The organism is Sphingomonas sp. 2378 (assembly GCF_038084995.1).
Classification (GTDB): domain Bacteria; phylum Pseudomonadota; class Alphaproteobacteria; order Sphingomonadales; family Sphingomonadaceae; genus Sphingomonas.
Map to the genome: position 1 here is coordinate 1 of NZ_JAXCMJ010000010.1, position 57671 is coordinate 57671.

Consider the following 57671-nt stretch of genomic DNA (forward strand, 5'->3'; position numbering starts at 1 on the left):
TTGATCGCCTCGATCCGCGACACCAGCGAGGAGGGCAGCATGTCGAGCCGCGCGCCGCGATACACCCAATCAGGCGATGCGAGCGGAATGCCGTCGATCGTGACCAGATTGTAGCGCGGATCTTCTCCGTCCAGCGGGCCTTCCGCCTCGCGTCGCCGACGATCTTGGGATTGTCGGCGATGAATCGCTCTGCGGCCTGGGTCGGCGTCATCGATGCCCACGGCTCGGCCACCTCCGGCTCGCGCGGCGGAACCAGAGCAGGAACAGCCACCGGCGCGGCGGCAACAGCGGCGAAGGGCATCGCCGCGGCCGGGCCACGATCGTCGGTCATGGTCGCCCACATCGTCGCCGGATCGACAAGGCGACGCCGATATTCCAGCGCGGCCGCAAGTCGTCCTTCAAGGTTGACCTTCCGGGCGATGTCAAGATTGTCCTCGGTTTCGACGACGCCCGCTGTCTGAAGATCCTGAACGGCCTTGTCATGCGACCGTTCACGCCAGTCCGGTCGATCGGCGAAGAAGTCGATCAGCGTCTCCTTCTGTTCGTCCGACAGCCCCGGAAAGCGTGCCTCGACATGTTGGCGGCTACCCACATTCTCCGGGACGCCATGCACGACGAAATCCCTCAGCATCGCCTCGTAGATGCCGACGAGCCCCTCGATCATGAACGTCGCGTCGGGATCGGTGCGCTGGTAGCCGACGTGAACCCGCTCGAGATGGTCGCGCATCCCCTCCATCGCCTCGCGGAAGATTCCTGCCTTCTGGACGGTCGTCAGACTTGCGGCTCGGCCGTCCTGGCCCAAGGTCATCTTCAGCGTCTCGCTCTTCGCCGTCATCGCGCACCCCATGCTGCGCGCCACCGCCTGGGCGGTCGTTCGGAGGCTGAGGCGTAGGGTAAAAGGCTTACCATCCTGAAAACGGACGGTACGGCGCCAGTAATAGACGGCGCCTCGGCGCTCGACGTTCTGGATCGCGGGCACGGCATCTCCACATGGAGCCGTCACACCCACCGGCCCAATCCGGTGGCTGCGACCGATGTTCTGCCGTTAAAACAATAACTTAGATGGCAATATGGCTGGGGCGGCAGGATCCTCACTTAAGGACTCCCCACCTCTGCCAAGTCACTGATTTTCAACACATTCGCTGACGTGACCCCCGTTTCTTCATCCAACTGGAAGTAGAGACCGTCTCCTTAAAGGGACGGACGGAATGAAGCGGAAGCAGTTTTCGGAAGAGCAGATGGTTGAAAGACCTGCTGTCAAAAAAGTGGTGACGCCCGCCGCGAAGCGGCAAGCGGTCGCGCATCTCCAGGCGACGTTGGGGATGAGCGAGCGGCGGGCGTGCACGGTCGTTGGGGCAGACCGCACGAGCATGCGGTATCGCTCGTGCCGGTCGGATGATGGCGACCTGCGGTCGCGTTTGCGTGAGTTGGCGCAGCAGCGCCGGCGGTTCGGCTATCGGCGTCTGCACATCCTGCTTCGCCGGGACGGCATCACGATCAACCGCAAGAAGACCCAGCGGCTCTATCGTGAGGAAGGGCTGACTGTCAGGCGCCGGAAGGGACGAAAGCGCGCCGTCGGCGCGCGGGCGCCCGCGCCGGTGCTGGCACTTCCCAATCAGTGCTGGAGCTTGGACTTCGTGCACGACCAGCTCGTTACCGGCCGACGGTTCCGCGTGCTCAACATCATCGACGACGTCACGCGCGAATGCCTCCGGGCGGTAGTGGACACGTCAATCTCGGGCCGGCGGGTCGTGCGCGAGCTGGCCGATCTGATCGCCGAGCGCGGCAGGCCGAAGATGATTGTCAGCGACAACGTCCTATGTGGGGAAGCAGCGGCGGGTTTTTGCCAGCAGATATCCATGCGCCGACAACCATCGGCGCGGCATGCAATCTGAGCCAGATGGCTCCCACCGTCAACGGGATCGCTCCCTGCCATAGCAAACACAGGATCCAGCGGCGCCGGGGCGGCCGTGGTCCTCACCATCCTTAAAACGAGATACGCACCCAGGTGGAAGGCCCGAACATTATCTACAGGGTCGCTCGACGAGCGCCCTCACGGCACTTGCAGAGAGGGGTCCTTCCACCTGGCATCCGACCGTTCGAGAAACGGCCGGTACTCTGTCCCCGTCTTGACGACGGCGTGAGCCACGCGCGCCATCTTGGCGGTGAGCGCCGTCATCGCCTTGCGGCGACGGTCGGCATCGTCCGCGTGCCCGGCGGTGTACCGTCCGAGCTTGTCGCGGAAGCTGTTGTCGCGCTGACGCGCGGCGACCTGGGCAGCCATCCAGAAGGTCCGGCGCAGGCGCGCGTTACCGTACTTGGACAGCTTTGTGCGGCCGCGGAACGTGCCCGACTGACACGTTGCGAGATCGAGACCGCGGAACTTCAGGAACTGGCGATGATGGTTGAAGCGCCGCAGATCACCAGCCTCGGCCAGGATGGTCAGCGCGTTGATCGGACCGATGCCCGGAATGTTGCGCAGCAGCTGGTAGTCGACGTCATCGGCGAGCCGCGTATGGGCCAGCCGCTCGATCTCGTCACGCTGGTGGATGAGGCTGCGCCCCTGCGCGATGACCATGCGGAACATGGTGATGGCGGCCGAGTCCTCCGGGACCGGCAGCGCCGTCGAGGCGGACGCCGTCTCGTAGATGTCATTGATGAGGCGTGCCTTGGAAACCTTGCGGCCGATGAGCGGCCATGCCGCAGCCGAGAATGCCTCGCGGTCTAGCGCCGTGATGATGGCCGGTGTCGGAAACCGCTCGATGAGCGCGAGGAACCAGTCGGACCGGCTATTGCCTGCGAAGCGGGCGATCTCGGGGAAGTATAGCGGCAGGTAGTGGGTCAGGATCCGGTGCCAGGTCTGCGTCTTCATCCTGGAGATCGTCTCGTGGGTTTTCGACAGCTCCTGCAGGTCGTTGATCCCGGCCACCAGCGGGTCGACGTAACGCTGCGTCGCGCCGATCCGCAGCATGTGCAGGATGACCTGCGCGTCCTTGGGGTCGTTCTTGTCCCAGCCGTTGTGCAGCGCCTCGCGCGTTCGGGCGAGCGCGACTGACGAGATAAGGCGCAGCTCGAACCCCGCTGTCAGCAGCCGATGTGCCAGCGTGCGATGGTAATTACCCGTCGCCTCGAACCCGACGACGATGGGACGGCCGATGCCAGCGAGTTGCTCGGCAAAGCCGTCATAGTCCTGCCTGGTCGCCATGACGGTCATCCGCCGGCGCCGGCCGCCTTCCGGTCGCTCGATGAGGATCTCCTGCCGGTTCTTGGACATGTCGATGGCTACCAGCACAGCGCCGGCAGGCGTAGAGGTGAGCTTGGTCATGGTCGGTCGGCCTCCAAAGTGTTGTCTCGACAACTTCACTTTAGATACCCGCTGGCCGGCCATGGCTTGCCCTGATGAAGCCTGCGGCCGCTTCGCGGCCTTGTCTTCATCAGGGCCACAGTGGCTCCCGTTCCAGCGCTTCCCGATGTGCTACGGGACTGAACTGACGTCGAACGCGGTGCTTGCCTGGTCGGGAGATGTCGGCGTCGAGTGGCACTACATCGCGCCTGGCAAGCCGACGCAGAACGGGTTTGTCGAGAGCTTCAACGGTCGCATGCGCGACGAGCTCCTCAACGAGACGCTGTTCTTCACCATCGGCCAGGCCCGCTCGATCCTGGCGCGCTGGGTCGACGACTATAACACCGAGCGACCGCACTCGTCGCTCGGCTACGCCACTCCGGCAGCCTTCGCTGCCGGGCTCGAACAGCAACGGGCAGGGTTAACCCTGCCCGTTGCTTCACCTGCGCACCTGCGCGAAAACCACGGTCGGTCTCTGGTTGTCGCTGGATGAAAGACCGGGGTCACGTCAGCTCCCCTTTTCGTCATCCGCTTTGCGACGGAATGCGCCGCTTCGTCGCAACCCAATAGCTTGAAAGTCGTTCGGCACCTGTGCGACGAGGGGATTTCCCTCGCGTTTCCTCCACGCGGGGATCACGAACGACAGGAACTCGATGCCCAGCTCGACCACCGCCGCGCGCAAGTCCCGCACCGACGCCACGGGTTATCCGTCGCCCGGCCAGATGTTTTTTCAGCAATTTCTGAAACATCCGGTGATGGTCGGTTCGATCATCCCGTCTTCGGGCAAGCTGATCCGCAAGATGCTCGGGCCCGTCGACTGGGCCAATACCAAGTTGTTCGTCGAATATGGTCCGGGCGTCGGCACCTTCTGCCGCCCGATCCTGGAGCGGATGGCGCCCGACGCGAAGCTGATCGCGATCGATACCAATGCCGATTTCTGCGACTATCTGAGCCACACCATTATCGATTCCCGCTTCGCCGCGGTGAACGGATCGGCGGCGGACGTGCAGAAGATCGTGCGCGACCATGGCTTCGACCATGCCGATTACGTGCTGTCGGGCCTGCCCTTCTCCACCCTGCCGCCCGGCGTGGGTCCTGCGATCGCGCGGGCGACGCACGAGGTGCTGCGTCCCGGCGGGGCGTTCCTGGTCTATCAGTTCAGCCCCAAGGTGAAGGACTTCCTTGTTCCGCACTGGTCGAACATCGACCACGACATGGAATGGTGGAACGTGCCGCCGGCCCAGCTCTATTGGGCGTGGAAGGATTGATCGATCGACCCGTCGCCCCGGCGCAAGTTGGGGCCTTCGCTGGAATGACGTCCTAATCCCCGTCCGGCGAATCGATCCCGAAGTTCAGCCCCCGCGATACCGAGGGATCGATCACCGCGATCAGGATATAGGCGGCGAACTGGCGCAGCCGCTGGAACCAGCCGGTCTGGCGCTTGTACCAGTCCGGCGTGATCGCCTCCGACCGCGCGACCTCGCCATCGACATAGGCGCGGACATGGGCGGCGAAGGCCGGGTCCTCGACCCGCAGCATCAGTTCGAGATTCACGAACAGGCTGCGCATGTCGAAATTGGCGGAGCCGATATGCACGGCATCGTCGATGACATATAGCTTCGTGTGCAGCTTGGTCGGCTGATATTCGAAGATTCGCACGCCCTTGCGCAGCAGGCCCGCATAGGTGAAGCGCGCCGCCGCGATCGTCGCCTGGTTGTCCGACTTCCCCGCCGTCACGATCCGCACCTCGGCATCGCGCCGCCCCGCGCGGTCGAGGCGACGGAGCATGGTCGGGCTGGGGGTGAAATAGGCCGCGATCAGGTCGATCCGCCGCCCGCGCCGCATGTCGTCGCGCACCGTCCGCGCCCAGGGGGACAGCCGTCGGGTCGGTCCGCCGATCAGCCAGCGCAACCGCCCCTTCGCCTCGCTCCAATGCGCCAGCGCCTTGTTCAGGTTGCGCAACCGGCCCTTGGGATTCTGCGTCCAGTCGTAGAGCGCATCGAAATAGCCCGCCATTCGCGCCGCCGTCGGTCCCTCGACCAGCAGGCCCAGATCGCGCCAGCTCTGGTCGGCGGGGGTGCCGAAATAATCATCCTCGATATTGAAGCCGCCGATGATGATTCGCGGGGCGGGCCCTTCGGCGTCGGCCAGCGCCAGCTTCTGGTGATTGCGCAGCAGATAGCGGCGACCGAAGCGCGGCTCGAACCGCGACAGTCGCGCGCCGGTGTCGACCAGCGGGCGGAAGAACGCCTCGTCCGCGCCCGCGCCGAACCCGTCCACCACCACCGACACCGCCACCCCGCGCCGCGCCGCGGCGATCATCGCGTCGCGCACGCGCCGCCCGGTCTCGTCATCGGCATAGATATAATAGAGGATGCGCAGGCTGACCCGCGCCCCGTCGATCAGGTCGAGCACCGCCTCCAGCCGCCGGGGCCCGGTGTCGAGCAGGGTCAGCGCGTCGTCACCGACCCGAAAGACCGGTTGCTCAGGGGGAGGGCCTTGCGAGATTACGGGCGCTTCGATGACATGATCCTCTCGAAAGCGTAACGATCGAGGTGACAGGGGCGTTGCACGATGCCGCGCTTTGGCCAAGGCTTTTGACTTGTCCGCCCTTTGCTGTTAGGTGGCCCGCTTTCATCCCAGCATTATTTGCGAAGGACACACGCATGGCGCGCGTCACCGTCGAGGATTGCGTCGACAAGATTCCCAACCGGTTCGATCTGGTGCTGTTCGCGGCGCAGCGGGCTCGTCAGATTTCGGGCGGGGCCGACCTGACCGTCGACCGCGATCGCGACAAGAACCCGGTCGTCGCCCTGCGCGAGATCGCCGAGGAAACGGTTCGTCCGACCCATCTGGAAGAAGCCGTGGTCAACAGCCTGCAGCGCGTCCAGATCGATGACGAGGACGAGGCGGACGATGTCGGCAGCCTCCAGGCATCGGCCGAGGCGCTGCGCCTGACCGCCGCCGCACCGCCGCGCAACCAGAATCTGGGCGCCGACTACGACGGCTGATCGCTCGGCGCGATCGACCTGAAAAAAGGGGCCGACGCTTCATCGCGTCGGCCCCTTTTTCGTTTGGGCGGGGCAGGCAGTGCCGGTGCTTACCAGCCCCAGCCGTGATGCCGCCACGAACCCCAATAGGCCGCCTTCTTCTCCTGATGAGCGAAGCGGGCCGCCTGCTTGGCCTCCGACCGGCGGATGGCGGCGTCGTGCGCATAGGCGTCCGCAGCGCGGTAATCGCCATAATAGGCAGCCTCATCGGCGGCGCGCTGATCCCGGCCCGCCTGATAGGCACGGTATCGCGCATCCTGATGCGCCTGGTTCGCCAGATAGGAATCATAGCCCCAGGACTGGGCCGTGGCGGCGGTGGAGGCGAGCAGCGCCCCCCCGGCGAGTGCGAACAGCAAAGCAGTTTTGCGAATGGTCATCGCGACACCTCAAGACATCGATCCGCTCCCGGATGATGAGGTGATACGCCCCCTATCCTGAACCCATCGTGGCGGCGGCGTTCAGCCACGCGCCAGCTTCGGATCACGAACAGGTGCCGCCCAGCCGCTGCCCATGCGATCCGGCGCTATAGCCCAGTTCCTGACGCGGGCTGCGCGCGATGCGGTATCGCAAAAGGTGCGCCGGATCGTCGCCCGCCTCGACGATCCAGGCCGTGACCTTGCCGGACGGGGTGTCCACGCTTTCACGCCCGACGACTCGCGCGGTGAACCGGCCGAAGCCCTTGTCATATTGCCAGAAGGGCAGGGTGTAGCGAGCCCCCTGCTCCAGCGGCAGCGCGGCGAAGGTCACGCCCCATAAATTGCCGTCCCACACCGGCTGGTCCGCCGCGACATCGATCGCGGTCGTGCCGCTCACGGTCTCACGCGTGCCGGTGATCCGCCCCCCGGCATAGTCGAGCGCGATGCGGTGCCAGCCGCGATCGGTCCGCGCGACGCCGCGCCGGCTATCCATATGCAGCGGCAGGAGCGTGCGCCGGTCGACGACGAAATGGTCGCGCATGTCGAACGCGCCGTTGCCGACCTTCTGGTGAACGACGATGTCCCAAGTGGGCTTGCCGCCCGCGCGGGTCGCGGTGATCGTCTGGAGCGTGGTGCCCATCGCCTTTCCGTCGGCGGTCAGCGTGTAGCAGGCGGACCCGGCGCGAAGCCGTGCGCCTTGCATCGCGGCAGGGGTAACGTCGCCCGCGACCAGCGCCGCGAGCAGGAACAGTGACGTCATGGGACCTCCATCAGGGACAGGGCGTAGGGGCGATCCGCCAGCGGGCGAGGATGGGAATGGCGAGCATCTCGATGCCCAGCGCCAGCCATTGCACGACGATGCCGGTCGGCGTGGCGATCGGCGCGATGACGATGACGGTCGCGGCGGCGATGACGCCCGCCACCAGCCAGAGCATCGCGGCCCGCCCCCAACGCCTTTGAACCACCGCCCAGGCGAGGAGCATATGCGCCAGCCCCAGCAGCAACAGCAGCACCGTCACGGCGGGCGTCATGTCGCGATAGAGCGCGGCCCGCGCCTGTTGCGCAGCACTCCCCATGGTCAGGACGGTGTAATAGGGATCGCGGCCCGCGATCAGGAAATAGGCCCCACGCAAGCCGCATTGAACATGAAAGGCGGCGAAGGGAAGGATCAGCCCGATCGTCAGGGCATGGCTCGCCAGCAGCGCCCGCCCCTCGCGGTGCAGCGGCAGGCGTCGCCATGCCGTCATCAGGCACCCCAGCGCGAAGGGCAGGGCCTGCCCGTCCGCCGCGACCTCTTCGAGTTCGGCCTGCATCGCTTGGCCCCAGGACCGCTCCTGCGGCGGCAGGCAGCGGACGGCGAGCGCCACGATCCGCTCCGCCAGCACGCCGCTCATGCGGGGGCCCATGCCGCGCGGGCCGCGTCGCCATCGTCCTGCGACCGGGCCAGCGCGATCCCGGCGGCGGTCAGGCGATAGACATGCCGCGCGGGCCGTCCAGGCTGTGCAGGATCGCGCCATTCCGACTCGACCAGTCCCTTCTCGGTCATCCGCATCAGCAGCGGATAGAGCGTCCCCGACGACAGGCCGGTATCCTTCATCAGGTCATAGCCATGCCGCCACGTCGCGGCGTCGGCCATCATCGCGGCGAGCAGGGCGCACATCTGTCGAGAAGGCTGTCGATGGCGGATCATGTCCACAATACGACATATGTAGATTTAAGAGTCAAGCCGCGTAGGCCGGATCGACATTCCGATATACCCTTCTTTTCCCTCGCCCCTCATGGAGGGGAGAGGGTTGCGCAGACTTGGTCTTTGCGAAAGCAAAGGCTTAGTCGGAGCTGGGTGAGGGGTGTGCGCTCGAAGAGCGCGCGAGCCTGCGGCTCGCTCAACCCCTCACCCAAGCTGCGCTAGCCAGCAGGCTGGCAAGCTCCGCTATCCCTCTCCCCTATCCAGGGGAGAGGGAAGAAGGAGTGGCATGACATGTCGATTGGTCCTAGTGGGCGACGCCGGACCGACGCCGCCCGCGCCACGGTCAATAGGCGTAGGCGCGCACCAGATCGTAGAGATAGTCGCGCCCGTCATAGAGCGACTTGACCCGAATCCGCTCGTTCAGACCATGGATGCCCGACATGTCCTTTTCGATGAAGATACCCGGCGCGCCATAGACGGGGATGCCGATCGCTTGGAAGAAGATGCGATCGGTCGCGCCGGTCGACATCATCGGGACCAGCGGCACGCCGGGGAAATGCCTGGCGGCCAGCGTGGTCATCGGCCCGATGACCTTCGGGTCCAGCTTGGGCGGGATGGCGGTCGGGCGGACGGGTTGGTTGGCGGTGACGGTGATCTTGGGGCCCGCCAGTTCTTTCAGCTTGGCCAGCGTCCCCTCGACCGTCTCGCCGGGGAAGATGCGGCAGTTGATATTGGCGGTCGCGCGCTGGGGCAGGGCGTTTTCGGCATGGCCCGCCTGCAACAAGGTCGCGACGCAGGTGGTGCGCAGCGTCGAGTGCAGCGCCTTGTCCTGGCTGACGATCGCGTCCGCCGCCTTGTCGTTCGGATCGGCGAGCAGCCGGGTGATCGCATCGCCCAACTGTCCGCCGACCTTTTGCCCGGTGGCGGTCAGGAAGGCGCGGGTGGTGTCGGTCAGGACGACGGGGAATTCGTAGCCCTGCACCGCCTTCACCGCGTCGGCGAGTTCGTAGATCGCGTTCTCGGGCGTCGGCTGCGAACTGTGGCCGCCGGGGTTGGTCGCGAGGAAGGTGTAATTCTGCGCCGCCTTCTCGCCGACCTGCACCGCCAGCAATTCGCGCTTGCCGTCCGCATCGAGCCGACCGCCGCCGCCCTCGTTCAACACGAACTCGGCCGAAATCAGATCGGGCTTGTTCTTGGCGAGCCACTCCGCACCGTTGAAGGCGAAGGTCGTTTCCTCACCGCAGGTCAGCGCCATTTTGATGGTGCGCTTGGGCGGCGTTTTCTTCAGGCGGATCAGCGTGTCGGCCCAGACCGCGCTCATCGCCTTGTCGTCGACGGTGCCGCGTCCGTAGAGGAAACCGTCCTCCTCGATCAGTTTGAACGGATCGCGGGTCCAGTCCTCGCGCTTGGCCTCGACCACGTCGAGATGGCCGAGCAGCAGCATCGGCTTGCGGCTCTTGTCGGTGCCGGGCAGGATGGCGACGATGCCGCCGTCCTTGGGATGCTCGGGGACGGAAAACAGGGTGATGTCGGCGTCCTTATAGCCCGCCGCCTTCAACCGCTCGGCGATCTGCGCGGAGGCCTGGGTGCAACTGCCGACCGACAGGCTGGTATTGGTTTCGACCAGTTGCTTGTAGAGGTCGAAGAACGCCTTCTGGTCGGGACGGGTCTGCGCCGCCGCCAGTCCGGGCAGCAGTGCCAGCGTCGCGGCGACCCCGCCAAGCCATTTCGCCAACCGCATATGTCATCCCCTTGTTTTCGTTTCGGCGGGAATAGAGCGGTTCGGGCGGCGGGGTGCAAGAGGAGAGGGAGCCTGCCCCTCCACCACGCCCTGGCGGGCGCGGTCCCCCTCCCCATCGGAAATGGGGAGGATTTGAAGTTCATTCCCCCCCAAGCTGTGCTTGGGGAGGGGGACCATCCGAAGGATGCTGGAGGGGCATGGCGCCGAAGTTCGCAAGTCCTTTGCCCCAGACCAATTTCGCGCTAGCAGTCGCCGATGGACCATCCCGACGGCGTCACGCCCCCCGCCAAGTCTCTGATTTCGCCCTCGCTGTTTGCCCTGTCGATCTTCTACGGCGGCATGGTGTGCATCGCGGGCGTGCTGGGCAACAAGCAGGTCTCGCTGGGGCCGCTCGCGGTGGAGGCGGGCATCTTCGCCTTCCTGTTGCTGGTCGTGACGTCGAGCGCGGTGGCGGAATTGCATGGGCCTTCGGTCGCGGGGCGTCTGGTGCGGGTGGGCTTCGTGCCATTGCTCGTATCGCTGGGCCTGTCCTGGGTGGTGTGGATGCTGCCGCCCTCGCCCGAGATGATCCCGGCCAATCGCGACGCGATCCAGTTGGTGCTGGGCTCGACCTGGCGGATCTGGTTGGGCGGGATCGTTGCTTACGGCGTGTCGCAGACGCTGAACGTCACCATCTTCGCGGCGCTCAAGGGGCGGGAGGGCAGCAGGCTGCTCTGGCTGCGCGCGGCGGTGGCCAGCATGCTGAGCCAGGTGGTCGACACGCTGCTGTTCGTCACCATCGCCTTTTACGGGGCGTTCCCGATCGGCCAGTTGATCGTGGGACAGATGATCGCCAAGGTCACGCTGTCCGCCGTGCTGGTGCCGCCGCTGATCTATCTGTTCGTGGGGCTGGGACGGCGGCTGGACCGCGCCTGATCGACCTGTCCCGCATATTGCCGGTTTTCCCCGTTCCCGACCCGCGATAAAGGGCGCGCCATGACCAACCACGATCCCGACGCCGCCCTGCTCGCCAAGGCCGAGACGCTGACCGAGGCGCTGCCCTATCTTCAGCGTTATGCGGGCAAGACCTTCGTGGTGAAATATGGCGGCCACGCCATGGGCGATCCCGAACGGCAGCGCGACTTCGCCGAGGATATGGTGTTGCTCAAGGCGGTCGGCATCAACCCGGTCGTGGTCCATGGCGGCGGCCCGCAGATCGGCGCGATGCTCAAGCGGCTGGGCGTCGAGTCGCAGTTCGTCAACGGCCTGCGCGTGACCGACAAGGAAACCGCGCAGATCGCCGAGATGGTGCTGGCGGGATCGATCAACAAGGAAATCGTGAGCTGGATCGCCGCCGCCGGCGGCCGCGCGGTCGGCATTTCGGGCAAGGATGCGGGCCTCGTCATCGCCGAGAAGGTGCAGGGGCGCGAGGCCGATCCGTTGAAGGGGATCGAGCGGCATGTCGATCTGGGCTTCGTCGGAGAGCCGGTGGCGGTCGATCCGCGCCTGATCGAAAGCCTGTGCGCCGACGGCATCATCCCCGTCATCGCGCCGGTCGGCATCGGGCTGGACGGCCACACCTATAACATCAACGCCGACACCATGGCGGGCGCGATCGCCGCGCGGCTGGGCGCGGCGCGATTCTTCCTGCTGACCGATGTCGCGGGGGTGCTGGACAAGCAGGGCGAGTTGATGACCGACCTGAATCCCGCGCGGATCGCGGAATTGCGTAGCGACGGGACGATCTCGGGCGGGATGATCCCGAAGCTGGAGACCTGCGTCTCGGCGGTCGAGGCCGGGGTGGATGCGGCGGTGATCCTGGACGGGCGGGTGCCGCATGGGATGCTGCTGGAGATTTTCACCAGACAGGGGGCGGGGACGCTCGTTCGGCGGTGATTGGGGTGAGGTCGGGGCATAGCCTTCGACTTCGCTCAGGCTGAACGGGGATTGGATTTGCGTAACCCATCCTCTGGCCGCTCCCCTCCCGCAGGCGGGAGGGGATGGGGGAGGGCAGGGCGTCTCGCAGAGACCATCGCCTGCGGCCTTGCCCCTCCCCAACCCCTCCCCCTGCCGGGAGAGGGGCTTTAAGAAGAGTTGGGGCTCCGGATCCCTCAGAAATCGACCGCGACCCCCTTCAACTCCCAATCGCCATAGCGCACCGGGTTCTTCCCCAACGGATCTTCCCGCGGCTCCGGCCTCGCCTCGGGCTGCGGCACCGGCGGGTTCTGGGAAAGGTAAGCGGGCGGCTTCACATGGTCGGGGCGCTGGCCCACGGGCGGTCCTTTCGACTAAGGGGCAAATATTGCAGCCCATGTCGGGGCTGACAGGAGTTTTGCCAAGTGACACGTCCTCCCCAATCGCCGAGCCGTGGCCGTCCCGATCGTCGCGGACCGCCCAAGGGCGAGGACCGGCGCGGGCGGCAGCAGCGCCCCACCGAGCCGCTGGGCACTGCCGCGCGCCGCGCCGCCATCCGTCTGCTCGACGCGGTGCTGCGCCGGGGGGAACCGTTGGAGGCCGCGCTGGCGTCGGCGACTCGCGCGCTGGCGGGCGGGCCGGATCGCGGGCTGGCCCATGCCATCGCGGCGGAGACGTTGCGCCGCCTGCCCGACCTCGACGCACTGATCGACTCGGCGACCAAGCAGCGGCTGCCCGATGACGCCAAGGCGCGCTTCGCGCTGCGGATCGCGCTGGTCCAGGTGCTGGCGCTGGGCACGCCGCCGCATGCCGCCATCGCGACGGTGTTGCCGCTGGTCGATGGTGGCCCCCGCAAGCTGGTCCACGGCGTGTTCAGCACCATCACCAAGAGCGGCGTGCTGCTCCCCGAAATCCCTGCGCTGCCGGATGCGACCGAAGCGCGCTGGGAAGCGAATTGGGGTGAGGAGATGGTCGAGGCCGCCGCCCACGCCATCGCCGCGCCGCCGCCGCTCGACCTGACGCTGGCCGATCCCGCCGCCACCGCCGAATGGGTGGAAAAGCTGGGTGGGATCAGCCTGATGCCCGGTCATGTCCGCCTGCCCTCGGGCAACGCGGTGATGGAGTTGCAGGGCTTCGACGAAGGGGCCTGGTGGGTGCAGGATCTCGCCGCCTCGATCCCCGCGCGCCTGTTGGGCGAGGGGAAGGGGCATGTGCTCGACCTGTGCGCCGCGCCGGGGGGCAAGACGCTGCAACTCGCCGCCGCCGGGTGGACCGTCACCGCGATCGACCAGTCCGAATCGCGTCTCGCCCGCCTGAGCGAGAATCTGGAGCGCACCCGTCAATCCGCCGAAATCGTCACCGCCGATTTGCGCGAATGGGGCCCAAAGACGCCTGCGGACGCCATTCTGGTCGATGCGCCGTGCAGCGCCAGCGGCATCTTTCGCCGCCACCCGGACGTCCTCTACCGCGTCCGCCCCGCGATCATCGCCGAGATGGCGGCGTTGCAGCGCGCGATCCTGACCCGCGCCGCCGACTGGCTGAAACCCGGCGGCACGATGGTCTATGCCACCTGCTCGCTGGAGCCCGAGGAGGGCGAGGCGCAGATCGCGGCGTTCCTGGACGCGCGCCCCGATTACGCGCTCGTCCCGATCACCGGCGACTGGCCCGGTATCACCGACAAGGGCACGATCCGCACCCTGCCGACGATGCTCGCGAAAGAAGGGCGGCTCGACGGGTTCTTCATCGCCACGCTGCAACGCAAAGGCTGACTTGGGCGCGAGATCGCGATAAGGGTTAATTCATGCTTCCCGTGCGTATCGCTCCTTCCATCCTTTCCGCCGATTTCGCCCGCTTGGGCGAAGAAGTCCGGGCCATCGACGCCGCCGGTGCCGACTGGATTCACATCGATGTGATGGACGGGCATTTCGTGCCCAACATCACCATCGGCCCGGCGGTGGTGAAGGCGCTGCGCCCGCACACGGCCAAGCCGTTCGACGTGCATCTGATGATCTCGCCGATCGACGCCTATCTGGACGCCTTTGCCGAGGCGGGGGCGGACACGATCACCGTCCACCCGGAGGCGGGGCCGCACATCCACCGCACGATCCAGCATATCAAGGGGCTGGGCAAGCGCGCCGGGGTCGTGTTGAACCCCGGCACCCCCGCCAAGATGCTGGATTATCTGATCGACATGGTCGACCTGGTCCTCGTCATGAGCGTCAATCCGGGGTTCGGCGGACAGAGTTTCATCGAAAGCCAGCTCAAGAAGATCGCCGCGATCCGCAAGATGATCGACCATAGCGGCCGCGCCATCGATCTGGAGGTGGACGGCGGCGTCGATCCGGCCTGGGCGAAACGCTGTATCGAGGCGGGGGCCGATGCGCTGGTCGCGGGCACCGCCGCGTTCCGGGGCGGCCCGGCGCATTACGCCGCCAATATCGCCGCGCTGCGCGGTTGAGCGGGATGCGCAGTCAGGAACAGGGCGGCCCCGCCCCCAACGGCGCGGACAGCATCGAGGAGGGCAAGCGCCTCGTTCGGGTGCAGACCGGCGGCCTGTCGCTTGCCGACCGGTTGAGCGAGCATCTCCACCGGCTGACCTGGCGGACGCCGCTGCATTCGCTGCGGTTGAAGGGACGGCATCCGCTCAAGCTGATGGCGGTGCCCGAGGACCCGATCCTGGGCGATATCGAGCGCGGCCATGCCTTGCTCGGCGGGGTGCTCGACTGGCGCGGCGAGGAGCGTGGGGTCGAATCGATCGACTTCGCCCGACCCGACTGGTCGACGGGGTTCGCCGACCATCTGCACAGCTTCGCCTGGCTGCGCGACCTGTCGACGGTGGCGACACGGGCACAAGGCGCGCCGATCGCCGAATATCTGATGGGCCGCTGGCTCGATGCCTTTGCCGAGACGGTCGATGCGACGGCGTGGCGGCCCGACCTGTGGGGGCGGCGCATCCTGTTCTGGACCGCGCATGCGCCGCTGATCCTGTCCTCGACCGATCTCGTCTATCGCTCGCGGGTGCTCAACACCATGGCACGGGGGGCGCGGCATCTGGATCGCGGCGCGGACAAGGCCCCCGCCGGGGTCGCGCGGATCGCCGCATGGTGCGGGGTGATCGCGGCGGGGCTGTTGCTGGCGGGCGGCGATCCGCGCCAGGCATTCGGCGAGGCCGGGCTGGCCCGCGCGCTCGACACCGGGTTGTTCGCGGATGGCGGCGTCATCGCGCGCAGTCCTTCGGTGCAACTCGATGCCGTCATGCTGCTGACCATGATGCGCGAAGTCTATGACGCACGAGGCTTGGCCTTCCCGGACCCGTTCCAGGCGCGGTTGCAGAAGATGATCTCGGTACTGCTCGGCGTGATGCATGGCGACCGTGCCCTGTCGAGCTGGCAGGGCTCCGGCCCCGAGACGGCGGAGCGGATCGCCGCCGTGATCGAGGCATCGGGCGTGCGGACCCGGCCGCTGCGCCAGGCGGGCGACTGGGGGTATCAGCGGCTGGCGGCGGCGCAGGCGGTGCTGGTCATGGACGCCGCTCCCCCGCCGATCGCACGGGCGATCGAGGGCGGTTGCGCCTCGACGCTGGCCTTCGAGTTTTCGGACGGGGCGCAACGGATCGTCGTCAATTGCGGCGGCGCGCGCGCGACCGTGGCACAGGTGCCCGCCAGCCTGGCGCATGGCCTGCGCACCACGGCGGCGCATTCGACGCTGACCCTGGGTGACTCCAACTCCACCGCCATCCATGCCGATGGCACGCTGGGGCGCGGGGTGGCCGAGGTGGAACTGAGCCGTCAGGAATCCGACGCGGCCAGCCGGATCGAGGCGAGCCATGACGGCTATGTCCGCCGCTATGGCTTCACCCATCGCCGTCAATTGCTGCTGACCGGCGACGGACGCGAACTGCGCGGCGAGGACGCGCTGTTGCCGGAGGGGCGCAAGCGGCAGGCGGGGAGCACCAATTTTGCTTTGCGCTTCCACCTCGGCGACGGGGTCGAGGCGATGGTGACGGCGGAAAGCGGACAGGCGATCCTGCGACTCGATGACGGCGCGCTGTGGCAGTTCCGCTGTCGCGGCGGCACGCTGGCGATCGAGGAGTCGCTGTGGATCGACGGTTCTGGGCGCCCCGTGGCGACGCAGCAACTGGTCGTCACGGGCGAAACTCCGGCGGGCGGTGCGCATGTCAGTTGGGCGTTCAAGCGGGCGCTTTGAGCGCCAATAGAATGCTGGTTCGCGCGGAGGCGCGGAGGACGCGGAGGGGGTTGGCCCGGTGGCAGACCCCTCGGATCACCAATCGGCCGGAAGAGAAGCCTTGTCAGCGCGGCAAAGCCGCCATCTCAGCGTTCTCCGCGCCTCCGCGCGAACCATCCTGATTCCTCCCCTGCAAGGGGAGGTGGCAGGGCGCGGCCCTGACGGAGGGGTGTCGCCCTCTCGGGTAGCGCGACGCCCCTCCACCAGCTTCGCTGATCCCCAGTGGCAGGGGAGGAAAGACCCACATGCCGAATCACATTTTGCGCTTCGGCGAATCGGCGTCTATCGGGTCGGCAAACTCCCCCAGCATGTAGGACTCGCTGCCCGATGGCCGTTTCGCTTCCCTCCGCTCCTTCCGTCGATCAGGTGCCCGTCCGCCGCGCGCTTCTGTCGGTGTCCGACAAGACCGGCGTCATCGACCTGGCCCGTGCACTGGCGGAGCGGGGCGTCGATCTGGTCTCGACCGGCGGCACCGCCAAGGCGATCCGCGATGCCGGCCTGCCGGTGCGCGACATTTCGGAGGTCACCAATTTCCCCGAGATGATGGACGGCCGGGTCAAGACGCTGCACCCGATGGTGCATGGCGGCCTGCTCGCGGTGCGCGACGACCCCGCGCACGCCGCCGCGATGACCGAGCATGGCATCGGCGCGATCGATCTGGTGGTCGTGAACCTCTACCCCTTCCAGCAGACCGTCGCGAAGGGCGCCGAACGCCCCGAGATCATCGAGAATATCGATATCGGCGGCCCGTCGATGGTCCGTTCGGCGGCCAAGAACCATGGCTATGTGTCGATCCTGACCGACCCGGCCGACTATGCCGAGTTCCTGGCCGAACTGGCAGCGCATGATGGCGCCTCGACGCTGAAGACCCGCCAGCGCCTTGCCGCCAAGGCCTTCGCCGCCACCGCCGCTTACGACTCGGCGATCGCCCAGTGGTTCGCCTTTGCCGACCAGGGCGAGGCGTTCCCGGCCACCCTGCCGCTCGCCTTCACCAGGCACCCGGAAACACTGCGTTACGGCGAGAACCCGCATCAGGTCGCCGCGCTCTATCTGCCGCAAAAGGGTGGCCAGGGCATTGCCCAGGCCGAGCAGTTGCAGGGCAAGGCGCTGAGCTACAACAATCTGAACGACGCCGATGCCGCGCTGGAACTGGTTAGCGAGTTCCTCGACGGCCCGCCGACCGTGGTGATCGTCAAGCACGCCAACCCCTGCGGCGTGGCGAGCGGCGAGACGCTGCTCGAGGCCTATCAGGCGGCCTTCGCCTGCGACACGGTGTCGGCGTTCGGCGGCATCATCGCCTGCAACCGTCCGCTCGACGCCGAGACGGCCGAGGCGATCTCGGGCATCTTCACCGAGGTCGTGGTGGCACCGGACGCGAGCGCCGAAGCCCGCGCGATCTTTGCCAAGAAGAAGAACCTTCGCCTGCTGCTGTCGGGCGAACTGCCCAACCCGGCGCGCCCCGGCCTGATGATGAAGTCGATCGCGGGCGGCCTGCTGGTCCAGAGCCGCGACAATGGCCGCCTGACCGACGACATGCTGAAGGTCGTGACCAAGCGCGCGCCCACGACGCAGGAACTCGCCGATTGCCGCTTCGCCTGGACGGTCGCCAAGCATGTGAAGTCGAACGCCATCGTCTATGCCAAGGGCGGATCGACCGCGGGCGTGGGCGCGGGCCAGATGAACCGCCTGGAATCGGCGCGGATCGCGGCGTGGAAGGCCAAAGACGCCGCCGAAAAGGCGGGCTGGGCGGAACCGCGCACCATCGGTTCGGCGGTCGCGTCGGACGCCTTCTTCCCCTTTGCCGACGGCCTGCTCGCGGCGGTCGAGGCGGGGGCTACGGCGGTGATCCAGCCGGGCGGCTCGATCCGCGACGACGAAGTCATCGCGGCGGCGGATGAGGCCGGGCTGGCAATGGTGTTCACCGGGATGCGTCACTTCCGGCACTAAGCCGATCCTCCCCGGTCCGGGGAGGTGGCAGCGCGTAGCGCTGACGGAGGGGGGCTTCGGCGTAGGACGTACCTAGCCGCAATCCCCCTCCACCACCCTTCGGGTGGTCCCCCTCCCCGTGCCGGGGAGGAATATGTTACCGCGTGATCCCGCCCGCGTTGGGCAGCGTCGCCTCTTCCGCCGTCGGCACTTTCCCGAACAGCGCGCGGTCCGCCGGACCGAAGGCCCAGCGCCACAGGATCAGCAGATAGGTCGCCGCGATGGCGGGCTCGCCGAACAGCAATTCGGCCCATTCCAGCCGCTTGGGCAACAGGGTGAAGATGCCCCCCACGATGGCCGCCGCCACCGCCGCCCAGACCAGCGGCCAGCGGAAGGGCGAGACGGGCGCCTTCAATATTCCCGACAGCACCCGTGCCTTGATGATCGAGGTCATCGTCACGCTCAGCGCCAGCGCCAGAGCCGGACCCGCCGCCGCCCATGTCTCGGGCCAGCCCAGCGACCGCATCCCCAGGATCAGCGCGAAGCTGAGACCGATCTGAACCCCCAGCATCGCGATCGAGATCATCAGGTTGCGGTGCCGCGCGGTATAGACCAGCGCCGACTCGCACACCGCGCCCGTCGACGCCAGCACCTCGGCGAACAGCAGGAAGGCGAGCGCGGCGGTGCCCGACACGAATTGCGGGCCGACCACGCCCATCACGCCTTCGCCGGGGATCGACCCCATCAGCGCCAGGCACCCTTGCGCCGCCATGATCCAGAAGGCGACCTGTCGCACCTGTCGCGCGATCGCGCCCATGTCGCCGCTTGCCAGGCTCTGGGTGATGACGGGGCCCAGGATCGGGTCGAAGCTGGTCTTCAGCTTCTGTGGCAACGAGGCGACCTGCTGCGCCATGTAGTAGATGCCGACGATGCGCGGCTCGAACATCACGCCCAGGATGAAGCGATCGACATTGCGCGTGCCCCATTCCAGCGCATCGGCCCCGGCCAGCGGCGCATTGGCGCGGGCGAGGGCGAACACGCGGGCCAGGCGCGGACTCCAGCCATAGGGCAGGCCATAGCTGCGCAGGAACGGCACCAGGCTGGCGATCAAGGCCGCCGTCATCGACGCGACATAGGACAGGACCAGCCCGTCGCGGATGGTGAAGAAGGAAAAGACCCAGGCCGCGATCGAGATGGTCCAGGGCTCGATCACCGCGCGCGCGGTGACGGTCGCCTTGACGTTGTGGCGATAGGCGAGCGCGGCCAGGCTGACGTCCGACCAGGCAACGGCGACGATGATACAGGGCAGCCATCGGTCCAGCCCGGTGATCGCGCTGTTGGGATAGAGAAGCTCGGGGAACGACCATAGCAATGTGCTGGCCGCGACCGAGGCGAGCAAGGCCAGCGCCATCGCGTCCCATACGACATGGACATGTGGCCGCTCGGTCGAGGACAAGGCCTGCGCCAGCCCGCGCTTCATGCCCAGCGTCGCGATCAGCGCCGCCAGTTCGACCACCACCACCGCGATGGCGAAGCGTCCGACCAGATCGGGACCATAGATGCGTCCCGCGATGAACAGGAACGGGATGCGCGCCGCCAGCCGCAGGACGAAGCCCGCGATATTGGTCCGCCCCCCCTTGGCGAGCGCATCGATGTCCTGGGTTTGCGGCATCAGAGGACGCGGAGTCCCAGGGATGGGCGGCCGTCATGACGCCCTCCCCCGAAAGGATTCCCCTGTGAAACTCGACCCAGCACCACCCCGGCCACCGCCGGGGTGGTGGATGGTGTTGGGCGACGTCCCGACTTTCGCAGAGGTTTGCTGAAAGGGGATCGCTGCAAAAATCGCCTTTCGGCTCCCCCTGTCCACCACCCCGGCGAAGGCCGGGGTCCAGTTGGGAAGCGATGGAAGCAACTTACCCATGCCATCCCAAATGGATCCCGGCCTTCGCCGGGATGGTGCGACGGGTTCTGCAACGATCCCGTGGAAGGCGAGGCGGCAGGCAGGAGGTCTGACGGAGGGATGTCACCGGCGGTGAGGATCGGTGCCGTATCGGACCGGCGCGCCCCTCCACCATGGCTATCGCCATGGTCCCCCTCCCCAAGCCGAGATTGGAGAGGAATGGCGTAGGGATCGGGGCGACGCGTGGCGATCAATGCGCCACGCCCCAGCTTTTGCCGAACCCGATCTCGACACCCAGCGGCACCGACAGCGACACCGCCGGTTCGGCCGCGCCCGCCATCACTTCGCGGATCACCGCGCCCGCCGCCTCGGCATCCGCCTCGGGCGCCTCGAACACCAGTTCGTCATGGACCTGGAGCAGCATCCGCACATGGCCCAGGCCAGCGGCGGCCAGCGCGGGTTCCATGCGGACCATGGCGCGCTTGATGATATCGGCGCTGGTCCCCTGGATCGGCGCGTTGATCGCGGCGCGTTCCGCCCCCTGCCGCTCGCCCTGGTTGCGCGAGGCGATGCGCGGGAAATGCGTCTTGCGGCCGAACAGGGTCTCGGTGAAGCCCTTCTCACGCACGCTCGACAGCGTTTCGGCGATATAGCGGTTGATGCCGGGGAAACGCTCGAAATAGCGGTCGATCATGGCTTGCGCCTCGTCCGCCGACACGTCGAGCCTTCCGGCAAGCCCCCAGCGCGAAATGCCGTAGAGGATGGCGAAGTTGATCGTCTTGGCGCGCCCGCGCGTGTCGCGATTGACCTCGCCGAACAGTTCCTTGGCGGTCAGGCTGTGGATGTCGTCGCCATTGGCGAACGCCTCCCGCAGTGCGGGTACGTCGGCCATGTGCGCGGCCAGCCGCAATTCGATCTGCGAATAGTCGGCGGCGATCAGGACATGGCCGTCCTCTGCGATGAATGCCTCGCGCAACTGCCGCCCGACCTCGGTGCGGATCGGGATGTTCTGGAGGTTCGGCTCGGTCGAGGACAGGCGGCCCGTCTGCGCGCCGGTCAGGCTGTAGCTGGTATGGACGCGCCCCGTCTTCGGATTGATCTGCGCCTGGAGCGCGTCGGTATAGGTGCTCTTCAGCTTGGAAAGCTGACGCCATTCCAGGATCTTGCGCACGATCTCCGCCGCCTCGCCACCGTCGCGGGCCAGGCGTTCGAGTTCGGTCACGTCGGTGGAATAGACGCCCGACTTGCCCTTGCGCCCGCCCTTCAGGCCCAGCCGGTCGAACAGGATTTCACCCAATTGCTTGGGGCTGCCGATGGTGAAGGGGGTGCCCGCCATCGCATGGATTTCGCCCTCCAGCCCGGCGATCTGCCCGGCGAACTCGGTCGAGAGTTGCGACAGCCGCGTGGCGTCGACCTTGATCCCGCGCCGCTCCATGCCTGCGATGACCGGCACCAGCGGGCGGTCGACCATCTCGTACACGCGCGTCGCCTGCTCCATCGGCAGCCGCGCCTTGAACCGCTTCCACAGGCGCAGCGTGACGTCGGCATCCTCGGCGGCGTAGCGGGTGGCGAGTTTGAGATCGACTTCGTGGAAGCCCAACTGCTTCTTGCCGGTGCCGACCACCTCCTTGAAGGCGAGGCAGGTGTGCGACAGATGCGTCGCGGCCAGTTCGTCCATGCCATGGCCGTGCAGGCCCGCATCGAGGTCGAAGCTCATCACGATCGTGTCGTCATGCGGCGCGATGGCGATGCCCCGCTCGCCCAGCACGATCATGTCGAACTTGAGGTTCTGGCCGATCTTGAGGACCGACGGATCCTCGCACAGCGCCTTGATCCGCTCCAGCGCCGCCGCGACCGGAATCTGCACCGGCACTTCGGACAACAGGTCGGTGCCGCCATGCCCTAACGGAATGTAGCACGCCTTGTTGGGCGCGAGGCACAGGCTGACCCCGACCAGTGCGGCCTGGGTCGCGTCGGTCGAGCTGGTTTCGGTGTCGATCGCGACGAAGCCCTGGTGGCGCGCCTCGGCGACCCACTGGTCGAGCGTGTCGAGGTCCTGCACCGTGGTATAGCCGTCGAGGTTGCACGGCGCGTCATCGTCCATCGGCGCGGCGGGCGCGGTGTCGCCGACGGGCGTGGGCGCGGCGTCCTCGGTGATCTGCCCCATCTTGGCGATCAGCGAGCGGAAGCCGTGATGCTCCAGAAAGGCGCGCAAGGGGGCGTCGGGGATGCTGGCATGGAGCGCCAGTTCCTCCAGCGGCTGGGGCAGCGGGGCGTTGCACTCCAGCGTGACCAGCCGCTTCGACAGCCGGGCATTCTCGGCATGTTCGATCAAATTGTCGCGAAGCTTGCCCTTCTTCATCTCGGGCGCGGCGGCGAGGACCGATTCGAGGTCGCCATGCTCGGCGATCAGCTTGGAGGCGGTCTTCGGCCCCACACCCGGCACGCCCGGCACGTTATCGACGCTGTCGCCCATCAGCGCGAGCACATCGCCCAACTGCTTCGGCCCGACGCCGAACTTCTCCTGGACATAGGCCTCGCCCAGACGGCGGTTGTTCATCGTGTCGAGCATGTCGAGGCTGCCATCCTCGACCAGCTGCATCAAATCCTTGTCGCCCGAGACGATCGTGACCTGCCAGCCTTGCGCCATCGCGGCGCGGGCATAGCAGGCGATCAGGTCGTCGGCCTCCAGCCCCGCTTCCTCGATGCAGGGCAGCGAGAAGGCGCGGGTGGCGTCGCGGATCATCGGGAATTGCGGCACCAGATCGGGCGGGGGCGGGGGCCGGTGCGCCTTATACTGGTCGTACATGTCGTTGCGGAAGGTCTTGGACGACTTGTCGAGGACCACCGCCATATGGGTCGGCCCATCGGCGGCGTTGATCTCGTCCACCAGCTTCCACAGCATGGTGGTATAGCCGTACACCGCCCCCACCGGCTCGCCATGCTTGTTGGTCAGCGGCGGCAGGCGGTGATAGGCGCGGAAGATATAGCCGGAGCCGTCGACGAGATAGAGATGGGGCATGATCCGCGCGGTTTAGCGGATGCGGGGGAGGGTAAACAGCCCCTGATGGTAGCGGTTTTTCGGGTTTGTGGCGGATGGGCCACGTTGGGGCTTATACATACCGATGGCGCGCATGGGTGGTAAGCGGACGTGATACGCCATTTTCAGTACCCAAGCGCGAGCCTGATTGCCCAAGGCAGGGTTCCGATGACTAGTAGAATTACGGATGGAGCCATTAGACGCTTTCGGCTCCAAACGCTGATACCAGCGCACAGCAAAGCTGCTAGTAGCGGAATTGGCGCGAAGACGTGCCACCATAGCAGTGCCTGTTCAAAACAAGTGCCGTAGTACAGCTTCTCCGAACCCATACCGAGCAGCGGCCAAATCAAGAGCTGCGGCAGGATCGCCAAGCCGACAAGATCAAAGGGAAGCTGACGAGCATTCACCCGCTCAGCGTAGACTTCGCGCCGCGTGGCTGCAACTGGGCGAGAGCAGTCCTCCGTCTTCAAGCGTCCCGATCAGTTCGCCACCGCCACCGGTCCTCTTGGCGGCCCCGCCGCGTCTGCCACCGCCGCCGCGACATTCTGGATCAGCAATTGCCGCTTGCGGATATCCTCGGTCGTGTCGCCGATCATCACCGCGATGGCGAAGCGGCGGCCGTCCGGCGCGGTCAGCAGGCCGACATCGTTGAAGCCCGCATTGCGGCGGCCCAGATCCTGGCCGGTGCCGGTCTTGTGCGCGATCGTCCACCCCGAAGGCACGGCGGCGCGCAGGCGGGCATGGCCGGTGCGCGAGGCCTCCATCGTGTCGATCAGGATGCGGGTCGAGGTTTCCGACAGCAGCTCTCCACGCGCCAGCCGGGCGAGCGCATCGGCGATGGCGATCGGTGCCGCACCGTCGGGCGGATCGCCGACATAGGCGTCGAGCGCGGCGGTCCGCGCCGAGGGATCGAGCCGGTTGCGCGCCGCCTGGAACGCGCCCGCCATCGCGAAGGCGGGCTGCCAGGTCAACCCCGCCGTCTTCGCCTGGAGCAGCCGCTCGCCGGGACCGAAGCGGATATCGCCCAGCCGCTTGTTGGCGATCATCGTGCGCACCGCCTGCGGTCCGCCGACATAGGTCAGCAGCCGGTCGTTCGCCGTATTGTCGCTCATCGTCAGCGCACGGTTCAGCAATTCGCCGACCGTGGTGTGGTATCCGTCGCCCTTGACCAGCATCGCGATCGGCTGGTGAAAGACGGTCAGATCCTCGCGCCGCACGACGATCGGCTCGTCCAGCCGGGCACGGCCCTGATCGCGCAAGTCGAGCAGGGTGATCGCGACCCACAGCTTGGACACGGATTGCTGGGGCAGGCGCTGGCGACCGCCCGATTCGACCGTCCAGCCATCGTCGACCGCACGGACCGCGATGCCCTTCTTGCCCGAGAAACCGGCGGACAGACGATCGATCGCGTTGACCAGCCCGCTGGGCGCGGCTGGGGCGCGGCTGGGGCGGGGCGGGGGAAGCGGCATCGACACGACGGGCGCGGGGTCGGGCACGCTGGGCGCGCGGGCGGTACTGCCGGGCCGGGTATCGGCACCACAGGCCGCGAGGCTCAGAAAAAGGAAACCGACCGGCCAGATACGCGGCCCGCCGTTCGATACTGGTTTCGTCACCGCCATACCCCGCTGAACCCGGATATCCTTACGCGTTGACCGGAAGGGGGAAATCCCCCTGCACATGGCTTGCGACGAAAAGCCGCAACCGCACGATAAAGCGCGAAACCCTTTATGGAATCAGGACGGTGTCGACCGCCTCGGGCAATGTATCGGGATAGTCGAGCGTATAGTGCAGCCCCCGGCTTTCCCTGCGATGCAGCGCGCAACGGACGATCAGTTCGGCGGTCTGGAGCAGGTTGCGAAGTTCGATCAGGTCGGGCGTCACGCGGAAATGGCCATAATAGTCGTTGATCTCGTCGGTCAGCATGCGGATGCGGTGCTGCGCGCGTTCCAGCCGCTTGGTGGTGCGCACGATGCCGACATAATTCCACATGAAGCGGCGGATTTCGGTCCAGTTCTGCTTGATGACCACCTCTTCGTCCGAATCGGTGACGCGGCTTTCGTCCCAGGGGCGAATGTCGGGGGGCGGGGGCAGCTCGTCCCAATGCGCGGCGATATGGTTGGCGCACGCCTCGCCATAGACGAAGCATTCCAGCAGCGAGTTGGACGCCAGCCGGTTCGCGCCGTGCAGTCCCGACTGGGTGACTTCGCCCGCCGCGTATAGGCCGGGCAGGTCGGTGCGCCCGTCGCGGTCCACGATCACGCCGCCACAGGTATAATGCTGGGCGGGCACGACCGGGATCGGCTGCACCGTCATGTCGATGCCGAGGCTCAGCAGCTTTTCGTGGATATTGGGGAAATGCTCGCGAATGAAGGCGGGCGGCTGGTGGCTGATGTCGAGATGGACGTAATCCAGGCCCAGTCGCTTGATCTCATGGTCGATCGCCCGCGCCACGATGTCGCGCGGGGCCAGTTCGGCGCGGGGGTCGAGATCGGGCATGAAGCGGTGGCCCGTCTCGGGGATTTTCAGGTGGCCGCCTTCGCCGCGAACCGCCTCGGTGATCAGGAAATTCTTGACCTGGGTGTTGTAGAGGCAGGTCGGGTGGAACTGCATGAATTCCATGTTCGACACGCGGGCACCTGCGCGCCAGGCCATGGCGATACCGTCGCCGGTCGCCCCCTTGGGCGCGGTGGAGAATTGATAGGTTCTCCCCGCGCCGCCCGTCGCCAGGATCGTCGCGCGCGCCTTGTGCAGCACCACGCGGCCCGTCCGCCGGTCGACGGCATAGATGCCCCAGACATGACCCGCGCCCGAATAGCGCATCTCGTGGCGGCTGGTCGCCAGGTCGATCGCGACTTGGTCGGGGACCATGGTGATATTGGGATGCGCGTCCGCCGCCTTCAGCAGCGCGTCGAGCACCGCCCAGCCGGTGGCATCCGCGACATGGACGATCCGCCGATGCGAATGCCCGCCCTCGCGCGTCAGGTGGAGCATATTGCCCTCGGTCGCGAAGGGGACGCCGAGCTTTTGCAGCCGCTCGATCGCGGCGGGGGCGTTCTCGACCACGAACTCGACGGTGGCGCGGTCGTTCAGCCCCGCGCCCGCGACCATCGTGTCCTCGATATGGCTGTCGAACGTGTCGCCGGGTTCGAGGACGGCGGCGATCCCGCCCTGCGCCCAGGCGGTCGAGCCCTCGTTCATCTTGCCCTTGGCCAGCACCGTCACCTTGAACCGGTCGGCCAGGTTCAGCGCCGCGGTCAGCCCGGCCGCGCCCGACCCGACGATCAGGATATCGGAATCGGTCATGCGCGGGCTCCTTCGGGCGCGGTGGCGGGGGACATGGACGCCCTGTGGCACGGACGGGGGGCGGTGGACAGGGGGTAACGGCTTGCCGGAGGCGGTGGGCCTTCCCACCTTCGTCCCATGACGCTGGCCCGGCCCGATTGGCGCGACCGTTTGCGCGCGGCGATCCCCACGGGGTTGATCGTGGGCGGCATGGGCTATGCGCTGGTCATCGGGTTGGGCTTTGCGCCGAGCCTGCCGTCACCGTCGCAGGCGCTCGACAGTTTCGATGTGGTGCCCCCGGCCCCGCCGCCACCGCCCCGGTCCCAGCCCCAGAAGGTGGCGACCCATCGCCCGCGCGGTGCCGCCGCCCCGCCCAATATCCGATCGCAGGCGACCCAAGTGGTGGCTCCGCCGCCGGTCGTGGTGTTGCCCCCCATCGCGCCTGTCATCGTCGCGCCGGTCGCGGGGACGGGGGCGGATGCGAGTCAGGGCGCGTCCGACAAGCCCGGCCCCGGCACGGGGGCGGGAGGTGTCGGAAACGGCACGGGCAGCGGCGGATCGGGGGCCGGCGACGGCTATGGCGACGAAACCCCGCCGCGCCGGATCAAGGGACGGATCAAGGATTCGGACTATCCCGAAGCCGCCGCCGATGCGGGCGCGAGCGGCACGGTGCAGGTCCGCTATTTCGTCAATGTGGATGGCCGGGTCAGCGGTTGCGTGGTGACGAAGAGCAGCGGCAATGCCGCTTTGGACGAGACGACCTGCCGGTTGATCGAGCAGCGATACCGTTACGACCCGTCCCGCGATGCCGATGGGCGACCGGTGCGGTCGATCATCGTGGTGAATCAGGATTGGGTGCTGGAGCGGGTTCCGGCGGAGCGGTAAGCGCTGGGGCATGGGCTTCGGCTTTGACGCATAGCGTCAAAGTTTATCCTGAGCGGCTGGCTTGCCAGCCAGCCGAAGGGCTCAGCCTGAACGGAGGATGGGGCTTTTTTGAGGTTCGCGCGGAGGCGCGGAGGACGCGGAGGTGTCGGGCGCGCTGAAACGTCATCCCACACCGATGACGGCCTGTTGTGACGGACTATCGAACGCGCTTGGCGGAACACCTCCGCGTCCTCCGCGCCTCCGCGCGAACAAAATCTCTTTCCCCAAACCCCGTTCAGGCTGAGCGAAGTCGAAGCCCAAGGCAATCCCTCAGTCTCAAACCCCCACGCTCCGCGTCAACGACAGGAACACGTCCTCCAGATCGGCTTCCTTGGTCGAGACATCGACGATCCCGAACCCGTCCGCTTGCACCGCCGCCAGAACCTGCCCGGCATTCACCTTGTCCTTGGCATAGGTGATCTCCAGCGTGCGCGCGCCCTTCAGCACGATCCTGCCGAAACTGGCATGGTCGGGGACCGCCCCCACGTCGCGGTCGACGGTCACCGCGACGACCTTTTCCTGCGCCTTGCCGACCAGTTCGCGGGTCGGCTCGTTGGCGACCAGGCGACCATGGTTGATGATCGCGATCCGGTCGCACAGCTCCTCGGCCTCTTCGAGATAGTGCGTCGTCAGCACCACCGTCACGCCCTGTTCGTTCAACTGGCGGACATAGGCCCAAAGCTGTTGCCGCAGTTCGATATCGACGCCCGCGGTCGGTTCGTCGAGCACCAGCACGGGCGGCGAATGGACCATGGCCTTCGCCACCATCAGGCGGCGCTTCATGCCCCCCGACAAAGTGCGCGAATAGGCATTGGCCTTGTCCTCCAGATGCACCGCGCGCAGCAATTCCATCGACCGCCGCTGCGCCTTGGGCACGCCGTACAGGCCGCCCTGAATCTCCAGCGTCTCCAGTGGCGTGAAGAAGGGGTCGAACAATATCTCCTGATTGACGATGCCGATCGACGCCTTGGCATTGCGCGGATGCCGGTCGATGTCGAAGCCCCAGATCGACGCCGAGCCTTCGGTCTTCATGACCAGTCCCGCCAGGATGTTGATCAGCGTCGATTTCCCTGCGCCGTTCGGCCCGAGCAGCCCGAATATCTGCCCGCGCGGCACATCGAAGCTGACCCCGTCGAGCGCGCGCTTGCCGCCCTGATAGGTCTTGGCGATGCCCTGGATCGAGATGGCGGCTTCGGTGGGATTGGTCATGGCCCTGCGATAGGCCCGCGCGGGCAACAGGCCAAGCCGGTTTTCGGCAATTGCACGGGGCCCCGCGCCTTGCTATCGCGCGGGACTATGTTGCCGCCGCCCGAAACCACCCGCGTCACCCAGACCCGCGTCGCCTGCGACGGCGCCACCGACATCCCCGGCGGAGCCGCGCTCGGCCATCCGCGCGTGTGGCTCCAGATCGACGAGACCGGCTATGTCGATTGCGGCTATTGCGATCGCCGCTTCGTGCTGATCGGTGGCCCGGCGGATGGGGTGGACCAGGCGACTCTCCCGGATCACGGCGACGGCGCCGGGCGCTAAGCCCCCCACGCGAATAGAGACTCACGCCCCTCCCGTAGACGAGTTTCAGGTCGGTCATGCCCCCGGCATGACCTAAACGATGCGGGGCATCGTTTACCTGAAACTGGGATGGGGAGGGTTTTGCAGCAGGCGACAGTCTCGGTGAGACCCCATGCCCTCCCCCGACCCCTCCCGCCTGCGGGAGGGGAGAAGAAGGAAATGCCGCTCGGCGATTTCAAACCTCGGTCCGGCATCCTATATCTTCAAAATGACCGCCACCGATCCCCGCTCGTTCCTCTACCGCGACACGCTGGACCCCGACGCGGCATTGCGCCTCACCGCCAATGCCCTGTCGCGCGCGGACGATGGCGAACTCTATCTGCAATATAAGCGCTCCGAAGCGTTCGGCTTCGACGACGGGCGGCTGAAGACGGCCAGCTACGACACCCATTCGGGCTTCGGCCTGCGCGCGGTGTCGGGCGAGATGACCGCCTTCGCCCATGCCAACGAACTGTCCGAGGCGGCGATCCAGCGCGCCGCGCAGACCATGGCGCTGATCGATCCGGCCAAGGGGGCCGCCGCACCTCCTCCACAGGGGACCAACCGCCACCTTTATACCGCGACCGACCCGCTCGACCTGATCCCCTTCGCCGAGAAGGTGTCGCTCTGCCAGACGATCGACGCCGCCGCCCGCGCGCGCGACCCGCGCGTGGTGCAGGTGTCGGTCGGCCTGTCCGGAAGCTGGAGCGTGGTCGAGATCGTCCGCGCCGACGGCTTCGTCGCAACGGACGTGCGGCCGTTGGTGCGGCTCAACATCTCGGTCGTGGTCGAGCAGAATGGGCGGCGCGAGACGGGCAGCTTCGGCATCGGCGGGCGCTATCTCTACGACCGGCTGGTCGCGCGCGAGACCTGGGAGCGCGGCATCGACGTCGCGCTGAACCAGGCCCTGGTCAATCTCGATTCGGTCGCCGCGCCTGCGGGCGAGATGACCGTGTTGCTCGGGCCGGGCTGGCCGGGCGTGCTGCTGCACGAGGCGATCGGCCACGGGCTGGAAGGCGACTTCAACCGCAAGGGCACCTCGGCCTTCTCGGGGCGCATCGGCAAGCGGGTCGCGGCCCCCGGCGTCACCGTGGTCGATGACGGGAGCCTGGCCGACCGGCGCGGTTCGCTGTCGATCGATGACGAGGGCACGCCGACGCGCGAAGTCGTGCTGATCGAGGATGGCATCCTCAAGGGCTATATGCAGGACCGGCTCAACGCACGGCTGATGGGCGTCGCGCCGACCGGCAATGGGCGGCGCGAGAGCTTCGCCCATGCCCCGATGCCGCGTATGACCAACACCTTCATGAAGGGCGGGCAGGACGATCCCGCCGAACTGCTGTCGCGGGTCAGGAACGGCATCTTCGCCAAGTCCTTCGGCGGCGGGCAGGTCGATATCGTTTCGGGCAAGTTCGTCTTCTCCTGCACCGAGGCGTACCGGATCGAGAACGGCCGCTTGGGCGCACCGATCAAGGGTGCGACGCTGATCGGTGACGGCCCGAGCGTGTTGACCAAGGTGACGGGTATCGGCAACGACTTCGCGTTGGACGAAGGCGTGGGGGTGTGCGGCAAGGGCGGGCAGAGCGTCCCCGCCGGGGTCGGCCAGCCGACCTTGCTGGTCGAAGGGCTGACCGTCGGCGGCACCGCGCTGGCGGCGTAATACGCCATTTGTTCCTTGCAGGGGATTGGCGCAAAAGTGCAACTTCCCATCCTCCCTCGCGCCACCCCGGCGAAGGCCGGGGTCCAGTTGCGTCGTGATGGGAGGGACTGACTAACGGCTCGCCAACTGGATCCCGGTCTTCGCCGGGATGGTCCTGGCGGGTTTTGCATCAGGCTCGCTTGTTCAACGCCCCATGCCCCGCCCCCAGCAACAGCGCGATCGCGCCACCGCCGATCAGGTTGCCCAGCGTCGACAGCGCCAGATTATGCGCGATGCCCGCGATCGGTACGCCGACCGGATCGAGCGCATGGCCCAGCGGCAGCAACGTCATGTTCGCGATCGAATGTTCGAACCCGGCGGCGACGAACAGGGTAACGGGCGCGATCACCGCGATGATCTTGCCCGCGACCGTCTCCGCCCCGCTCGCCATCCAGACCGCCAGGCACACCAGCATATTCGCTAGGATGCCCGAGGCGATCAGCATGCCGCTCGACTTGGCGACCTTCGCCATGGCGGTTTCGCGTGCGACGGCGGCAAGTGCGCCGTCCACCGCCTCCGGCCCGCCCGCCGCGACGAACAGCGCGACGACGATCAGGCTGCCGACCAGATTGGCGCACCACACCAGCCCCAGCGCCTTGGCCAGACCCATGCCCGTCACGCGGTGCTGTGCAAGGGGAAGCGACAGCATCGCATGGCCGGTGAACAGATGCGCGCCCGTCACCATCACCAGCATCAGCCCGGCGGAAAAGGCGAGGCCCGCCAGAAGATGCGTCGCCCCCGCATCCGAGGGCATGCCGGCGCTCGCGATCAGATAGGCGATCCCGCCGAACCCGATCTGCAATCCCGCCGCGATGCCCAGCCACAGGATCGGCGCGACGCCCGCCTCTTCCCGTTCGGCCAGCGCGTCGGCCACCGTTCCTGCCAGCGGCTCGCCGGATGTGTCGGCCATGATGGGCTCCCTTCATCTACCTGAAAGGCAAACCGGCGGGACGCGGCTTTGCTCCGAAACCGTGCCTGAAATTTAGGCAGAGATGGCCACTTGCTGTTTTTTTGATGCGCAAAAAGAGGCGATCCGATCCGTCTTCCATCGCCTCCGCGCGGGAAAGTCACGAAATCGTAAACTGGCACATCCTTTGCGAGGCGGGTCGGCGGGTAACGCAAAGGGGGCGCAGGTGAAGCTGATCATCGCTATCATCAAGCCGTTCAAGCTCGACGAGGTGCGCGAAGCGCTGACCACGCTCGGCGTGGCGGGCATGACGGTGACCGAGGTGAAGGGTTTCGGGCGGCAGAAGGGCCAGACCGAAATCTATCGCGGGGCCGAATACAGCACCAACATGGTGCCCAAGATCAAGATCGAGGTCGTCTGCGTGTCGGAGATCGCCGACCGCGTCGTCGAATCGATCCAGGCCGCCGCCAACACCGGCGCGATCGGTGACGGCAAGATCTTCATGCTCGATGTCGGCCAGGCCGTGCGCATCCGCACCGGCGAAACCGACGAATCGGCACTCTGAGCAAGGGGGGATTTCGATGAAGCACGTCACCAAATTGGCGACCGGTGCGACGGGCCTCGGCCTGACGCTGTTCGCCGCCCTGCCCGCCTGGGCGCAGGACGCCGCGTTGCAGGCACCCGCCGCCGCCGCACCCGCCGCGACGGTGAACAAGGGCGACACCGCCTGGATGCTCACCTCGACCGTGCTGGTCATGATGATGATCCTGCCGGGCCTGGCGCTGTTCTATGGCGGCCTGACCCGTGCGAAGAACATGTTGTCCACCATGACGCAGATCGGCGCGGCGGCCTGTCTCGCGATGCTGATCTGGGTGATGTACGGCTATAGCCTGGCCTTCGGGCCGGACGTGTCGGGGGGCGCGTCCAACTTCATCTCCGGGCTGGGCAAGGCGTTCCTCAAGGGCGTCACGCCCGCCAGCCAGGCGGCGACCTTCACCGCGGGCGTCGAAATCCCCGAATATGTCTTCATCTGCTTCCAGATGACCTTCGCCGCGATCACCGCCGCGCTGGTGCTGGGCTCGGTCGTCGAGCGGATGAAGTTCTCGGCGGTCATGGCCTTCGTCGCCGTGTGGCTGACCATCGTTTATTTCCCGATCGCGCACATGGTGTGGGCGTCCTCGGGCCTGTTCTTCAAGGCGGGGGCGCTCGACTTCGCGGGCGGCACGGTGGTGCACATCAACGCCGGCGTCTCGGCGCTGGTCGCTTCGCTGATCCTCGGCAAGCGCATGGGCTATCCGACCACGCCGATGCCGCCGCACTCGCTGACGCTGACCGGTGTCGGCACCGGCCTGTTGTGGGTCGGCTGGTTCGGGTTCAACGCGGGCTCGGCACTGGAGGCCAATGGCTCGGCGGGTCTGGCGATGATCAACACCTTCGTCGCGACGGCCTCGGGCGGCCTGTTCTGGATGCTCGCCGAGCGTCTGGCGGGGCATAAGGGTTCGGCGCTGGGCTTCTGTTCGGGCATCGTCGCCGGTCTGGTCGCGGTCACCCCGGCGGCGGGCAATTCGGGTCCGTTCGGCGCGATCGTGCTGGGCGCCATCGCCAGCGTGGTCTGCTTCTATGCCGTCTCGGTTCTCAAGCCCAAGCTCGGCTATGACGATGCGCTCGACGCCTTCGGTGTCCATGGCATCGGCGGCATGATCGGCGCGATCGGCACGGCGGTGGTCTATGCCCCGTCGCTGGGCGGCCCGGGTGCGGCGGATTACGCCATGGGTTCCAAGCTGCTGGTCCAGCTCGGGGCGGTCGCCACGACGATCGTCTGGGCCTCCATCGGCACCGTCGTCGCCATGTATGTCGCCAAGGCGATCACCGGCCTGCGTGTCGCCCCCGAAGTCGAGCAGGAAGGCCTCGACCTCGGCGAGCACGGCGAGCGCGCCTACAACTGATCGGGAGCGGGGGCGACAGACCCCCGCTCCCCACGACGTTCCTCCTGCGGACGACCTAAGCCCGGTGCGGCAACGCACCGGGCCTTTTTTTTGTGGGGTAGCAGGCGCTCCGTCTGCGGCCCGCTCCCCTTCATGACCAACCTCCGTTCGCACTGAGCGAAGTCGAAGTGCACGGGATAACGCTCGCGGACAGGGCTTAGCGTGGCCTTCGACTTCGCTCAGGCTGAACGGACGTTGGGGAATGGGAAATGGGCGCTTACCGTCCCTTGGGCCCGGCCACCGGACCGGCGGGGCGCGCGCCACCTTGCGCCGCCTTGGCCGCTTCATATTCGTCGAAGGTGCGCGACAGCAGCGCCTGCGCCTCCGCCTCGGTCACCTTGCCGTCCTTGTTGGCGTCGGCCTTGTCGAACCACAGGTCGGTCAGCCGCTGGGCATGGACCGCGTCGATCTGCTTCTTGCCATTGCCCATCTTCATGATCGCGGCCTTGACCTCGGCCTTGGTCAGCACGCCGTCGCGGTTGGTGTCGCGCGCCTTGAACTCGCGCGAGAATTTCGCGGCGGCCGACGCGCGGGTGTCCTGCGCCAGGGCGGGTACGGCGAGCGACGCGGCGATCAGACCGGCGAAGAGGAAACGGGTCATGCACGGGACTCCAATACGGGGCATCATGGCCGCTCCTGACGGCCTTTGGCTGTCGCCGCAATGAACGAACCCAAGCGAAGGTTGCGTGGGGCCGCGACAGCGCATAGGGCGCGAGGCAAATCCATCCCCTCTCCGAAGGACTTTGCCGTGAGCGAAGATATCAAGCGCGTCGTCCTCGCCTATTCGGGCGGCCTCGACACCAGCGTCATCCTGAAGTGGCTGCAGCAGCATTATGGCTGCGAGGTCGTGACCTTCACCGCCGATCTGGGCCAGGGCGAAGAACTGGAGCCCGCGCGCAAGAAGGCGGAGATGGCGGGCGTGAAGCCCGAGCACATCTTCATCGACGACCTGCGCGAGGAGTTCGTCAAGGATTACGTCTTCCCGATGATGCGCGCCAATGCGCTGTACGAGGGGCTGTACCTGCTCGGCACCTCGATCGCGCGGCCGTTGATCGCCAAGCGCCAGATCGAGATCGCCAAGATGGTGAATGCCGACGCGGTCAGCCACGGCGCGACCGGCAAGGGCAACGACCAGGTCCGTTTCGAGCTGGGCTATTATGCGCTGAACCCCGATATCAAGGTCATCGCGCCATGGCGCGAGTGGGACCTGACCAGCCGCACCAGGCTGATCGAGTTCGCCGAAGCGCACCAGATCCCGGTGTCGAAGGACAAGCGCGGCGAAGCGCCCTTCTCGACCGACGCGAACCTGCTCCACACCTCGTCCGAGGGCAAGGTGCTGGAGGACCCGTGGGACGAGGTCCCCGATTATGTCTATTCGCGCACCGTCAACCCGGAAGACGCGCCCGACCAGCCCGAAACCATCACCATCGATTTCGAGCGGGGCGACGGCGTCGCGCTGAACGGTGAGGCCTGCTCGCCCGCGACGTTGCTGACCAAGCTGAACGAACTGGGCCGCAAGCACGGCATCGGCCGCCTCGACCTGGTCGAGAACCGCTTCGTCGGCATGAAGAGCCGCGGCATGTACGAGACGCCGGGCGGCACCATCTATGCGCTGGCGCATCGCGGTATCGAGCAGATCACGCTCGACCGGGGCGCCGCGCATCTCAAGGACGAACTGGCCCCGCGTTATGCCGAACTGGTCTATAACGGCTTCTGGTTCAGCCCGGAGCGCGAGATGCTGCAGGCCGCCGTCAACTACAGCCAGGAGAAGGTGACCGGCACCGTCCGCCTGAAGCTGTACAAGGGCCACGCGACCGTCACCGGCCGCAAGTCGCCCTATTCGCTCTATTCGGAAAAGGTCGTCACCTTCGAGGACGATCAGGGCGCCTATGACCAGCGCGACGCGGCGGGCTTCATCAAGCTCAACGCGCTGCGCCTGCGTCTGCTGGGCCGTCGCGACCGGATCTGATCCGCATAGCCCGTCCTGACAGGGGAAAGGTCGATATGATCGCCGCCAACCGGCAGGACGGGAAGAGATACGAAGAGGCGGGGCTGTGGTGGCAGTCCCGCCTCTTTTTGTTGGCATGCGTGATCCTGTCGGCGGTGCCCCTGCTCTGGCCCGGCGTTGCACCGCTGGACGATATCGGCGACCATATCGGCAGCTACCGCATTCTGGCCGAGGCGGGGCGCGGGCCGCTGGGGCGCTATTATGACGTGCACTGGGCGGCGGTCGGCAATCTGGGTGTCGAGGTGATCGTGCTGGCGCTGCACCGTGTCTTCGGCCTCGACATCGAACCGGCGACCAAGCTGATCCTGCTGGTCATCCCGCCGCTGACGGTCGCGGGGATGATCGCCTTGGCGCGGGCGGCGCATGGGCGGATACCCGCCACCGCGATGCTGGCCTTTCCGCTGGCCTATGGCCCGTCCTTCCAGATGGGGTTCGTCAATTTCTGTCTGGCGCAGGCGCTGGTGCTGCTGGCGCTGGCGTTGTGGCTGTATCTGGCCCGGACGCGGGGGATCGGCTGGCGGATCGTCCTGTTCGCGTTGATCGCACCGGTGATCTGGCTGTGCCACGCGCTCGGCTGGGCGTTGCTGCTGACCTATGCCTTCGCGATGGAGGCGGCGCGGCTGGCCGAAACGGGGCGATCGTGGCGGTCGGCCGTTCCCCGTGCCGGACTGACGGTCGCGCCGATGGCTCTGCCCGCGCTCTGGATGCTGCGGGCGGGCGGGGACCGGGTGGCCGGTGATAGCGGCGGCTGGTATGTGATCTACAAGATCCGTTGGGTCCTGACCCTGTTCAAGGAGCAGTGGTTCGTCTGGGACGCCGCCGCGCTGATCGTCGTGATGCTGTTCGGCTATGCGGTGATCCGGTCGCGCCGCCTGTCGATGCTGCCGCTATTGGCCGTTCCGGCGGCCATCGGTTTCGCGATATTCCTGGCGCTCCCCTATGTTTTCCGGGGCGGTGCCTATCTCGACATGCGGATGCTGGCCCCGGCGGTCGTGCTGGCGATCCTGTCGGTCCGCATCGCCCCGCCAGGGAACCATGGCCGGATCGCGGCGCTGGCGACCGGCTTTTTCGTCGCCCGGTTGATCGGCACGACGATCGCCTTCGCCCAGATCGCGAATGCGCAGGAGCGGGACTGGCAGGCCCTGGACGCCTTGCCGCCGGGTGGCCGAGTGCTGGTGCTGGTCGATGCGCAGGGCGAAGCCGGTTGGGGCAGCCCCCGGCGGTGGCATATCGCCGGTCTCGCGATCGCGCGGCGGCGCATGTTCACCAACACCCAATGGTCCGTGCCCGGCCAGCATCTGATCCGCCCCCGCGTCGCCGATGCCGCCCCCTATGACCGGGACCCCTCCAGCCTGGCCTTCCCGCCCGGCAGCCAGGGGGGATGGGTCGATATCGATACGGCGATTCGGGATTTCGATCGCTGTTCGTTCGATGCGGTGTGGACGATCGGCTTTCCGGCGGGGCGGGCGCGGTCGCCCGACCTGATCCGGACATGGTCGGACCGCGACTCCGCCGTCTATCGCGTTCGGCACCACCGATGCTTGTCGGACGCCCCTTCGGTCCGCTAGGCACTGGCGCCATGAATGGGGGAAAGCTCAACTGGTGGCAGACGCGGTGGTTCGTGGCGGCGATGGCGCTGCTCGCCGCGCTGCCGCTGATCTGGCCGACGGTGCCGCCGCTGGTCGACCTGCCGGGCCATATGGGGCGTTACCGGGTCCAGCTGGAATATGGCAACCAGCCCTGGCTGGCCGACTGGTATCATTTCGAATGGCAGATGATCGGCAATCTGGGCATCGACCTGCTGATCGAGCCGCTGGCGCCGATCTTCGGGCTGGAGCTGGCGGTCAAGCTGATCGTCATGGCGATCCCGGTGCTGACCGTCACCGGCCTGCTCTGGATCGCACGCGAGGTGCAGGGGCGGATTCCCGCCACCGCGCTGTTCGCGCTGCCGCTGGCCTATAGCTATCCCTTCCAGTTCGGCTTCGTGAATTTCGCGCTGGCGATGGCGCTGGCGCTGAACCTGTTCGCGCTCTGGCTGCGCATGGGGCGGCTGGGCACGGTGCGGTTGCGCGCGATCCTGTTCGTGCCCTTGTCCTGCATATTGTGGGTCGCGCACACCTTCGGCTGGGGCGTGCTGGGCGTACTCGCCTTCTCGGCCGAACTGATCCGCCAGCACGATATCCGCCGGGCCAAGGGCGCGCATGGGGTGAAGGGCTGGGTCGTGTCGGCCTTCCATGCCGGGATCGGCTGTATCCCGCTGGCGCTGCCGATGGTGCTGATGGTGGTGTGGCGCTCGGGCGCGGACGTCACCGGCCAGACCACCGACTGGTTCAACTGGCGGTGGAAGATCAACTGGGTCACGATGGTCCTGCGCGACCGCTGGATGCTGTTCGACCTCGCCTCGGTCACGGTGCTGTTCCTCGTCCTGCTGAAGGGCGTGCGCGACGAGCGGGTCGAATATTCGCGCAATCTGGTCCTGTCGGCGGCGTTTCTCTTCATCGTCTATCTGCTGTTGCCGCGCATCGTGTTCGGATCGGCCTATGCCGATATGCGCCTGGCCCCCTATGTCCTGGCGATCGCGCTGATCGCGCTCCGGCCCCGGCGCGGGCTGTCGCTGCGCGGTGCCTCGACCTTGGCGGTCGTAGGCCTGCTGTTCTTCGTGGTGCGGATCGGCGCGACCACGGTCAGCTATGTGATGTACAGCAACGATTATGACCGGGTACTGGCCGCGCTGGACCATGTTCCGCCGCGCGCGCGGCTGCTGACCTTCGTGGGCCGCCAATATTGCGCCGATGTCTGGCCGTCGAGCCGGCTGGAGCATGTCGCGGGCCTCGCGCTGGAGCGCAAGCTGGCCTATGCCAACGATCAATGGTCGATGGCGGGCGGGCAGTTGTTGACCGTGCGCTATGCCCCCGCCAAGCGCTTCGCGCATGATCCGTCCGAGATCGTGACCCAGCGGCGCTGCCGGGGCCAGTGGTGGCGGCCGGTCGAGACCGCGCTGAAGCTGCTGCCGCGCGATGCGTTCGACTATGTCTGGCTCGTCCACCCGCCGCGTTACGACGAAAGCCTGACGCGCGGGATGACGCCGATCTGGCGGTCGGGGCGCGACGTGCTCTATCGGATCGACGACCGCCGTCCGATCATCGACCCGGCGGCCTATGAGCTGCTGAGCCGTCCCTCGCCCGAGGACGAGCATCGTGCCCCACCCGCCCGGCGCAGCACGCCGCCCGGCAAGGACGACGATTAAGAGTCGTTGTCCAAACTCGCTGTAAGCGAGTTTCGAGCGGGCCAGTGCCGCAAAACGTGCCTCGGCACGTTTTCGAATAGTCGCTACCTCACCCCCGGCGGAAGGGGGTGAGTTCGCCCAGATACTCGCTCTCGGCCTCGATGGCCTGCCGCTCGCGCTGCACGAATTCGGCGACGGCGCGGCGGAAGGCGGGGTGGGGGATGTAATGCGCCGACCAGGTCGGCACCGGGACATAACCCCGCGCCAGCTTATGCTCGCCCTGCGCCCCCGCCTCGACCGTCGAGAGTCCGCGCGCGATGGCGGCGTCGATCGCCTGATAATAGCATAGCTCGAAATGGAGGAAGGGCACCTCCTCGGTGGCGCCCCAATAGCGGCCATAGAGCGTGTCCTGGCCGATCAGGTTGAGCGCCCCCGCGATCGGCGCCCCGTCGCGCTCCGCCAGGATCAGCAGCACCTTGTCGCCCAGCCGCTCGCCGATCCGGTCGAACGCGGCGCGGGTCAGATAGGGCTGGCCCCATTTGCGGCTGCCCGTGTCCTGATAGAAGACCCAGAAGGCGTCCCAATGCTCCGGGCGGATGTCGCTGCCGGTCAGGTGGCGGATGGTCAGACCCTCGACGGCGGCGGCGCGTTCCTTGCGGATCGCCTTGCGCTTGCGGCTGGCGAGCGCGTTCAGGAAATCGTCGAAGCTGCCATATCCGTCATTGCGCCAGTGGAACTGCACGCCTTCGCGCATCAGCCAGCCCGCCGCCTCGAAATGCGGGAGCTGTTCGGGCGCGACGAAGGTGACGTGCGCGGAGGATAGCTCGTTTTGGTCGGTCACCGCCTCGATCGCGGCGATCAGCGCGGGGGCGAGGGCGGGATCGCGGAGCAGAAGGCGGGGCCCCGGTACCGGCGAGAAGGGTGAGGCGATCTGGAGCTTGGGATAATAGCGCCCCCCGGCGCGCTCCCAGGCATCGGCCCAGCCATGGTCGAAGACATATTCCCCCTGGCTATGCGCCTTCAGATAGGCGGGGGCGATCGCGGCGGGCTGGCCGTCGGGGCCGTCGATGACGATCGGCGCGGGCGTCCAGCCCGAGCGGCCGCCGACGCTGTGCGATTCTTCCAGCGCGGTCAGGAAGGCGTGGGAGACGAAGGGGTTGGCGGTGCCCGCGCAGGCGTCCCACTGGTCGGGGGACAAGGCGGCGACGCCGGACAGGATACGCGCGATGGCGGTGGTCATCGCTGGGGATATGCGGTTTGGGATGGGGTGGGGCAAGGGGGGGCGTTGGCTTGTGGAAGCGGGCCCTCCCCCATCCCCTCCCGCCTGCGGGAGGGGAGCGGCTAGAGGCTAGAGCAGTTTCCGATCAGGTTGGATCAACGGCACGGCGGTGATTTTGGTTCGGGGCTAGGCGCGCGGAGGGAGCGATGCTGAAGCATCGTGACCGACAAGCAACGCCGCCCCGGATCGAAAGCACCCCGCCGCGAAGCGGTCGCCCGCAGGGCGATGACGCTGGTTCAATCTGGTCGGAAACTGCTCCAGCGAGCGATCCTCACATCAGCCAAGCAACACGCCCCTCCCGCAGGCGGGAGGGGATGGGGGAGGGAAGGCCGCGGGCGACCCGCCCAAAAAATCAGGCCAGCTCTACAATCGCATCCACCTCGACCGCCGCACCCAGCGGCAGCACCGGCACGCCGACCGCCGAGCGGGCATGACGTCCCGAATCCCCGAACAGCGCCACCATCAGTTCCGACGCGCCATTGGCGACCTTGGGTTGGTCGGTAAAGTCGCCCGCCGAATTGACGAACACGCCCAGCTTCACGATCCGCTTTACCCGCGACAGGTCGCCGCCCAGATATTTCCGGATCTGCGCGACCAGCATCAGGCCGCATGCCTGCGCCGCCTTCTGCCCGTCTTCCAGCGAGACGCCGTCGCCCAGCCGTCCGGTGACGAGCTGGCCGTCGATGAAGGGCAGCTGGCCCGAAATGTGGAGAAGCCCGCCCGCCTCGACGACGGGGACATAGGCGGCGACGGGGGCGGCGGCCTCCGGCAGCGTGAGGCCGAGCTGCTCGAGCGCGCGATCGATATGGGTGGTCATGGCGCGAGACATGGCGCGCCCGCCCCGTTCAGGTCAAGCCATGGCGGTCAGGCGGCCGGCCGCCCCTCGGCGAAACGCGTCGCGATCCAGTCCTCCGCCCGCCGCCAGTCGTCGATCCGCGCATGGGCGTCGGGGGCGGGGGGCACGTGCGGGGCCATTTCGGGCTCCGACACCATGTGCAGCCGGTGGACCTGCGGCGCATGTTCCGCGACCGAGGCATGATGCTGCGGCAGGTCGTCGACAAAGACGGTGACGGGATGGCCATGTTCGGCGACCAGCCTGGCCACCGGCTCGCCCTTGCCGCCGCTGTTGCACTGGACGCGGTGGGCGATGCCGAAGCGCGCGAGTTGCTCGATTCGCGGCTGGCGGCATTCCTCGATCAGGTTGGTCAGGATGACGATATCGGCGGTTTCGGCCAGGGTCGCCAGCGCCTCGGCGGCGTGGGGGACCAGGGTCTGGCGCTCCATCTGGCCAGGGAAGAAGCCGTGCAGCAGGTCCCAAGCCTCGGTCTGGCTCAGCGCGGAGCCGCCGTCCCGCCGGGTCATCGCCCCGAAAAAGTCGTGGCGGTCGAGCGCGAAGTCGATGTCATGCGCCTCGTCCAGCCAGCTGCGGAAATGCCGCACCATATGGACCAGCACTTCGTCGCAATCGCAGATCAACAGGGGTTTCATGCCTTCTCCAACATGCGGCGGGCGGCGACCAGCGATTCGGGGCGGGTGCCCAGCGCCTCGGCGCAATCGACCAGATCGGCTTCATGCGCTTCCAGAAACGACAGGATCGCCGCGAGCACGCCGGGCTCGCCCGCGCCGCCGCGCAATTCCTCGACCGACAGGCCGGTCAGCGCCAGCAGACGCTCGGCGCGCGAGGGGCTTTGCAGCGTCCACACCAGCGCCTGCAACGCCGTCGCCATCGCGGCCTCCATCCGTTCAGGCTCGATTGTATCCGGTCCGGGCATTGCCTATCGTCGTCCCTGGTCAATGGTGGAGCGGGCGTGGCAAGAAAGGTGCTCGTTGTCGAGGACAACGAACTCAATCTGAAACTCTTCTGCGACCTTCTGCGCGCGCATGGCTTCGTGGCGGAGCCGGTGCGCGACGGGCGGGAGGCGGTCGCCCGCGCCCGCGAGGTCGAGCCGGACCTGATCATCATGGATATCCAGATGCCGCACGTCACCGGCTATGACCTGATCCTGGAACTGAAGGCGGACGAGGCGCTTCGCCGCATCCCGGTGATGGCGGTCACGGCCTATGCGGGGCGCGATGACGAGGACCGCATCCGCGCGGCGGGGGCGGATGCCTATGTCTCCAAGCCGATCAGCCTGATGCGCTTCATGGAGGCGGTGAACGGGTTGGTGTGAGTGTTCCCCGGAGTCACATACCACCGCCCCAACCTCCGTTCGCACTGAGCCCTTCGGCTGGCTGGCAAGCCAGCCGCTCAGGATAAACTTTGGCGCTTTGCGCCCAAGTCGAAATGCACGCCCCGACCTTTGCCGCGAAGGTCACCCCGTGGCCTTCGACTGCGCTCAGGCTGAACGGAGGTGGGGATTTGGTTCGCGCGGAGGCGCGGAGACGCGGAGCTGTTGGTTTGCCGGCATAGCTCGTCCTGCACCAACGCTCGTGGGGAGCAGCCCGTCTTCCGACCGAAGCGAACCTCCTCCGCGTCTCCGCGCGAACTCCATAAAGCCTGAAACGCTCAGTCCTCCGAATCGTCTCCGAGCGGAGCCGCCTTCCGCCCCTTGAACCCCTGCGCGACGACGAACCATTCCACCGAGCCCTTGCGGCTCGACGGCGGCTTGGCGTGCTTCACCGTGGCGAAGTGGCGCTTCATCTCGGCGACCAGTTGCGAATCGGCCCCGCCCGCGAAGACCTTCGACACGAACACCCCGCCGGGCGACAGCACGTCGCAGGCGAAGGCGAAGGCGGTTTCGACCAGCCCCATGGTGCGCAGCGCGTCGGTCTGCGGATGGCCGACGGTGTTCGCCGCCATGTCCGACATGACCAGGTCGGGCGCGCCGCCCAGCGCCTCCATCAGCCGGTCCGGCGCGGCATCGTCCATGAAGTCCATCTCGAAGATGGTGACGCCGTCGATCGGGTCGACCGGCAACAGGTCGATGCCCACCACGCTGGCGTTGGGCAGCTTGCGCCGCACCACTTGGCTCCAGCCGCCCGGCGCTATCCCCAGGTCGATGATCCGCTTCTTGCCGCGCAGGAAGCCGAACCGTTCGTCCAGCTCGATCAGCTTGTACGCCGCACGGCTGCGATACCCCTCCGCCTTGGCGCGGCGGACATAAGGGTCGTTGAGCTGGCGTTCGAGCCAGCGGGTCGATTGGGCGGTGCGGTTCCGGGCGGTGCGCACCCGCTGGTGCAGCCCCGAATTTCCTCTGCTCACGGTCTGGTGATTCCCATCAAACGGCGCAGGATCCCTTCGCGAATCCCACGGTCGGCGATCCCTAGCCGCTCGGCGGGCCAAAGGTCCAATATCGTCTCCAGGATCGCGCAGCCCGCGACCACCAGATCGGCGCGCTCCGGCCCGATGCACGCCACCTTGCCGCGCGCCGCCAGGCTCTTGCGCGACAGGTCGGCGCTGATCGCGCGCATCGCGGCGGTCGGCACGATCAGTCCGTCGACGGCGGCGCGGTCATATTGGCTGAGCCCCAGATGGACGCTGCCCAGCGTCGTCACCGTCCCGCTGGTGCCGAGCAGCCGGGGGCGCTTCAGGTCGCGCGGCAGGCGTCGGGTGAAGTCGGCGAAGCTGTCCGCCACGATCTCGCGCATCCGCGCATAGGCGGCCAGCCGCCCCGCCTCACCCTCGCCACCGCCAGCACTTTCGGTCAGCGAGACGACGCCCCAGGGCGCGGAATGCCAGTCGAGGATGCGGGGCACCGGCCCATGCGTGTCGACCAGCACCAGCTCGGTCGACCCGCCGCCGATATCGAAGACGAGCGCGGGGTCCTCCCCCGGCTCGATCAGCGCATGACAGCCGAGCACGGCCAGCCGCGCCTCCTCCTCGGCGGAGATGATGTCCAGGTGGATGCCCGTTTCCGCTAGCGCCCGCGCGATGAAGGCGGGGCCGTTGACGGCGCGGCGGCACGCTTCGGTCGCCACCGCACGCGACAGGGTGACGTTGCGGCGCCGCAGCTTGTCGGCGCACACGCGAAGCGCGGCGATGGTGCGGTCGATCGCGGCATCCGACAGCCGTCCGGTCGTGGCGAGCCCTTCGCCCAGCCGCACGATTCGCGAAAAGGCATCGACCACCGCGAAACCGCCGCCCTGCGGCCGCGCGATCAGCAGGCGGCAATTGTTGGTGCCCAGGTCGAGCGCGGCATAGGCCTGCGCATCGGACCATCGGCCACGCTGGGGCCGGGGCGGTGCCGGACGGGCAGGGGGCTTGGCCTGCCGGTACGGCCTTCGGGTGGGAACATCCCCCATCGCCGTATCTCACTTTATTCTGTTCTATCCGTCACGGACTTGAGCGTCCGCCGGTGCTTGACGGCCAAGGTAGCGAGTCGCCGCGCGCGCGACAAGACGGCGAGGGGGGCAAGCGGCGGAAATCCGGTTGACAAGGGTGATTCGCCCGCCTAGAGGCCCACCCCTGTTCGATGCCCCGTCGTCTAAAGGTAAGACCACGGACTCTGACTCCGTTAATTGAGGTTCGAATCCTCACGGGGCATCCAGATTTCCCTATATCGCCGGTCCGGATCGCTTTATCGCTCGCCTTGTGACGGGGGATGGGAAGCGTGCGATGCGATATGCCGGGGCGGTCGGTGCGGCGATGCTGCTGGGGCTGGCGTCACTGGCGCTGGCCTGGATGACGGGCGGGATCACAGGCAGCTTTCTGGGGCCCGACGAATCGGCCCATTATGTCAACACGCTGTTCCTCGCTGACTGGCTGCGCGCCGGATTGCCCGGCCCGATGGCCTTCGCGCGCGATTTCTATGCGCATTATCCCAAGCTTTCGATCGGGCATTGGCCGCCGGGCTGGTATGCGCTGTGGGCGCCGCTCTTCGCGCTGGCATGGCCTTCGCCCTTCGCGGCGGCGATCGTCAGCGCGGTCGTGGCGGGATGGCCCGCGCTGCTGGTGCTGTGGGCCATGTGCCGGATGGGCGCCCCCCGGATCGGACTGGCGGCGGCGTTCGCCATGCTGGCATCGCCGCTGGCGGTCGACAGCGCGCGGTCCTTCCTGCTCGACCAGCCGGTGGCCCTGGTGGTCGGGCTGGGCGCGATCGCGTGGTTGCGCGCGGCGGAGGCGCCCTGCTGGCGGCGGTTCGCGCTGTTCGGTGCGCTGGCGGCCTTCGCGCCATTGGTGAAGGGCAATGGTGCGCTGATCGCGCTGGTCCCTGCCGTGGAAATCCTGCTCGCGCGGCGTTGGGCGATCCTGCGCGACCGGCGGCTATGGGTGGTGGCGGTGGCGACCCTGTTGGTCGTCGCGCCCTGGTATGCGGTGTCGTTCCGCATTTCGGCGGGCGGATTCAACTATGCGCCGGGCCTTGCCTATGCATGGCTGGCGCTGTCCACCAATGTCGCGGCGCTGGTCGAGGATCTGGGATGGGTGGGCATCGTGTTGATGGTGGCGGTGGCAGTGCTGGGGTGGCGGGCCGAGGAGGCGAGGCCGGTCGTCCGGCTGGCGCTGGCGGTCGTCGTGGCGACGCTGGCCTTTCAATCGATCGTGCCCGTGGCGCTCGATCCGCGCTATGTCCTGCCCGCTCTTCCCTGGGCCGTCACGCTGATCGCGACGGCGATCCTGCTGGTCTGGCGGCGCGGGGGGATGGCGAGGCCCGTTGCCGTGGTCCTGGGACTGATCGTGTTGATTTCACCGGTGACGGCGCTGATCCATCTGGTGCCGAAGCGCGACATGGGCGCGCCCGCCATCGTCGCGACGATGCGGGCGGCACCGGGCATCTGGATGGTCGATGGCCGCGCCGGCGGCGAGGGCGCGATCATCGCCGAGGCCGCCTATCAGGATCGCGGTCGTCGCAGCCTGTGGTCCGTGCGGTCGTCGCAATGGCTGTCGGGCAGCGATTTCATGGGGCGCGGCTATCACCTGATCGCGCGGACGCCGGGAGAGGCGGCGGCGATCCTCGACCGGATCGGCGTGGCGGGGGCGGTGGTCGTGCGCGACCGATACCGCGACGCCTATCCGCACAGTGCGGTGCTGCTGCGCACGGTGACCGGCGGGGCTTACCGGGTCATGCAGCGCCGTTTCGATCAGGGCGATGGCGACGTGATCGTGGCGATCCGCCGATCGCCGATCACCCCGCATCCCGAGGCCCTGAGCCAAGCCGATATATCGCGCAATGTGAAGGCGATGGCGCGCTGAAGCCCCTCAGCGCAGGATGATGTCCGCGCCATGCTTGTGCGCGCGGATCTCGTCCTCGCTCAACCCGTTGATCTCGTGCGGGAAGATCAGCCAGTCATTGGTCTGGTGGACGAAATAGTCCGGCTTCAGGTCGGTCACGTTGCGCGATGGCTTGTAATAGACGGTCGCGACCTTCACCTCGTCCGGGATATTGCGCCGGCACCGGTCCTTCAGTTCCTTCAGCAGCGCGCGGATCGAGCGGCCCGAATCGAACACATCGTCGATCAGCAGCAGGCGATCCTCGGGGTTCAGCACGTCGACCAGATGGCCCAGGCCATAGATGCGGACCTGCGGATCCTGCTGGTCGATGCCGGTATAGGAGGCTGTGCGGATCGCGATATGGTCGCTTTCGACGCCGCGATATTCCAGCAATTCCTGCACCGCGATGCCCACCGGCGCGCCGCCGCGCCAGATGCCGACGATATGGGTCGGGCGGAAACCGCTGTCGAAGACCAGATTGGCCAGGCGGAAGGAATCCTCCAGCAGGCGGTCGGCGGACAGATAGACTTTGGTGGTCACGACACTTCCATCATCGTTGAGGGAGCGGGCGGCCACGCCATTCCCGCCGGAATCTGACGCCCCTTTTGCTGCCCCGATGCGCCAAGGGCAACCATGGCGTCATTCCGCCTGTTGCGCGAAGGCATCCAGCCGGTCGAGATGCGCGGCGATGGCACCATCGTCCAGGAACGATCCCAGGAAGCTGTTACGCGCCAGCGTCACCATATCCGCGCGCGACAGCCCCCGGCTCCGGGCGACGGCGCGGTAATTGTCGCCGACATAGCCCCCGAAATAGGCGGGATCGTCCGAATTGATCGTCGCCCGCAGGCCGAGGCGCAGCATGCGGTCGATGGGATGGTCGCCCATGTCCTTCACCACGCACAGCTTGTGATTGGACAGCGGGCAGACGGTCAGCGTCATCGCCTCGCGCGCCAGCCGGGCGGTCAGCAGCGGGTCTTCCAATGCGCGGTTGCCATGGTCGAGCCGGTCGATCCGCAACAGGTCGAGCGCCTCGTGCACATAGGCGGGTGGCCCTTCCTCCCCGGCATGGGCCACGCGCTTCAGTCCGGCGTCCCCGGCGGCGGCGAAGACGCGGGCGAATTTCGACGGGGGATGGCCGACCTCGGAGGAATCGAGGCCAACGCCGTCGATCCGGTCCAGCCATTTCTCGGCCCGCGCGAAGGTGGCGAAGGCGGCCTCCTCGTCCAGATGGCGCAGGAAGCATAGGATCAGCTTCGACGTCAGCCCGTGGCGCTCGCGCGCCGCCGCCATGCCGGACAGCAACCCCTCCATCACCGTGTCGAAGGGGATGCCGCGATCCGTATGGGTCTGGGGATCGAAGAAGATTTCGGCATGGACCACGCCGTCCGCCGCCGCCCGGTCGAAATAGGCGACCGCCAGATCGTGGAAATCCTCCGCCTGCCGCAGCACGTCCGCGCCCGCATAATAGATGTCGAGAAAGTCCTGGAGGTTGGAAAAGGCATAGGCCGCGCGCACCTCCTCCACCGAGCCGAACGGGATGGCGACCCGGTTCCGCCGCGCCAGCGCGAACATCAGCTCCGGCTCCAGGCTGCCTTCGATATGCAGGTGCAGCTCGGCCTTGGGCAGGGCGGTGATGAAGTCGTCGTCGGTCATGGCAGGTTCCGTCCGAGGGGTACTATGGCCCTATCATGCGCAATAGCACGGGCGGGCGATAGAGTGGTGAGCGATGCCTTTTTGCGATCGCTTCGTTCCAGATTCGGCGCTGGTGGCGGGACGCTCCCTGTCGATACCATGGCATCGTTACCCCAGCGGACAGACGGAGACCGGCCCCATGCCTTCGGCGACGCATGAATTGCCCCTGGCGGGATCGTCCATGATGGGCCGCGAAACGGCCGAGACGGCGGTTGCGCCGATCGACGACAGTGTCGATGCGGTGCCGCCCGCCCGTCGGCTGGTGCCGCTGGCGTTTCAGCATGTGCTGGTCATGTATGCCGGGGCGGTGGCGGTGCCGCTGGTCGTCGGGCGGGCGCTGGATTTGCCGCCCGCGCAACTGGGGATGCTGATCAGCGCCGATCTGGTCGCCTGCGGCTTCGCCACGCTGATCCAGACATTGGGCCTGCCGCTGGTCGGCATCCGCCTGCCCATCGTCATGGGCGTGACCTTCGCTTCGATCAGCCCGATGCTGGCGATGATCGCGGCGGGCCATGCCGAAGGTACGCCGCCCGCCATGGTGCTGCGCGGCATTTACGGCGCGGTCATCGTCGCGGGGCTGTTCGGTTTCCTGGTCGCGCCGTTCGTCGGGCGGCTCTCGCGGCTGTTCCCGCCTGCCGTGACAGGTACGGTGATCCTGTCGATCGGGCTCAGCCTGATGCGGGTCGGCATCAACTGGAGCGCGGGCGGACAGCCGACCGATCCCGGCTATGGCGCGCCGGCGCATCTGGGGCTGGCGCTGCTGACGCTGGTCGTCGTGCTGTGCCTGATGCGGTTCGGGCACGGCCTGTTGCGCAGCGGCGCGGTGCTGGCGGGCACGATCGTGGGGACCGTCATCGCCGGGGCCATGGGGCAGGTCGACTTGGAGCCGGTGCGCGAGGCGTCGTGGTTCGCGCTGGTGAAACCCTTCCAGTACGGCGCGCCGAGTTTCGACGCGCCCGCGTCGATCGCGATGTGCCTCGTCATGATGACGGTGATGATCGAATCCTTCGGCATGTTCATGGCGGCGGGGCAGATGGTCGGCCGCCCGGTCGAGCGGGGGCAGATGGTGCGGGGCTTGCGCGGCGATGCGGTCGGGACGCTGCTGGGCGGGGTGTTCAACACCTTTCCCTATACCTCCTTTGCGCAGAATATCGGGCTGCTGAGCATCACCGGCGTGCGGTCGCGCTTCGTATGTGCGGGGGCGGGGGTGATCCTGCTGGCGCTGGGCGTCTGCCCGAAGCTGGCGGCTTTGGTCGCGGCGGTGCCGCTGCCGGTGCTGGGCGGCGCGGCGCTGGTCATGTTCGGGATGATCGCGGCGACGGGCATCCGCATCCTGGGGTCGGTGGAACTGACCTTCGAGCGGCTGGTCACCATCGCGGTGTCGATCGCAGTCGGGCTGATCCCGGTCCTGTCCGAACGATTCTTCCAGGCGATGCCGAGCGCACTCGCGCCGCTGCTTCATTCGGGTATCGTGCTGGCCTCGATCAGCGCGGTGGGGCTGAACGCCTTTTTCGGGAGTCGGGCTAGCCGCGAGGCGGAGGTGATCTAAACCCTCTCCTCCCCTTGCAGGGGAGGAATGAGATGTGGCGATCAGGCCACGTCGCGCAGGCGCGCCACCGAGCGCCGGGCATCGGCGAGGACTTCCACCTGCGACACGCCGACCAGCGCCCCGCCCGACACGACCGCCCGGCCTTCGACGAACAGGTCGCGCACCCCGCCGGGTGGGCACAGGATCAGCCCGGCCACCAGGTCCCAGGCCCCCATGGAGGACGCCTCGCCCATGTCCCACACCGCCAGGTCGGCGCGCCGCCCGACCGTCAGCGCGCCGCAATCGTCGCGGCCCAGCATCTCCGCCCCGCCGCGTGTCGCCAGCCGCAGCGCGGCGCGCGGGGCAAAGGCCTCCGCCCCATGCGTGACACGCTGGAGCAGCAACGACTGCCGCGCCTCCTGCAACAGATGTCCGCTGTCGTTGGACGCCGACCCGTCGACCCCCAGCCCCAGCTTCACCCCGGCGGCGAGCATGTGCGTCACCGGCGCGACCCCCGACCCCAGGCGGCAATTGGAGCAGGGGCAATGCGCGACCCCGGTGCCGGTCGCGGCGAACAGCGCGATCTCGTCGGCGTCCAGCTTGACGCAGTGGGCCATCCACACGTCGCGGCCCGTCCAGCCCAGCCGCTCGGCATAGACGCCGGGGCGACAGCCGAAGCGGGCGAGCGAGAAGGCGACATCGTCCTCATCCTCGGCCAGATGGGTGTGGAGCATCACCCCCTTGTCGCGCGCGAGCAGCGCCGCGTCGCGCATCAGCCCCTCGCTGACCGAAAAGGGCGAACAGGGCGCGACTCCGATGCGGACCATCGCGCCGGGGGCGGGATCGTGGAAGCGGTCGATCACCCGGATGGTGTCGGCTAGGATCGCGGGCTCTCGCTCGACCAGCGCATCGGGGGGCAGGCCGCCCGCGCTCTCGCCCACGCTCATGCTGCCGCGCGTGGGGTGGAAGCGGATGCCGATCTCGGCGGCGGCGGCGATCGAGTCGTCTAGCGTGACGCCGTTCGGATAGAGATACAGATGGTCGGTGCTGAGCGTACACCCCGCCAGCGCCAGCTCGGCCAGGCCCAGCCGGGTCGAGGCATATATGTCGTCGGGGCGATAGCGCGCCCAGATCGGATAGAGCCGCCGCAGCCAGCCGAACAGCGAGGCGTCGGTGGCACCCGGCACCGCGCGGGTCAGCGACTGGAACAGATGGTGATGGGTGTTGACCAGCCCCGGCGTGACGACGCAGCCCCGCGCATCGAGCGTCCGGTCGGCGGTGCGGCGCAGCGGGGCGAGCGCCTCGGTCGTGCCGACCGCGACGATGACCCCGTCCTGCCAGGCGATCGCGCCATCGGCGATCTCCTCCGCATCGTCATTCATCGTGACGAGCGCGGCGGCCGAGTGCAGGACGGTCAGCGTCATTTCGGCGGCGTCTGGCCGTAGCGATCCCAATGGGTGAGCAGTTCCTCGACCACGCGGTTGCCGACGCGGTAAAGGCTCTCCACCGACGCACCGAGCCCCGCATAGCCTTCATTCTCGCGCAGCAGATAGTCCGCCGCCGCGACGCCCGGCGGCGGCATGGTGTAGTTGCTGCCCGCACGGAGCACGAGGACGCGGTCCTTGTCGACGCGGCCGATCTTCGAGAGATAGGCGATGGCCTGGAGCGTGCCGGTCTCCTCCATGGCGCTAGTCACGAACTCGCCCTTGCCCTGCGTAAAATAGCGGGTGTGGTCGTTGGCCCAGCGATTGAGCAGCGCCCCGTGCCAGAAGGTCATCGCCGAGAACTGGTCGCCGATCAGCACGAAGGGCGGCTTTCGTGCGTTGGGATGGTCGGTATAGCGCGCGCGTTCGCGGGCGATGGAGGGATCGTCGGGCAGGGCCACGTCGCGGGTCAGGCGATAGGCCCATTCCGTCAGTACCGGATTGAGCGCGAAGACCTCGCCGCCATCGGTGCGCGGCGGGGTGGGATCGTTCGGTCCCTTGCGATCCAGCGGGAAATAGCCGCTTTTCCAGTCGGCGGGGATTTCGCGCGCGTCGATCTCATGCGCCAGGTCGCCATCGACGACATAGCGCGCCCAGGCCGCCGATCCGATCGAGGCATCCTCGGGATCGATCCCGGCGATCCCCGCGACCAGCCAATAGGCGCGCGACAGGTCGAGCCTCGTGTCGAGGCCCAGCGCGGTGATCGCCGCTGCCGAGCGGACCGAGCCGACACCGGTGACGACGCCCAATATCTGCGTGTCCGGGTTGTAATAAAGGTCGTGATAGCCGTGGGGGAAGGGAATGCGCTGGCGCAAGTTCCGCCGGGTCTTCCAGAGTTGGAACTCGCCGGCGGTGTCGCCTTCGTCCTTGCCGATCTCGAACATGGAGACGACCACCATCCGCACCGGCAGTGGACGGGCGCAGGGCGCGGCGATCGCGCAGAGCGGGGCGGGCGGCTTGGCGGGGGCCTGTGCCCCGCTTGCCGTGGCGGCGAGAAGCAGGCCGGTGAGGAAAGGAACCATGATCGATACTCCGGCCGCGCGGGGGAGGCGGTCCGTCCGCTCCCCCGCGCGCACCATCAGAATTTATAGACGGCCGACGCCAGGAAGCTGCGCGGGCGTTCGGGCAGGACGATGGTGCTGCCGAACAATTCGGTGAAGTTGGCACGGAAATAGCGCGCATTGGTCGCGTTCTTGACGACCACGCGGAACAGCCACGGGCCGGTCTGGTACGAACTCGACAGGTCGACCAGCGTATAGCCGGGCAGGCGCACCGCCTGCGACTGGCCGGAGAACACCGAGTCCACCTTCACCACGCTGCCGCTGACCGACAGGCCGTTGTCGAAGCCATAGGTCGCGGTGGCGGAATAGAGATTGGCGGGAATGCCCGCCCGGCGCGCGGCATTGCGATCCGGGATGGGGATCAGACCGATCGGTTGGCCACCCAGATAGAGGGTCGGGTCGGTGACGTTGACCAGATCCTCGATACCGAAGAAGCCGAACAGCGTACCGGCTTGCAGGGCGGTCAGGTTGACGACCTCGGTATGGGTATAGGCGCCGGTGACCAGCAGGTGCCGGTCGACCGCCCAGCGCGCCTCCGCCTCCACGCCCTTCGTCTCGACCGCCTGGTTGACGGTGATCGACTGGATGTTGAAGTCGGTCCGGTTCTGCTTGTAGACCGACAGCGCGGCATAGAGCGTGTCGTTCAGCCAGCTTCCCTTCACGCCGCCTTCATACAGGCGCGAGGTCGACATGAAGCCCGATGCCACCGCTTCGGGCAGGACTTCGGCACCCTGGCCGACGACGATCGTCGATTGCTGCGATGCGGTGGCATAGGGAATGATGCCGAAGGGCAGCTTGTACGACGCGCTGGCGGTCCAGGACCAGCCATCGTCGCTGCCCTTGGCGGAGACGCGGGTCGGCACCCGGTCCATCACCGTCGGGTCATAACGCGACGTGGCATCGACCTTGTCGTACCGCCCGCCCAGCAGCAGGTCGAGGCCGAAGGAGAAGTCCAGATCGACCAGCGCGGCGATGCCGTAATCGGTCGTGTGGCCGAAGACCCGGTCGGTATAGCCGCAATTGCACTCGTTCGCGAGTAGCCGGTTCGACGCCGGGGTATAGCTCTGGGTCAGGTCGACGCGGTGGAAATATTCATAATCGAAATCGTCGCCATAGTTGAAATTGACATAGCGGATCGAGGGCGACAACTGGCCTGAAAATTTACCGAGGTTGGTCTGGATCGATTTGGCCGCGACGATCTTGTCCTCGATGACATAGGAATTGACGCGCTGCGAGAAGCCGTAATCGTTGTTGTTGATATTCTGGGTATTGTCGAAGAAGAGCTGGTTCTTCAGGGTCAGGTCGCCCGGACCGTCGAAGATGATGTCGTAATAGAGCGTCGTCTGCTTGTTGGTCAGCTTGTCGTTCACGCCGGTCAGCACGTCGCGGCGGCTGAGCGTGGTGGTGCCGGTGTTGACCAGGTTCAACTGCGGATAGGTCTGGGTGAAACAGGCGTTGGTGAAGCCGCTGGCGAAGGGGCTGGGCGTGCTGTTCGGGCAGGTGGAATTGCCGAAGATCGACAGGCCGCCGGGCACCGCCGCCTTGATCTCGCCCTGCGAAATCTGGCCGTCGCCATTGGTGTCGAGCGGCTTGGCCGTTCCGGTGATATAGGTGCCGTTGTCGACCAGCTTCTGGGTCAGGCGGTTCCAGCCGCCATTCTGCTGGCCTTTGAAATTCTGATACTGGCCGCCAAACTCGATGCGGACAGTGTCGGTCAGCCGGTGGTCGAACGAGCCTTGCAGGATGGTCTGCTTGGTCGACATGTTGCGGTAATAGCTGCCCGAATCCTCGATCTCGGCATAAAGGCTATAGCCCAGATCGGCGCCCAGTATCTTGGCCGGGCCGCGCACCTCGGCGCGCAGATTGTTCCGGTCCCAGCTACCGCCCGTGTAGCTGACCTCGCCGGTCGGCTTGCTGAGCAGCGCGCCGCCCGCGACCCGCGCCGATTTGGGCACGAAGTTCAGGTAGCCGCCGGTCTTGGACGGGCCGTAGATGGGCGAGGCGGGGCCGCGCACGATGTCGATCCGGTCGGCGGCGGCGATCGGCGTCGGATAATTGCCCGCATTGTCGAGCCGCCGGACGCCCCGGAAATAGGTTTCGCCCGGCGTCCCGCGAATGTCGAGCGCGCCGCCCACCCCGAAGAAGGAGTTGGTGAAGGTGCCCGGCGACTGGGATACCAGGTCATAGATGTCGGTGATGCCGAAACGCTCGATCTGCTCGTCGCTGATCGTCGAGGCGGAGCGCGGCGTTTCGACCAGCGTCTTGTCGAAGCCGAAGACCGAGCCGACATCCTTGACCGGCAGCGCGTCGAGCGAACCGGTGACGACGATCTCGCTGCCGTCCTGGGCGGCGGGCTCGACGGCGGCGGGCGTCGTCCTGTCCTGTGCATAGGCGGGCGTGGCCAGCGCCGTGCCGCACAACAGCGACACGGCAAGTGCGAGCCCCGCGCCGCGCTGCGGCTTCAGGGCATGCGAAATGGTGGAATGCGAGCAAGCGCGTATCGTCATGGTCAGCCCCCCTGTGACGGCCGATCCGTTTCCTCGGACCAGTCCGTCGCTAATGTCCCCGCCTCTCCTGTGCTCCTGCCCGGTCCGTGCCTCCGCGCCCATCTTGTGCGGGCATCGCCTGTCGGCTTCGCGTGGCACGGCCGACTTTCACGATTGACGTACGGCGCGTCATCGTTGCATTCAAACGCAATGATGACGACGATCCGTTGCAAAAATTAGCGCATGCCAGCCCTGTCGCGCTTCATACGATATTTCATGGCGGTCGGACGGCTCGGGTCGATCCGGCGCGCCGCCGATGAACTGTCCGTCTCGGCCTCGGCCATCGACCGGCAGATATTGAACGCCGAAGCGCGGCTGGGCGTCCAGCTGTTCGAGCGGCTTCCCACCGGCCTGCGGCTGACCGCGGCTGGCGAGGTGATGATGGCGGCGGGCGGGCGCTGGCAGAAGCAACTCGGCGACACGCTGTCGCAGATCGAGGATTTGCGCGGGCTGAAGCGCGGCCATGTCGACATCGCGGTGATCGACGCGCTGGCCAAGGGGCATATGCCGGCCGCCATCCATGCGATCCAGCAGAGCCATCCCGGTATCACCATGGGCGTGCATGTGCTGGGCAACGAACAGGTGCGACGCGCGATCGCCGCCAATGACGTCGACTTCGGCATCTTGTTCGACCCGCAATCCTATCAGGACCTGACGGTGCGCGCCTTTGTGGATGTGGTGCTGGGCGTCGTCTCGCCGCCCGGCCATCCGCTGGCGGACAAGGCGGGCGTTCGCTTCTCCGATTGCGACGGCCAGTCGGTGATCCTGCCCGCCGCGCCGCTGGCGGTGCACCAGCAGGTCGCGGTGCTGGAGGGCACGTCCGGCGTCACGCTCCATCGGCGTGTGACCTCGGACAATATCCAGATGATCGCCTCGCTGATCCAGGAGGGGGACAGTATCGGCATCCTCACCTCGCTGGACGTATCGACCGAGGTGCGCAGGGGCACGCTGGCCTTCACCCGGATCACCGACAAGGTTCTTCGCCCGATGACATTGGCGCTGTGCACGGCGACGGCTCGGACGCCCTCATACGCCGCCGCGATGGTGCTGCGCGAGATCGAGGCGCGGTTCAGCCAGTTCGCCTATATCCCGCCCGGGGCCTAACGCCGGGCTGGCCGCGCCAGCAGGCGGAGCATCAGCGTCTCCAGCCGGGCCGGATCGATGGTGCGGACCACCTCGGCCCGCTGCTCGCCCAAGCCGGGCTGATAGCCTTCGTTCCACGACAGCGTGTCGCCATAGCCGGGCCCGAACTGCGTATTATAATCCACATAGGCGCTCTGCCGTCCGGTGACGATGGTGGGGTCCAGCCAGACCGCGGCGGCGATCTCGTCCCACATCGGAAAGCCGGGCTCCATCCCGCTGATCCACGCGGCGATAGCGGGGGGCGATACGGCGCGGAGCTTGGTGATCAGCGCCGGGGTCAATTCGGTCGCGGTCGACGGGTCGGAGGGGACGACGGTGATCCGCCGCCAAGCGCTGCGCGATACGATGCTGGCCGCCTCGGGATCGAAGCGCGCGTTGAACTCGCGGCGGGGCGAGTTGATGAACTCGCGCGCGAACTGGTCCGCCGACACGCCTTGGCGCACCTGGCGCGGATTGAAGCTGCCGCCCATATAGACCAGCTCCCTGGCCAGCCCGGCAAAAGCGGGGTCGAGCCGCTGCGCCAGCGCCAGGTTGGTCAGCGGCCCCATCGCGATGATCGTCACCTGCCCCGGATGTTCGTGCACCATGCGGAGCAGGAAATTGGCGGCGATTTCGGGCGCGGGGCGGCGGGTCGGGTTGCCGCCGGGCAGGTCGACGGGATCGTCGGCACGGTGATAGGGCGGGGTGCTCTGTTGCGTGGGCTCTACCCATTGCTTCATCCACGCGCCCTTCCAGGTCAGCTTGCCGTACAGCGCCTCCCAGCGTTCGGTCATCACCTCCGAATTGACCAGCGGATAGGTCGCGCCGGGCACCACGGGTACGGTCCGGTCCATCCGCTCCACGCCCTTCAGCGCCATGGCGGTCGCGCGATTGACCCAGGTGTTGCCCGTCACGGTGGTGATGCCCAGCACCTCGACATCGGGGGCGTCGAGCAGCATCACATGGCCCAGACCGAAGCCCTCATCGTCGACGATCACCATCCGGCGACCCTCCGGTCCTTGCGCCAGCACGGGCGCGGTCGCCCCCAGCAACAGGCTCCACAGCAGAATCTTCAACACCCGCATCATCCCATCCCCCGATCCCAGGCGCATTCGCCCAGCACATAGGTGCGCCGCACGGTGCGGTCGTCGCCCAGCACCTGCATGGCGAACAGCCGCGCCGCCAGGTCGGCCCCGGCGGTCCGCCGCGCGAGCAGCGTCGTGGCCGCCTCGTCCAGCACGACGAAATCGGCCTCCTGCCCCGGCTGGAGCCCGCCCACCCGGTCGGCGATGCCGAGCAAGCCTGCGCTGCCCGCCGTCGCCAGATACAGCGCGCGGAACGGATCGAGCCGCACCTCGCGGGCGAGCGCCGCCTGATAGGCGACACCGGCGGTGTGCAACATCGAAAAGGACGTGCCCGCGCCGATGTCGCTGCCCAGCCCCAGCCGCATCCCATGCGCGTCCGCCTGGCCGAAATCGAAGAAACCCGATCCCAGGAAGAGATTGGAGGTCGGGCAGACCGCGATCCCCGCCCCCGCCTCGGCGATGCGGGCGCAACTGCGATCGGTCAGGTGGATGCCGTGCGCGAAGACCGAGCGGGGCCCGACCAGCCCGAACCGGTCATAGACGTCCAGATAGTCGTGCGCGTCCGGGAAACGCTGCGCGACGGCGGCGCATTCGTGCCGGTTCTCGGCCAGATGGGTGTGGAGCAGCACGTCCGGATTGGCCTCCAGCACGGCGGCGGCCTGCACGAGTTGTTCGTCCGAGGAGGTGAGCGCGAAACGCGGCGTCACCGCATAGCCCAGCCGTCCGCGTCCCCGCCACTGCCGGATCAGCGCCTCGCTGTCCGCTCGCGCGCGCTCGGCCGTGTCGCGCAGGCCCTCGGGGCCCAGGTCCATCAGCACCTTGCCCGACAGGATGCGCATCCGTCGCTCCAGCGCCGCGTCGAACAGCGCATCGACCGATCCCGGATGCACGGTCGGAAAGACCAGC

Annotated in this window: 47 protein-coding genes, 1 tRNA gene and 4 pseudogenes (1 of these 52 running past the window's edge); 23 read left to right on the plus strand and 29 right to left on the minus strand. The window is 67.2% G+C overall.

What is annotated here, in order from left to right:
• A pseudogene (locus SM191_RS07190) lies at positions 1-979 on the minus strand (hypothetical protein); the annotation flags it as partial.
• Between the two features lie 280 nt (positions 980-1259).
• Here SM191_RS07190 and SM191_RS07195 point away from each other — a divergent pair.
• Positions 1260-1895: pseudogene (locus SM191_RS07195) on the plus strand (DDE-type integrase/transposase/recombinase); the annotation flags it as partial.
• A 133-nt stretch (positions 1896-2028) separates the two neighbouring features.
• Here SM191_RS07195 and SM191_RS07200 read toward each other — a convergent pair.
• Positions 2029-3325 (minus strand): annotated as a pseudogene (locus tag SM191_RS07200) (IS110 family transposase).
• Positions 3326-3479: 154 nt separating this feature from the next.
• Between SM191_RS07200 and SM191_RS07205 the strand changes: the two are divergent.
• A pseudogene (locus tag SM191_RS07205) lies at positions 3480-3836 on the plus strand (integrase core domain-containing protein); the annotation flags it as partial.
• A 160-nt stretch (positions 3837-3996) separates the two neighbouring features.
• Positions 3997-4611, plus strand: coding sequence for a class I SAM-dependent methyltransferase (locus SM191_RS07210; protein WP_341505592.1), 615 nt, complete (start codon positions 3997-3999; stop codon positions 4609-4611).
• A 52-nt stretch (positions 4612-4663) separates the two neighbouring features.
• Here SM191_RS07210 and SM191_RS07215 read toward each other — a convergent pair whose 3' ends face one another.
• Entirely contained in the window at positions 4664-5851 is a 1188-nt protein-coding gene (locus SM191_RS07215) for a phospholipase D-like domain-containing protein (RefSeq protein ID WP_341505662.1), read from the minus strand.
• A gap of 158 nt (positions 5852-6009) precedes the next feature.
• On the opposite strand from SM191_RS07215, the gene rpoZ reads away from it, so the two are divergent.
• Positions 6010-6354: a DNA-directed RNA polymerase subunit omega gene (gene rpoZ, locus SM191_RS07220; protein ID WP_042486773.1), complete on the plus strand. Its 345-nt coding sequence runs from the start codon at positions 6010-6012 to the stop codon at positions 6352-6354.
• Positions 6355-6443: 89 nt separating this feature from the next.
• On the opposite strand, the gene SM191_RS07225 is transcribed toward rpoZ, so the two are convergent.
• The 5 genes from SM191_RS07225 to SM191_RS07245 form a co-directional block, all read right to left on the minus strand.
• The gene (locus SM191_RS07225) at positions 6444-6770 is read right to left on the minus strand and encodes a hypothetical protein (RefSeq protein WP_341505593.1); all 327 of its coding nucleotides are present in this window, start codon (positions 6768-6770) and stop codon (positions 6444-6446) included.
• 103 nt (positions 6771-6873) lie between these two features.
• Complete coding sequence (locus tag SM191_RS07230) at positions 6874-7569, minus strand: DUF3108 domain-containing protein (RefSeq protein ID WP_341505594.1); 696 nt, start codon at positions 7567-7569, stop codon at positions 6874-6876.
• A gap of 10 nt (positions 7570-7579) precedes the next feature.
• Positions 7580-8203 carry a hypothetical protein gene (locus SM191_RS07235; RefSeq protein ID WP_341505595.1) on the minus strand — a complete coding sequence of 208 codons (624 nt, stop codon included), beginning with the start codon at positions 8201-8203 and terminating at the stop codon, positions 7580-7582.
• Entirely contained in the window at positions 8200-8499 is a 300-nt protein-coding gene (locus tag SM191_RS07240; RefSeq protein WP_341505596.1) for a PadR family transcriptional regulator, read from the minus strand. The genes SM191_RS07235 and SM191_RS07240 overlap by 4 nt, the downstream gene beginning before the upstream one ends.
• A 340-nt stretch (positions 8500-8839) precedes the next feature.
• On the minus strand, positions 8840-10237 hold the full coding sequence (locus SM191_RS07245) for a M20/M25/M40 family metallo-hydrolase (RefSeq protein ID WP_341505597.1): 1398 nt from the start codon (positions 10235-10237) through the stop codon (positions 8840-8842).
• A 255-nt stretch (positions 10238-10492) separates the two neighbouring features.
• Between SM191_RS07245 and SM191_RS07250 the strand changes: the two genes are divergently transcribed.
• Positions 10493-11152: a queuosine precursor transporter gene (locus SM191_RS07250; RefSeq protein WP_341505598.1), complete on the plus strand. Its 660-nt coding sequence runs from the start codon at positions 10493-10495 to the stop codon at positions 11150-11152.
• Between the two features lie 60 nt (positions 11153-11212).
• A complete protein-coding gene (argB, locus tag SM191_RS07255) occupies positions 11213-12112 on the plus strand; it encodes an acetylglutamate kinase (RefSeq protein WP_306997296.1) in 900 nt (299 codons plus the stop codon).
• A 215-nt stretch (positions 12113-12327) separates the two neighbouring features.
• Here the strand turns inward: argB and SM191_RS07260 are convergent, their stop codons facing one another.
• Complete coding sequence (locus SM191_RS07260; protein WP_306997298.1) at positions 12328-12489, minus strand: DUF1674 domain-containing protein; 162 nt, start codon at positions 12487-12489, stop codon at positions 12328-12330.
• A gap of 168 nt (positions 12490-12657) precedes the next feature.
• Here SM191_RS07260 and SM191_RS07265 point away from each other — a divergent pair, with 168 nt between their 5' ends.
• The 4 genes from SM191_RS07265 to purH all read left to right on the plus strand — a co-directional run bounded on the left by SM191_RS07265 (position 12658) and on the right by purH (position 18322).
• Complete coding sequence (locus SM191_RS07265) at positions 12658-13899, plus strand: RsmB/NOP family class I SAM-dependent RNA methyltransferase (protein WP_341505663.1); 1242 nt, start codon at positions 12658-12660, stop codon at positions 13897-13899.
• Between the two features lie 32 nt (positions 13900-13931).
• Positions 13932-14588 (plus strand): ribulose-phosphate 3-epimerase, encoded by a 657-nt coding sequence (gene rpe, locus SM191_RS07270; protein WP_306997300.1) that lies wholly within the window; start codon positions 13932-13934, stop codon positions 14586-14588.
• Positions 14589-14593: 5 nt separating this feature from the next.
• Positions 14594-16336 carry a heparinase II/III family protein gene (locus SM191_RS07275; RefSeq protein WP_341505599.1) on the plus strand — a complete coding sequence of 581 codons (1743 nt, stop codon included), beginning with the start codon at positions 14594-14596 and terminating at the stop codon, positions 16334-16336.
• 366 nt (positions 16337-16702) lie between these two features.
• Positions 16703-18322 carry a bifunctional phosphoribosylaminoimidazolecarboxamide formyltransferase/IMP cyclohydrolase gene (gene purH / locus SM191_RS07280; RefSeq protein WP_341505600.1) on the plus strand — a complete coding sequence of 540 codons (1620 nt, stop codon included), beginning with the start codon at positions 16703-16705 and terminating at the stop codon, positions 18320-18322.
• A gap of 136 nt (positions 18323-18458) precedes the next feature.
• On the opposite strand, the gene SM191_RS07285 is transcribed toward purH, so the two are convergent.
• From SM191_RS07285 to nadB, 4 genes are all read right to left on the minus strand, one after another.
• Entirely contained in the window at positions 18459-19973 is a 1515-nt protein-coding gene (locus tag SM191_RS07285; protein ID WP_341505601.1) for a lipopolysaccharide biosynthesis protein, read from the minus strand.
• Between the two features lie 478 nt (positions 19974-20451).
• A complete protein-coding gene (polA, locus tag SM191_RS07290; protein ID WP_341505602.1) occupies positions 20452-23223 on the minus strand; it encodes a DNA polymerase I in 2772 nt (923 codons plus the stop codon).
• A 497-nt stretch (positions 23224-23720) separates the two neighbouring features.
• On the minus strand, positions 23721-24860 hold the full coding sequence (locus tag SM191_RS07295) for a serine hydrolase (RefSeq protein ID WP_341505603.1): 1140 nt from the start codon (positions 24858-24860) through the stop codon (positions 23721-23723).
• 106 nt (positions 24861-24966) lie between these two features.
• Positions 24967-26544: an L-aspartate oxidase gene (nadB, locus tag SM191_RS07300; protein WP_341505604.1), complete on the minus strand. Its 1578-nt coding sequence runs from the start codon at positions 26542-26544 to the stop codon at positions 24967-24969.
• Positions 26545-26661: 117 nt separating this feature from the next.
• On the opposite strand from nadB, the gene SM191_RS07305 reads away from it, so the two are divergent.
• Positions 26662-27408 (plus strand): energy transducer TonB, encoded by a 747-nt coding sequence (locus SM191_RS07305; RefSeq protein WP_341505605.1) that lies wholly within the window; start codon positions 26662-26664, stop codon positions 27406-27408.
• Positions 27409-27723: 315 nt separating this feature from the next.
• Here SM191_RS07305 and SM191_RS07310 read toward each other — a convergent pair whose 3' ends face one another.
• The gene (locus tag SM191_RS07310; protein ID WP_341505606.1) at positions 27724-28656 is read right to left on the minus strand and encodes an ABC transporter ATP-binding protein; all 933 of its coding nucleotides are present in this window, start codon (positions 28654-28656) and stop codon (positions 27724-27726) included.
• A gap of 87 nt (positions 28657-28743) precedes the next feature.
• On the opposite strand from SM191_RS07310, the gene SM191_RS07315 reads away from it, so the two are divergent.
• Both SM191_RS07315 and tldD read left to right on the plus strand, forming a co-directional pair.
• The gene (locus SM191_RS07315; protein WP_306997317.1) at positions 28744-28977 is read left to right on the plus strand and encodes a zinc-finger domain-containing protein; all 234 of its coding nucleotides are present in this window, start codon (positions 28744-28746) and stop codon (positions 28975-28977) included.
• Positions 28978-29224: 247 nt separating this feature from the next.
• Positions 29225-30655 carry a metalloprotease TldD gene (gene tldD, locus SM191_RS07320; RefSeq protein WP_341505607.1) on the plus strand — a complete coding sequence of 477 codons (1431 nt, stop codon included), beginning with the start codon at positions 29225-29227 and terminating at the stop codon, positions 30653-30655.
• Between the two features lie 169 nt (positions 30656-30824).
• On the opposite strand, the gene SM191_RS07325 is transcribed toward tldD, so the two are convergent.
• A complete protein-coding gene (locus SM191_RS07325; RefSeq protein WP_306997321.1) occupies positions 30825-31604 on the minus strand; it encodes a formate/nitrite transporter family protein in 780 nt (259 codons plus the stop codon).
• A gap of 223 nt (positions 31605-31827) precedes the next feature.
• Between SM191_RS07325 and SM191_RS07330 the strand changes: the two genes are divergently transcribed.
• Both SM191_RS07330 and SM191_RS07335 read left to right on the plus strand, forming a co-directional pair.
• Positions 31828-32166 (plus strand): P-II family nitrogen regulator, encoded by a 339-nt coding sequence (locus SM191_RS07330; protein ID WP_341505608.1) that lies wholly within the window; start codon positions 31828-31830, stop codon positions 32164-32166.
• 16 nt (positions 32167-32182) lie between these two features.
• Positions 32183-33547, plus strand: coding sequence for an ammonium transporter (locus tag SM191_RS07335; RefSeq protein ID WP_341505609.1), 1365 nt, complete (start codon positions 32183-32185; stop codon positions 33545-33547).
• Positions 33548-33803: 256 nt separating this feature from the next.
• On the opposite strand, the gene SM191_RS07340 is transcribed toward SM191_RS07335, so the two are convergent.
• The gene (locus tag SM191_RS07340) at positions 33804-34187 is read right to left on the minus strand and encodes an EF-hand domain-containing protein (protein WP_341505610.1); all 384 of its coding nucleotides are present in this window, start codon (positions 34185-34187) and stop codon (positions 33804-33806) included.
• A gap of 147 nt (positions 34188-34334) precedes the next feature.
• On the opposite strand from SM191_RS07340, the gene SM191_RS07345 reads away from it, so the two are divergent.
• The 3 genes from SM191_RS07345 to SM191_RS07355 are packed head-to-tail and all read left to right on the plus strand — an operon-like array spanning position 34335 to position 38841.
• On the plus strand, positions 34335-35555 hold the full coding sequence (locus SM191_RS07345) for an argininosuccinate synthase (protein ID WP_341505611.1): 1221 nt from the start codon (positions 34335-34337) through the stop codon (positions 35553-35555).
• A 35-nt stretch (positions 35556-35590) separates the two neighbouring features.
• Entirely contained in the window at positions 35591-37162 is a 1572-nt protein-coding gene (locus SM191_RS07350; protein ID WP_341505612.1) for a hypothetical protein, read from the plus strand.
• A gap of 11 nt (positions 37163-37173) precedes the next feature.
• On the plus strand, positions 37174-38841 hold the full coding sequence (locus SM191_RS07355; protein WP_306997332.1) for a hypothetical protein: 1668 nt from the start codon (positions 37174-37176) through the stop codon (positions 38839-38841).
• 88 nt (positions 38842-38929) lie between these two features.
• Here SM191_RS07355 and SM191_RS07360 read toward each other — a convergent pair whose 3' ends face one another.
• The 4 genes from SM191_RS07360 to SM191_RS07375 form a co-directional block, all read right to left on the minus strand.
• Entirely contained in the window at positions 38930-40060 is a 1131-nt protein-coding gene (locus SM191_RS07360) for a GNAT family N-acetyltransferase (RefSeq protein WP_341505613.1), read from the minus strand.
• A gap of 391 nt (positions 40061-40451) precedes the next feature.
• Positions 40452-40916 carry a RidA family protein gene (locus SM191_RS07365; protein ID WP_341505664.1) on the minus strand — a complete coding sequence of 155 codons (465 nt, stop codon included), beginning with the start codon at positions 40914-40916 and terminating at the stop codon, positions 40452-40454.
• Between the two features lie 47 nt (positions 40917-40963).
• Positions 40964-41587 carry an HAD family hydrolase gene (locus tag SM191_RS07370; protein WP_341505614.1) on the minus strand — a complete coding sequence of 208 codons (624 nt, stop codon included), beginning with the start codon at positions 41585-41587 and terminating at the stop codon, positions 40964-40966.
• Positions 41584-41826 (minus strand): DUF3572 family protein, encoded by a 243-nt coding sequence (locus tag SM191_RS07375; RefSeq protein WP_306997342.1) that lies wholly within the window; start codon positions 41824-41826, stop codon positions 41584-41586. The genes SM191_RS07370 and SM191_RS07375 overlap by 4 nt, the downstream gene beginning before the upstream one ends.
• An 81-nt stretch (positions 41827-41907) precedes the next feature.
• Here SM191_RS07375 and SM191_RS07380 point away from each other — a divergent pair, with 81 nt between their 5' ends.
• Complete coding sequence (locus tag SM191_RS07380; protein ID WP_306997344.1) at positions 41908-42270, plus strand: response regulator; 363 nt, start codon at positions 41908-41910, stop codon at positions 42268-42270.
• A gap of 335 nt (positions 42271-42605) precedes the next feature.
• Here SM191_RS07380 and SM191_RS07385 read toward each other — a convergent pair whose 3' ends face one another.
• A complete protein-coding gene (locus SM191_RS07385; RefSeq protein ID WP_341505615.1) occupies positions 42606-43301 on the minus strand; it encodes an RlmE family RNA methyltransferase in 696 nt (231 codons plus the stop codon).
• Entirely contained in the window at positions 43298-44341 is a 1044-nt protein-coding gene (locus SM191_RS07390; RefSeq protein WP_341505616.1) for a Ppx/GppA phosphatase family protein, read from the minus strand. The genes SM191_RS07385 and SM191_RS07390 overlap by 4 nt, the downstream gene beginning before the upstream one ends.
• A 171-nt stretch (positions 44342-44512) precedes the next feature.
• Here SM191_RS07390 and SM191_RS07395 point away from each other — a divergent pair.
• Positions 44513-44586 (plus strand) — tRNA-Gln (locus tag SM191_RS07395).
• Between the two features lie 68 nt (positions 44587-44654).
• A complete protein-coding gene (locus SM191_RS07400; RefSeq protein WP_341505617.1) occupies positions 44655-46229 on the plus strand; it encodes a glycosyltransferase family 39 protein in 1575 nt (524 codons plus the stop codon).
• A gap of 6 nt (positions 46230-46235) precedes the next feature.
• On the opposite strand, the gene SM191_RS07405 is transcribed toward SM191_RS07400, so the two are convergent.
• Positions 46236-46787, minus strand: coding sequence for a phosphoribosyltransferase (locus SM191_RS07405; protein WP_267434955.1), 552 nt, complete (start codon positions 46785-46787; stop codon positions 46236-46238).
• A gap of 99 nt (positions 46788-46886) precedes the next feature.
• Positions 46887-47900: an adenosine deaminase gene (locus SM191_RS07410; protein WP_341505618.1), complete on the minus strand. Its 1014-nt coding sequence runs from the start codon at positions 47898-47900 to the stop codon at positions 46887-46889.
• Positions 47901-48078: 178 nt separating this feature from the next.
• On the opposite strand from SM191_RS07410, the gene SM191_RS07415 reads away from it, so the two are divergent.
• A complete protein-coding gene (locus SM191_RS07415) occupies positions 48079-49488 on the plus strand; it encodes a nucleobase:cation symporter-2 family protein (RefSeq protein ID WP_341505619.1) in 1410 nt (469 codons plus the stop codon).
• A 41-nt stretch (positions 49489-49529) separates the two neighbouring features.
• Here the strand turns inward: SM191_RS07415 and SM191_RS07420 are convergent, their stop codons facing one another.
• The 3 genes from SM191_RS07420 to SM191_RS07430 are packed head-to-tail and all read right to left on the minus strand — an operon-like array spanning position 49530 to position 54519.
• On the minus strand, positions 49530-50891 hold the full coding sequence (locus tag SM191_RS07420; protein ID WP_341505620.1) for an 8-oxoguanine deaminase: 1362 nt from the start codon (positions 50889-50891) through the stop codon (positions 49530-49532).
• Positions 50888-51973: a purine nucleoside permease gene (locus SM191_RS07425; RefSeq protein ID WP_341505621.1), complete on the minus strand. Its 1086-nt coding sequence runs from the start codon at positions 51971-51973 to the stop codon at positions 50888-50890. Before SM191_RS07425 ends, SM191_RS07420 begins: the two co-directional genes overlap by 4 nt.
• Before the next feature lie 56 nt (positions 51974-52029).
• Positions 52030-54519, minus strand: coding sequence for a TonB-dependent siderophore receptor (locus tag SM191_RS07430; RefSeq protein ID WP_341505622.1), 2490 nt, complete (start codon positions 54517-54519; stop codon positions 52030-52032).
• Positions 54520-54741: 222 nt separating this feature from the next.
• Between SM191_RS07430 and SM191_RS07435 the strand changes: the two genes are divergently transcribed.
• A complete protein-coding gene (locus SM191_RS07435; protein ID WP_341505623.1) occupies positions 54742-55662 on the plus strand; it encodes a LysR family transcriptional regulator in 921 nt (306 codons plus the stop codon).
• Here the strand turns inward: SM191_RS07435 and SM191_RS07440 are convergent.
• Both SM191_RS07440 and guaD read right to left on the minus strand, forming a co-directional pair.
• Positions 55659-56765 (minus strand): nucleoside hydrolase, encoded by a 1107-nt coding sequence (locus tag SM191_RS07440; protein ID WP_341505665.1) that lies wholly within the window; start codon positions 56763-56765, stop codon positions 55659-55661. The genes SM191_RS07435 and SM191_RS07440 overlap by 4 nt on opposite strands.
• A protein-coding gene (guaD, locus tag SM191_RS07445; RefSeq protein WP_341505624.1) for a guanine deaminase crosses the window boundary here: on the minus strand, positions 56765-57671 show its 3' portion. 383 nt of this gene lie beyond the right edge of the window; only the last 907 of its 1290 coding nucleotides appear in the window; its start codon lies beyond the right edge, outside the window — the gene reads right to left on this strand; it ends in the stop codon at positions 56765-56767. Before guaD ends, SM191_RS07440 begins: the two co-directional genes overlap by 1 nt.

What these genes read in the sequence shown, in the direction of transcription:
- SM191_RS07370 (WP_341505614.1), bottom strand. Translation starts at nt 41,587, where the DNA reads ATGAAACCCCTGTTGATCTGCGATTGCGACGAAGTGCTGGTCCATATG.
- SM191_RS07425 (WP_341505621.1), bottom strand. Translation starts at nt 51,973, where the DNA reads ATGGTTCCTTTCCTCACCGGCCTGCTTCTCGCCGCCACGGCAAGCGGG.
- SM191_RS07225 (WP_341505593.1), bottom strand. Translation starts at nt 6,770, where the DNA reads ATGACCATTCGCAAAACTGCTTTGCTGTTCGCACTCGCCGGGGGGGCG.
- SM191_RS07235 (WP_341505595.1), bottom strand. Translation starts at nt 8,203, where the DNA reads ATGAGCGGCGTGCTGGCGGAGCGGATCGTGGCGCTCGCCGTCCGCTGC.
- argB (WP_306997296.1), top strand. Translation starts at nt 11,213, where the DNA reads ATGACCAACCACGATCCCGACGCCGCCCTGCTCGCCAAGGCCGAGACG.
- purH (WP_341505600.1), top strand. Translation starts at nt 16,703, where the DNA reads ATGGCCGTTTCGCTTCCCTCCGCTCCTTCCGTCGATCAGGTGCCCGTC.
- SM191_RS07230 (WP_341505594.1), bottom strand. Translation starts at nt 7,569, where the DNA reads ATGACGTCACTGTTCCTGCTCGCGGCGCTGGTCGCGGGCGACGTTACC.
- SM191_RS07310 (WP_341505606.1), bottom strand. Translation starts at nt 28,656, where the DNA reads ATGACCAATCCCACCGAAGCCGCCATCTCGATCCAGGGCATCGCCAAG.
- SM191_RS07355 (WP_306997332.1), top strand. Translation starts at nt 37,174, where the DNA reads ATGAATGGGGGAAAGCTCAACTGGTGGCAGACGCGGTGGTTCGTGGCG.
- SM191_RS07285 (WP_341505601.1), bottom strand. Translation starts at nt 19,973, where the DNA reads ATGCCGCAAACCCAGGACATCGATGCGCTCGCCAAGGGGGGGCGGACC.
- SM191_RS07360 (WP_341505613.1), bottom strand. Translation starts at nt 40,060, where the DNA reads ATGACCACCGCCATCGCGCGTATCCTGTCCGGCGTCGCCGCCTTGTCC.
- SM191_RS07430 (WP_341505622.1), bottom strand. Translation starts at nt 54,519, where the DNA reads ATGACGATACGCGCTTGCTCGCATTCCACCATTTCGCATGCCCTGAAG.
- SM191_RS07210 (WP_341505592.1), top strand. Translation starts at nt 3,997, where the DNA reads ATGCCCAGCTCGACCACCGCCGCGCGCAAGTCCCGCACCGACGCCACG.
- tldD (WP_341505607.1), top strand. Translation starts at nt 29,225, where the DNA reads ATGACCGCCACCGATCCCCGCTCGTTCCTCTACCGCGACACGCTGGAC.
- SM191_RS07275 (WP_341505599.1), top strand. Translation starts at nt 14,594, where the DNA reads ATGCGCAGTCAGGAACAGGGCGGCCCCGCCCCCAACGGCGCGGACAGC.
- SM191_RS07365 (WP_341505664.1), bottom strand. Translation starts at nt 40,916, where the DNA reads ATGACCACCCATATCGATCGCGCGCTCGAGCAGCTCGGCCTCACGCTG.
- rpe (WP_306997300.1), top strand. Translation starts at nt 13,932, where the DNA reads ATGCTTCCCGTGCGTATCGCTCCTTCCATCCTTTCCGCCGATTTCGCC.
- SM191_RS07410 (WP_341505618.1), bottom strand. Translation starts at nt 47,900, where the DNA reads ATGACCGACGACGACTTCATCACCGCCCTGCCCAAGGCCGAGCTGCAC.
- SM191_RS07240 (WP_341505596.1), bottom strand. Translation starts at nt 8,499, where the DNA reads ATGATCCGCCATCGACAGCCTTCTCGACAGATGTGCGCCCTGCTCGCC.
- SM191_RS07245 (WP_341505597.1), bottom strand. Translation starts at nt 10,237, where the DNA reads ATGCGGTTGGCGAAATGGCTTGGCGGGGTCGCCGCGACGCTGGCACTG.
- SM191_RS07295 (WP_341505603.1), bottom strand. Translation starts at nt 24,860, where the DNA reads ATGGCGGTGACGAAACCAGTATCGAACGGCGGGCCGCGTATCTGGCCG.
- SM191_RS07440 (WP_341505665.1), bottom strand. Translation starts at nt 56,765, where the DNA reads ATGCGGGTGTTGAAGATTCTGCTGTGGAGCCTGTTGCTGGGGGCGACC.
- SM191_RS07420 (WP_341505620.1), bottom strand. Translation starts at nt 50,891, where the DNA reads ATGACGCTGACCGTCCTGCACTCGGCCGCCGCGCTCGTCACGATGAAT.
- nadB (WP_341505604.1), bottom strand. Translation starts at nt 26,544, where the DNA reads ATGACCGATTCCGATATCCTGATCGTCGGGTCGGGCGCGGCCGGGCTG.
- SM191_RS07335 (WP_341505609.1), top strand. Translation starts at nt 32,183, where the DNA reads ATGAAGCACGTCACCAAATTGGCGACCGGTGCGACGGGCCTCGGCCTG.
- SM191_RS07325 (WP_306997321.1), bottom strand. Translation starts at nt 31,604, where the DNA reads ATGGCCGACACATCCGGCGAGCCGCTGGCAGGAACGGTGGCCGACGCG.
- SM191_RS07315 (WP_306997317.1), top strand. Translation starts at nt 28,744, where the DNA reads ATGTTGCCGCCGCCCGAAACCACCCGCGTCACCCAGACCCGCGTCGCC.
- SM191_RS07375 (WP_306997342.1), bottom strand. Translation starts at nt 41,826, where the DNA reads ATGGCGACGGCGTTGCAGGCGCTGGTGTGGACGCTGCAAAGCCCCTCG.
- polA (WP_341505602.1), bottom strand. Translation starts at nt 23,223, where the DNA reads ATGCCCCATCTCTATCTCGTCGACGGCTCCGGCTATATCTTCCGCGCC.
- SM191_RS07390 (WP_341505616.1), bottom strand. Translation starts at nt 44,341, where the DNA reads ATGGGGGATGTTCCCACCCGAAGGCCGTACCGGCAGGCCAAGCCCCCT.
- SM191_RS07340 (WP_341505610.1), bottom strand. Translation starts at nt 34,187, where the DNA reads ATGACCCGTTTCCTCTTCGCCGGTCTGATCGCCGCGTCGCTCGCCGTA.
- SM191_RS07250 (WP_341505598.1), top strand. Translation starts at nt 10,493, where the DNA reads ATGGACCATCCCGACGGCGTCACGCCCCCCGCCAAGTCTCTGATTTCG.
- SM191_RS07415 (WP_341505619.1), top strand. Translation starts at nt 48,079, where the DNA reads ATGCCTTCGGCGACGCATGAATTGCCCCTGGCGGGATCGTCCATGATG.
- SM191_RS07305 (WP_341505605.1), top strand. Translation starts at nt 26,662, where the DNA reads ATGACGCTGGCCCGGCCCGATTGGCGCGACCGTTTGCGCGCGGCGATC.
- rpoZ (WP_042486773.1), top strand. Translation starts at nt 6,010, where the DNA reads ATGGCGCGCGTCACCGTCGAGGATTGCGTCGACAAGATTCCCAACCGG.
- SM191_RS07350 (WP_341505612.1), top strand. Translation starts at nt 35,591, where the DNA reads ATGATCGCCGCCAACCGGCAGGACGGGAAGAGATACGAAGAGGCGGGG.
- SM191_RS07435 (WP_341505623.1), top strand. Translation starts at nt 54,742, where the DNA reads ATGCCAGCCCTGTCGCGCTTCATACGATATTTCATGGCGGTCGGACGG.
- SM191_RS07400 (WP_341505617.1), top strand. Translation starts at nt 44,655, where the DNA reads ATGCGATATGCCGGGGCGGTCGGTGCGGCGATGCTGCTGGGGCTGGCG.